We start from the raw sequence: 49,690 nt of genomic DNA on the forward strand, positions 1-49,690 counted from the left end.
CCGTCCTTTTTGGACGGGCGGGACGCCCATCCCACAATAACAATTAAAATTGTAAGTTATTTAATTCGCGATCCTAAATGACAGACCCTTCGCAGGAAATACGGGAGAAAATGTCAGGTTATCACGCACCCTAAAATAGGTTCTGATACACAATTAATATGATATCCGTTGCAATTGCCCCCCATCTGACCACGAATTTCAAAGGTGGTACCCGCCACGTGATTTATCCGTGGAATCAATCCAAAATCGAAAATCGAAAATCACTTATTGCCCCCGCATTGATCCCTGGGGTCAATCTAAAATCGAAAATCTAAAATCTAAAATCGATTGACGGTCGAGGGGGTTTACGCTCATCTGTGAGTAATATTATAGATGGTTGGTGAACCGGCCCCTACCAAGAATTATGGTTAATTTACCGCCCATGATTTAACAGCTTATCCTAACTTTTAACTTTTAACTTTTGCGAAATCGGCAGTTCGATCGCAAATTCTGTTCCTCGGCCAACTTCTGAATGACACTCCAACTTACCGCCGTGGGTGTCTTTAACTATTTGGTAACTAATCGATAACCCCAAACCAGTGCCGGTGCCCACAGGTTTGGTAGTAAAAAATGGGTCAAACATCCTTGACTGAACTTCGGGATGGATACCGGGCCCGCTGTCAGAAATCCGCACACACACTTGATTTTCGCTGCTGACTTCAGTAACAATGCGAATCTGGTTAACTTTGCAAGTACAGTTTGCTGATGACTCTTCCACAGCGTCGATCGCATTTACCAGCAAATTCATAAATACCTGGTTTAATTGAGCCGGATAACACTCGACTTTGGGCAGGTTTCCGTAATTTTTAATAACTTGAATCTCCCGATGTTTTGGCTGTGACTGGAATCGGTGCTGCAAAATCACCAAAGTGCTCTCTATCCCTTCATGAATGTCTATTACTTTGCGATCTGTTTCGTCGAGTCTCGAAAAGTTTCTCAAAGACAGCACTATCTGCTTAATTCGGTTAGCACCTTCTTGCATTGAAGCCATGATTTTTGGGAAATCCCCAGCAATAAAATCTACCTCGACTTCTGCCAATTCTTGGGCTATTTCAGGAACTGGTTCGGGATAGTATTGCTGGTAGAGATCGATCAATTTTACCAAATCGCGAGCGTACTGTGCGGCGGGAATAATGTTGCCGTAGATAAAACTGATGGGGTTATTAATTTCGTGGGCTACTCCCGCTACCATTTGCCCGATACTTGACATTTTTTCTGCTTGAATGAGCTGAGATTGAGCCTTTTTTAAGTCTGCCAGAGTTTTTTCTAACTGTTGCGCTTTTTCTCGTTCTCGCTGTTCGCTAAATTGCAACTCTACTTCGGCTTGTTTGCGATCGCTAATATCAATATGCGTACCCGTCATCCGCAAAGGATTTCCCGAAGCGTCGTGTTCCATCACCTTCGCTTGAGCTAAAATCCACTTCCACTCGCCGGATTTTGTCAGCATCCTAAATTCCACTTCGTAAGTAGGATTTTTGCCTTCCAGGTGAGCATTTAGCGCTGCTTTAGCCGGAGACAAATCCTCTGGATGTACCAGTTGCTCCCAGGATGCAAAACTATTTTCTACCTCCTCTACTTCATATCCCAGCATCATTTTCCACCGTGGATTAAAATAGACTTCTCCCGTGGCAAGATTCCAATCCCACAAGCCCATCGCACTGCCTTCAAATGCCAGATAAAAACGTTCTTCGCTAATTTGCAAAGCTGCTTCGGCTTGTTTGCGATCGCTAATATCCATCACTGTTCCCAACAGTTTTATTACTTCCCCGGTTTCGCTAAAAACAGCTTCTCCCCTTCCTTCCACGTATATAATTTGACGGCTAGGATGCAAAAATCGGAACTCTCTTTTGTAGGCAATGCCTTGTGAGATAGTTAGGCTGACTGTTTCTTGAAATAATTCTCTGTCGTCGGGATGACACATCTTTAAAAGTTTGGCAGATGTCGGTTCAGTTGCACTTGAGTCAAGACCAAAAATGCGGAATACTTCTTCTGACCAAGTAATTTTATTGGTGACTAAATCAAATTCCCAACTGCCGATGTGGGCAATTTTCTGGGCGGCTGCTAGACTAGCTTCGCTTTGTTGAAGTTTAAGTCGCTGTTGTTTATCTTGTTCCAGAAGTGTTGCTTGAGCGATCGCAATTCCCATCTGTGCCGCCACAGCGCTCAATAATGTGATCTCCTCCTGCGTCCAGTGGCGGGGGCGATCGTACTGATGCAAGCATATCATTCCGTTGGCTTTTCCCTGGTAGGAAGTGCGGATGGATATCATCGATTTTAAGCCTATTTGACAGCACAAATCTCGGGCGTTTTCTAGCAGCGGGTCGGAAAAAACATCGTCAGAAACTACAGCTTGATCTTGGGATAATAAAAACTGAACGTGAGGATTGCCCTGTACGGGAATTTCTAAATCTAAAAGCGATTTGGATGCGGATTTTCTGTACTCAGCGACATTATTAATTCTGGGAATAGGGTGTTCTGTGTAGGTGTGAACCAAGCAGCAATCAGCATTAAAAATTCTACCTATTTGGGCAGTAGCTGTTTGAAAAACTTGATCTTGATTTAAACTGTATCGAATTTCAAGAGTAATTGTTTCTATTAAAAACCTTTGTTTGATTTGCCGTTCTAAAGCAGATAAAGCTGTTTTTAGTTCTAGTTCAGCTTGTTTGCGATCGCTAATTTCAGTAGCCGTCCCCAAAATTTTCCAAGGTTTGTCGTCTGCGGTTCTGGCAAACACGGTATCCACGCTAACAAACCACCGATATTCACCATTTTTGTGCTGAATTCGGTACTCACACTCAAAGCTTTCACCGTCTTTTGCTGCCTCAATCCTGCTGAGGTGTTGTGAGAATCCTGGCAAATCGTCAGGGTGTATTAAGTTAGGAAGAAATCCTCCTGCCATTTGCTGTATTTCTTCAAAAGAATAGCCAATATCGCTATATATTTCGCGGTTGATATACAAAGTTCGCTGTTCAATCAAATCGGAAACGTACAAAAGATTAGGATGTGTTTTAATTACTGCCGACAGCCAGCGTTGGCTGTCTCGGAGTTCTGCTTCGATCCGCTTGCGTTCTTCTATTTCTGCTTGCAGCCGTGCATTTTGTGCTAAAATTTGTTTATAAAGACGGCTCAGAAGCAGTTGATTTTCGATCCGGCTCACCACTTCTTCTGTTTGAAATGGTTTACTAATGTAGTCGGCTCCTCCCACCGAAAAAGCTTTGACTTTATCAAAAACTTCATTTAAAGAGCTAATAAAAATCACAGGAATATGTTTGGTTTGCGGACAAGCTTTTAACTTTTCGCAGACTTGATACCCATCCATACCGGGCATCATGATGTCCAGCAAAATCAAGTCTGGTGGACTCGACATAGCAAAGTTAAGAGCCAATTTGCCATCTCGTGTCGGTCGCACTTTATATCCCCGCTTAGACAAAAGCTGGGATAAAAGCCGCAAGCTTTCTGGATGGTCGTCCACCATTAAAATATTTTCTTGTAAGACAGTGTTTTCAAGTCTAACTGTTTCTAGTCTTGGATTTTTATCGTCAGTTGTATTCACAGCAAACCCTCAAACTATTCAAGTTGTATATGTGGGAATATTTTTAAAGTCATTAACCGCTTGTAGCTAACACTCTCAGATAAACCAGCACAACTATTGGCTCTCTAGCACACTCTTAAATTATCTGTCATTATATCAAAAGTAACGATCTTTTGAAAATCTTGGTAGCTCAAATTATCGGAGTCTGGTGATAAAACAGCCTAGATTCCTCTAATCACAGGCTAACCAAGCAATATTGATTAAATAAAGGTAAAATTTTTATTCTTAGACTTTATACGACCATGCTTGCAGCCATTGATCGGGTGCTTTGTGTTGAGATTTCTCATTAGATATCCTCAGTAAAAACGTTAATTTAAACAAGCCGGAACATTGGTGTCAACTTAAGACTAAAAATTATTTTTTTCTGGTTGGTATCCAAGTTGTGAGTTCCCTAAATTTCCCTTATTAAGCAGCCCTAGGGCAGTGTAGGCATAATTGTCAAACAGTTGTTACCGTTACTAATTATGAGCTTAAGTTGACACCAATGGGCCCTAAAAAACTCCTACAATATCTTATATCTTATTTGCGGGATGGGGCTGATTTATGGTATCTTTGTCTCGGCTTGCAATTCTCCGCAAGCGGCGTAAACGGCTTTCACGTTATACCAATTCAGAAAAATCCGAGCAATTTCTAAAGCTAGCTGGGGCTTGCCTTGGTCAATCAACCACTGTAAAAAAGGAGTCATCGTTCGCTCGTTCAGCATCCCACCTAATGATAAAATTCCCCACAAAATTTGGTGCAAAAAAGTCATTTGAATCATCATCCGTACTTCCCAACTTGGGTGTTTTTGATAAAACAAAACTCCCATTCTCCCGCGCTCAATTTCTCGGTTAATCATGCCTGGAATTTGCTCCAAACTAAAAGCTGGATGCCAGTGATAACCGACCGCAGCGGGACATTTAATGAGTTTTAAACCTAATTTTTTTAACCTAACTCCCAACTCTAAATCTTCCCATCCGTACAGTTGAAAGCGAGTGTCAAAAAGTCCAGCGGCCAGCAGCCAGTGGCGGGCGATCGCCACATTTCCCGTAGCAAAATAAGCCGCCGAAAAATCGGTGATTTTGTAAGGTTCTGAGGTAGGATTGTCGAAATTGCAAGTATTAATCACGCTGCCGTAAGTAAAAACAGCATCAGTATCTTTGTAACCCTGTAGTAAAGCATCGGCGTGTGCTTGCAAAAAATGCTCTGTTACCACCAAATCGCTGTCAATAAAAATAATCGTATCGCCCTTAGCATCTTCAACGCCCAAATTCCGGGCAGCGGCCGGGCCCTGGTGAGATTGACAGATCGATCGCACATGAGGCAACAAGTCAGCATTTGCGGCCAACCACTCCAGCGTCCCGTCCGTCGATCCGTCGTCCACGACAATTACTTCATAGTCTCTGACAATCTCACCGAACTGCTGATTTTCCAAAGCCAGTAGACATTTTGCCAAAATCGGTTTACGATTATACGTCGGAATTACAACACTAAAAAACACGGTTTTTCCCCATCGCCACAGTTACCGTATCCCACGGTAGCAGATTTTCCGCAGCAACTCCTCCGGTAAATAGCCAAGTTTATCAAAAAAAGAATATATAAATCTGTACTATTTCTGACAAGAATCGATCTCAATTAGGTGCATAATGAAAAGTCGGTTAAATATCACATCTTGCACCATTCTCCAGAACAGGCAAGATGCCTGTTCCACAAAAATGATATTTTTTTGTGGGGTGGGCATCTTGCCCGCCCTTAAAAGCTTAGTGACAAGGGTGCAAGATGTCAGTTAAATTCAGGATGTAAAGAGCAATGAGTCGCGCTAAAAAAGTTGTCCTAGCATATTCCGGCGGAGTCGATACCTCCGTCTGTATTCCTTACCTCAAAAACGAGTGGGGTGTTGAAGAAGTAATTACTCTGGCCGCGGATTTGGGACAGGGAGACGAATTAGAACCGATCCGCAAAAAAGCTTTAGCATCCGGTGCTTCGGAATCTTTAGTTATTGATGCTACGGAAGAATTTGTCAAAGACTATGCGTTTCCAGCGATTCAAGCTAACGCACTTTACGAAAACCGTTATCCCCTTTCGACTGCCCTCGCTCGCCCGCTGATTGCTAAATTGTTAGTAGAAGCTGCGGAAAAATACGGTGCAGATGCGATCGCCCACGGTTGCACAGGTAAAGGAAACGATCAGGTGCGGTTCGATGTGTCGATCGGCGCGCTCAACCCCAAGATTAAAATCTTAGCACCAGCGCGGGAGTGGAAAATGAGCCGCGAAGAAACGATCGCATACGGCGAGAAATGCGGTATTCCGTCGCCCGTGAAAAAGTCTTCGCCTTACAGTATCGATCGCAACTTATTGGGAATGGCAATTGAAGCCGGAATCCTCGAAGATCCTTGGGCGGAACCGCCGGAAGAGGTGTATTTGATGACAAAGGCGATCGAACAAACTCCCGACACACCCGAATACCTAGAAATCGGTTTCGATTGCGGAAATCCTGTCAGTTTAAACGGCACAAATTTATCACCAGTCGCCTTAATTACCCAACTCAACGAAATAGTTGGAAACCACGGAGTCGGCCGGATTGACATGATTGAAAACCGCCTCGTCGGGATTAAATCGCGGGAAATTTACGAAACACCAGCGATTTTAGTTTTGATGCACGCGCACCGAGACTTAGAAAGTTTGACGCTGACAGCAGATGTAACGCGGTACAAGCGAGGCATCGAAGAAACCTACAGCCAAATGATTTACAACGGTCTTTGGTACAATCCTTTGAAAACAGCTTTAGACGCATTTATTCAGGACACGCAAAAGCGAGTAACTGGAACCGTGCGGCTCAAACTGTTCAAAGGAAATGCGACTATTGTCGGCCGCAAATCTGACAATTCTCTGTACAGTTTCGACTTAGCAACCTACGGCGCAGAGGACGAATTCGATCACAAAGCTGCCGAAGGATTTGTCTATGTTTGGGGACTACCAACCCGCATTTGGTCGGAAAAAAATAGAGGTTACAAATAGGAGGCAATTAGGGTTAAAAACCTGATGTTCAGCCGCCAAATCGAATTCGGATTAACAATTCGATGTTAACCCACCGAATCGAATTGGCGGCTACACAAACAAAGTCCGCCTTCGCGGAATTAGAGTAGGGTGTGCACGTCGCACCTTATCTGTCGCAATCGCCCAACCTGTGCCAGTTGCGTAAGTCTTGTTATTATTAAAATCTGTATATGATTATTAAACTCGGTAAATAACCTGAAAAGTTTTAGTCTCATCACTCACATCGGGGTATTATACTGAAAAAGTCAGTCTAATTAATAGTTAGACCTCAGCATATTTGAAGCATAATATTTGAAGCATAAGATCAGGAGAAAATTGGCTATGTCTGAAGTATGTTTTAATGTGAGCGGTCATAAAATACAATTAATTCTAAGCCTGTCGGGTCAACAAAGTATTGTTCATGATAACAAAACGATTTCCGAAAAAGGCAGCTCTCTCGCTCCGACCTCTAACCACTATTTTAAAGTCAGTGAAGATGGAAAGATGTCAAGCTATGAAGTGGTTTTCAAAGCCAACTTTTCGGGTGTAATAGAATATAGTGTTAAACGAAATAATGTGCTGGTTAAAAAGGGTATATTAAGTGCATTCACACCCGGACTAATGAGGATATCCTTTTTTTCCATTGGTCTGGCTCTGTTCTTAAATACAATATCTTTAATTTTTATTCCACAATTTAGAGAAGTTTTCCTTCAGTCGCTTTTCAATTATATTGATGTCGGAATAAAATTGCTGTTTTCTATTGCTTTTTTGGGATTTGGAATCTCCTTAAAGAGAGTTCTTTTAAGAAACTTGCGCTTTGTGACCACAGTGCTCTGGATTCATATAGGTCTAATGATTTTCGGCTCCTTATCACTTATTTTCCGCTACCTACAAGAAGGAATTATTTTGAGTAACATTTGGGTTATTGCTATGAGGCTTGGATTTATCTGGCTGTTTTGGTTTCTTTTGAACAATTGTGAGGCGCTAGCTCAAGAATTTAAGTCCCAATCTTCCTAATGTGAGAGTTATCCGGCGATCGTCAAAGCAGGGGGTAAAGTACGCAGGGCCACCCTTGTCAAAGTCCGAGCGAGCGATTTGCGTCATCAAAGGCGATAGTAATAATTGGTAATTGGTAATTGGTTGTTATCTTAATAATTTGTTAAATTGTCTTCAGACAAATTTAGCTTTGAGGCAGGGGTTGAAACCCCTGCCGGATTGCGGCAGGGCTGCGCCAGGATTGCTGGGTCAACGTAAAACAGCCGATCGCTAAGATTTCTGTTTTTCCACACTGCCCAAATCCAACTTAGCCCGCAACTCCTCCTTAATCCGATTTAAAATAGAATCCTCATCCAAAGAAGACAAAATCTTGCTCACCACAGCCTTTGGCCCATCATCTCCCCAAGAAGCACCATTAGCCAAATAAGCCTTAGTAACTTGACCGATACCATAGGAAGAAACCCCCGCGATCGCAGCTTGCGTCACCGCCACAGACAAATAAGGCCCTAAAGCCAAACCCCCCGTCGCCGGCGTCGCCAAACCCAACAATCCTTTCAAAGAACTTAAACCAAAATTAGCCAACAATTCACCCGCCGTAATTCCCCCCATACTAATCGCAATCTTTTGCAGCAATTCCACCGCGCCCGCTTCCGTCATCGCAATGCCGTAAACTTTAGATAAAGTTAATATCATCACCACATCAATTACCGCACCGCTAAGAATATCAACTACAGTAATTGGATTAAGTGCGATCGCTACCGATTTCGTCATTACCCCGTTCCAGATAATTCGATTAGCCGCGTCATCTCGAATCTCCATTTTTCGCTGCACCAACTGCTCGTTAATATCCCCCGCACATAGCATCGTATTCAGCGCGACCAAAGATTTGCCTTCCCGGTCTAAAACCTCCAAAATCTTTAATTTTAAATCTTGCACTTGTGGCAAACTGCGAGTCATTTGCACCCCCATACTTCCGTCGGGACGGCGCACCGCCCTCGCCGTCAAAGGCGAAGCCGCCGCCATCACAATTTCATCGGGAGACAACAATTCTCTCACGCGATCGTCTCGAATTTTATGATAAATTGCCAGCCTGTCTGCATCAGGATACTGGTCAATTTTATTAAATACTAATAACATCGGTTTTCCGGCTTCCCGCAACTGCGAAAGTGCTGCGTATTCCACCTTTGTAATATCGCCAGCCACCACAAACAAAATCAAATCTGCTTGTTGAGCAACGCGGCGCGCCAACATTTCGCGAGTTTCGCCGTCAACTTCATCTATTCCCGGAGTATCGATTAATTCCACTTGCGACAAACGGTAAATAACTGGCGAAAGTCTATCGGGCAACTTCTCATCAATTCCCTCTCCGACATCCCACTGCCCGATAGTCGTCGTGCGAGTCACCCCGTGAGTCGGGCCAGTTTCAAACACATTTTGACCTAGCAGCGCGTTCAAAACCGAAGATTTTCCCCTTCCCACCATCCCAAACACAGCTATTTGCACGCAAGCGCGCTCTAGCTTGTCGAGCATTTTCTCCAACCCGCCAATTTCCGGTTCCAGTCCAGTTCGCTCTTGAACTGTCAAGTCGAGATTTTCTACTATATCTCGCAGAGCATCTTTAGCGTGGCGCAGGTTGAGTTCTGCCTGAATGTCTGCGAAGCTTAAAATTGTGTCATCTAATTCTCGATCGACATTTGAAAAATCCGAGGCTTCAGTCATTGTTCCCTTATTTTATAGTTCTGTTTTGTTTAAAGTTTCAGCGAATACAATGCTATTCTAGCTTTCTCTGTCTGCTTTGTACATTCTCTCGGATTTATCCAACTCTAACTCTCGGATTTACCAAATTCTAACTCTCGGATTTACTCAAGCCTGACTCAGCCAAAAGTTCTCGCATTCACCCGCAAGCCCGCCGGGGATTTAAATCCCCGTCTTATAGCAAAAGTCGGTTAAAACCGACTGCCAACCTAAATTAGATTGTGATAAATTTCAGTCCTCTTTGAGAGGACTTTCGCTATGAGACAGGGGTTTTTAACCCCTGTCGGACAGTGCGACAGACCACTAAGCCGATTTACCCAATTTCAACTCATTTACAACAATGATTAACCGCCTCCAAATAATAGCCAGTTATCCCTTTCCTTTACGTGTGATAATTTTCCTATTAATCTTGCTAGCAATTTGGCTGCCCCTAGCAGCACCAATTTACTTGTTAGTTAAAGATAGCAACCTTGCAACTATTCTCACTATGGCGCTGTTGTTTACAGAGTTTCTATTTTTGGTGCGGATCTGGGGAAAAAAGGTTTACGGACAAACCCAATTACTCAAAAGTTACGGTTTAATCAATACGCGAAAAAACGGTTTTGAGCTTTTAATCGGATTGGCGATCGGGCTTTTGCTCACTTTTAGCTTATTTGCGGTGCAAGGACTGTTCGGCTTAGTCGCGTGGCAAAATTCTGATAATTTGCCGAGAATCATCGCAGAAGGGCTGTTAAGCGCCCTTGGAGTCGGTTTTGCGGAGGAGTTGGTATTCCGAGGTTGGTTGCTGGACGAGTTGCAGCGGGATTACAATTATAGAATATCTCTGTGGGTGAATAGCCTGGTGTTTGCCCTATCTCATTTTATCAAACCTGTGGCGGCCATGCTGCAGAGTTGGCCGCAGTTTCCGGGGTTGTTGTTGCTGGGTTTGATTCTGGTTTGGGGAAAACGATCGCGCCAAAATCGCCTCGGTTTGTCGATCGGGCTTCATGCAGGTTTAGTCTGGGGATATTACATGATTAACATCGGGCAGTTAGTGCGATATTCGGCCTCTGTTCCCGATTGGGTAACAGGAGTTAACGGCAATCCGCTAGCTGGGGCGATCGGGCTGTTGTTTTTGAGTGTCTTGGCTGTGGGAATGCGAAAAATGTCCCAACAATCCAAGGGTTTCGAGTAAGGACGAATAGTCCTTATTTCAGACTGCTTTGAGGACTAAACTCCTCACTACCAAACAACTTATTACGAAATTGATAAACTTATGAAACTCAGCATCTTTGCCATTGCCACACTGTTAACTTATCCAGGTTTATTTGCTCCCGCACAGGCGCAAAATCCAGCACAAATAAAGCAAAATAATTCTTTAGTTCAAGTGCAGCAAACGCCAGAACAAATTATCAATGCTTGCGTGCAGAATCAGGCTGAAACTCTGCCCAATCCTTTTACCGATGTACCTTCCAATCACTGGGCTTACAAAGCTGTTTTGACAATGTATTATTGCGGGGCTTACCGAGAAGGGATGAACCCTGCTTTAATTAAAGAATCACTGGAATCTGGAGATACTACTAGAGAAAGTTTGCCTTCCCGATCGCCCTTTCCCAATTTCCCATTACAGCCTTTTCCCGTAATTAATTAAAGAATTACTGGAAGCGGGATATCCTACTACAGGAAGCTTTTATTCCCGATTACCTTTTCCGCATTTCCCATTACCAAGATTTTAAAACTCAGCCCGAACCGTAAACGAATAATCCCCGCCCGGTTCAAGCTGATAATCCCATTTTTCTAGAAAACGGTGCAGCGGTTCCTGAATCAATGCCCTACCCTGAGAAGGCTCAAGAATCAGTGTTTTTTCTGACGTGAAACGCCACTGAAACTGCCACTCAAAATTGCCGGCAGTGACTTCACCCTCAATCGTGCCTTTTTGCCAAGATTGGCCAGTAACCCGGACATATGCAGTTGTTTCAGGCAAACGTCTCGAACTCACCTTTTTGTTTCCGCGTTTGTTTCTGCAATTGTGCGACTATTGTAAAGGCTCATGGCTTTTTCTACTCCTTGGTGCAGACTTAGTTCCACAGCTTCTACAACCAGTTTAAGCACTTTCTCTACTAACTGACTTTCCTCTGAGGAAAATTTTCCTAACACGAAGGAAATCGTATCTTTCTCATTTTTAGCAGCATCGTTTTGAGGTTTGCCGATGCCAATCCGCAAGCGAGGAAATTTGTCTGTGCCCAAATGAGAAATTGTCGATTTCATGCCGTTGTGTCCGCCGGCCGAACCGGCAAGACGCATTCTCAATTTCCCGATCGGCAAATCCATATCATCGTATACTATTAATACCGACTCCGCAGGTATCTTGTACCAATCCGTCGCCGCCCGAATCGCTTGACCCGACAGATTCATGTAAGTTAGAGGTTTCAGCAAGCGGATTTTCTGTCCCCGCGGCCGGTTTCCCTCGCCAAATATGCCTTGAAATTTGCGATTTTCCGACAGAGAAATCTGCCAAGATTTAGCCAAGGCATCAACAGCATTAAAGCCGATGTTGTGTCGGGTGCGATCGTATTTAGGTTCGGGATTGCCCAACCCAACAATTAGCTGGGGAATCACTAACTCCGCTGGTGTTTCCGACTTCTGAGTGTTGTTCATTTAACTCTCTGTGCTATCTTCCTTGGGAGTAGCCGCCGTGAGTTTTTCAGTTGCCGGTTTGCTGCTAGTTGCTACTGCTTCTTCTAACTGCTTAGCTTCCCGCGTGAATTCCGACTCAAAATCCCGCGAAGCGTCTTGAAAGCCCCGAATTGCTTTCCCCATACTCCGACCGATTTCAGGTAATTTTTTCGGGCCAAATACCAATAGGGCGATCGTAAAAATAACTGCCATTTCGGGCAAACCAATGCCAAAAATATTCATGGTTTTTCTCCAGCAATTTGTTTAGTTACTTTTTGTTTATTTATGGCAAAAGTAATCGGAAAGGGTAAGGAAAAACGGGAAAACTTAGCTTTTGCCCTTTCTCCTCAACCCTCAGCTTTTACTTTTAGCCTTACTGTTTTGCGATCTAGTTTTAGCGGCCGAGACTCGACCAATCCATATCCACACTCTCCAGAATCAGAGAAGAGTTGTAGATTTGCAAAATAATCAACAAGAACACGAAAAACAGTCCAATGAACACGCTCATCAATAGCGTGGTTCCCCAGCCGGGGGCTACCTTGCCGTATTCCGAGTTAAGGGGTTTGAGTATATCTCCTAACCAAGTCCGTTGTGCCATAAGTCACCTGAAATGAATCTCTACAGAAAAGTTTGACATATTTCTACCGCTAATTGCGATCGCAATTTCTCAGAAATGCCACCGGGGGACTCGCAAAACGGGGAGTGGGGGCTGGCTGCCATACCGTACAGCGCCTAAAATCACGAGACTTTCAGACGGATTGTTATTTTTTGTAATATTATAGAGTGGAGCACTCATAATCGATCAAAAATATGGAACCTGCAGCAGTTCTTGGCATTTCACTGGGCGTGTGTCTGGTGGCTATCACCGGTTTCTCGATCTACACGGCTTTCGGCCCTCCCGCTAAGGAATTGAGAGATCCTTTTGAAGAACACGAAGACTAAAGAAGAAGGAAGGCACAACACGGATTCGGACACGGATACACGGATGAATTTAAGTGTGTTTCCAGATATCTCCTATTCTCGGTCTCTCCCTCTCTCCCTGGTAGATATTCTTCTAGGGGCGGGAAGGGAGTGATGCTGTGAGGCGATCGCCTGTCGTCGTCTACTCGTCAATGGTATATTTTTCATAAATACAGTAAATCTCTATTCCATTTAAGCTAAAAATTATTAGGTTTCAGGGCAAAGCATAATGGGCAATACCTTTGGGCATTTATTTCGGATATCGACATTTGGGGAATCTCACGGCGGCGGTGTGGGAGTAGTAATTGACGGGTGCCCGCCCCTGGTGTCGATCGACGCATCGTTCATTCAAGCCGAACTCGATCGCCGCCGCCCTGGTCAAAGCAAAATTACTACGCCCCGCAAAGAAGCAGATACCTGCGAAATTCTGTCGGGGGTGTTTGAAGGCAAAACTTTGGGAACGCCGATCGCAATTTTAGTCCGCAATCAAGACACTCGCCCCCAAGATTACGGCGAAATGGCGACAACTTACCGCCCTTCTCACGCTGATGCTACCTACGATGCTAAGTACGGAATTCGTAACTGGCAAGGCGGAGGTCGCAGTTCGGCGAGAGAGACAATAGGTAGAGTAGCAGCAGGGGCGATCGCCAAAAAAATTCTCCAACAAGCAGCAGGAGTAGAAATAGTCGGCTACGTCAAACGCATCAAAGACTTAGAATGTGTCGCCGACCCGGACACTGTTACCTTAGAACAAGTAGAAAGCAACATCGTTCGCTGTCCCGATGCCGAATGTGCCGAAAGAATGATTGAACTGATCGAAAAAGTTCGCGACAGCGGAGATTCGATCGGCGGTGTAGTCGAATGCGTCGCCCGCAATGTACCAAAAGGGCTGGGAATGCCCGTATTCGATAAACTCGAAGCCGACTTGGCCAAAGCCATCATGTCCTTGCCCGCCAGCAAAGGCTTTGAAATAGGTTCCGGGTTTGCCGGGACTCTGCTCAAGGGCAGCGAACATAATGATGAATACTATACTGATGATAAGGGTGTAATTCGTACAGTGACGAATCGCTCTGGCGGAATTCAGGGTGGCATTGCTAACGGCGAAAATATAATTTTGCGGGCGGCATTCAAGCCGACTGCGACAATTCGCCAGCAGCAGCGCACCGTTACCCGAGAAGGCGAAGAAACGCTGCTGGCTGCCAAGGGACGGCATGACCCTTGTGTTTTGCCAAGAGCTGTGCCAATGGTGGAAGCAATGGTAGCTTTAGTGTTGTGCGACCATCTGCTGCGCCATCACGGACAATGTGGAACCTTAAAGCCTGAATTTTAAAATGGAAATCAGCTTGTCCTCAGTAGCGGCAAATCCCCTTGATTGCCCTCAACCCTCCGAATCAATAAAAGGTATAGATGATTTTGTAGTACAGTTTTGGGGCGTGCGGGGCAGTGTTCCGACACCCGGACAGGAAACTGTTCGCTACGGCGGCAATACTTCTTGTTTGGAAATGCGAGTCGCTGGCAAACGCTTGATTTTTGACGGCGGAACAGGCTTGCGGATGCTGGGAGACCAGTTGGTGCAAGAAATGCCTGTGCAAGCTTATATGTTTTTTACTCACTATCACTGGGATCACATTCAAGGTTTCCCGCTGTTCGCCCCAGCTTTCATCCGCGGCAATAGCTTTGATATTTACGGCGCGACTCCGCCGGATGGAGATTGCATGAAAAGGCACTTCGTTGAACGGGTGCTCCACTCGAATTCGCCGGTGCCGCTGATGGGTTTGCAGGCAGATTTGAATTTCTACGAACTCAATCACAACCAGACGATGATGCTGGACGATATTGAGATTAGGACGGGTTCTCTGAATCACCCGAATACTGCTATGGGATATCGGGTGACTTGGCAGGGACGATCTGTGGTTTATTGTTCGGATACTGAGCATTTTCCCGATCGACTAGATGAGAATGTCTACAATTTAGCCCTCGACGCTGATGTGCTGATTTACGATGCGATGTACACAGACGAGGAATATCACAACCCCAAGTCTCCGAAGGTGGGTTGGGGACACTCGACTTGGCAGGAAGCGGTGAGAATGGCTAAGGAGGCGCGGGTGAAACGAGTGGTGATTTTTCACCACGATCCGGCTCACACAGACGATTTTCTCGATCGCATCGCCGAAGATGTGCAAATTGCTTTTCCGAAGGCTGTCATGGCCCGCGAGGGTCTGATTTTGCCGATCGGCTTCTGAAAAGTCGCCCTTGCCAGAGCGATCGAACCATCAACCGATCGAACCATAATTGTTATGTGAATATGTGGATCTGGGGCGAAACCAGCTCCACAATTTTTTTGAATACGCAGCAAACTCTTAAGTGCATGGTATAATTCTTGCTTGTTAAGTTTTTAGGCAGATTATTTAAGGTTTTTTTTATTCTTCAACCGCGTCCGCAAGACGCCAAGACGTAAGATAATTGGAGGATTGCCAAGGGTGAAAAGGAGACAGTTTTGAATGTCAACAAACACGGGGAGGCGAGGCTCTCGCACGCCTGAGTGCTAGTCTGAGGCCAGTAGACTTCCAGAAGCCTTGTTACAGATTAATTATTAAGGACAAAAACTGAAGTTATAGCTCGGATCAAATAAAAGCGCGATCGGTTTTTTGGGCTCATGAATATTGACAACTCTCAAAAGCTAATAGCTTTTAGGTACAAACTGAGAAAATTTTCAGCAGTCAATTTGACTAACCAGAAAGAAACGATCGCTCTGGCGTTTGGCAGTAGCTGCGGCAAGCGAATGTTATGACTTGACTATCAAAATGGGAAATTTACGTTTTAGATCTTCAGCACATCAATACAGATGGATTGCCCTAGGCAGTTTTGCTGTAATTATGGGTATTTCAGGCGCCCTGGCCTACCGCCTCGCCCCGCCCCCCGGATTCATGGCTCAAGGCACTCTCAGTTCTAATAATCCGCCAGTCAAATTTTCGACCACGGGCACGACAATTCTCAAGCAGGGAGAGCAACTCACCCCGGAGGTTCTCCTAGCAGATAATGTTGTCAAAGCAGTGGCAGATGCAGTTAAGCTGTCGCCCCAGCAAGTTCGACAAAATGCTATTGTCAAAATTTCTAAGCCGGAACAACCCCTAGAAATTGTGGTTGGGTATCGCTCGCTAGATCAGGAGCAAGCAATCAAAACGGCGGATATGTTGATGAAGGGCATGGTTGAAAAAAGCCGCCTGATTAACAGATATCGGTGGCAATCAGTCAATCAGTCACTCAACCAACGCTTGGCACAAGTCACTCAAGACCTGAAACAAGCTCAGCAAAAACTCGACCAATACGAAAGAGAGCGCGCTCGTCTGTTGCAGCAAATGAAGCTTCAGCAAGACTTTTACAACAAAACTCAGCTTGCAATGGCGGATACGCAAGCGTCGGAAAAAGAAATGGTTAGCAGTTTGGCCGCCGCTACAGTGCCGCAAATTGTGGCGACGCCTACGAGCGATCCGACAGTGCCTCTGATTTTGGGAATTGGCTTGCTGCTAGCAATTTTGGTCAGCCGCGGTTTGATTCCTTCTGTGGCGGATTGGAGGTACAAAGCAGCTTTTCAGCGAGAAGAGAGCGAAAGGCTCCAAAGTGCTTTGTACCGATTGATCAAAGAAGGCCGGGGCGAAATCACTCTGGTGCGGTTTGCGATGGAAACGCGGCTGTCGCCGGATGTCGCTCAGCGTTTTTTGAACCAACAAGCTGAAGTTTTTAATGCCAATTGCGAAATTAAAGACGACGGCAGCATCTTGTATCACTTCCACATTTAAAGGGCTGGGGGCGATCGCGCTTCCCAGAAAAATTTAGCCGATCGAGTCATCACTGCTCGATCGGCTTGTTTTTTTCTTAATCTGATATCTTGCACCATTGTCAGCAACAGGCTTTTCGGCCTGTTCCACAAAATATAAATTTTCTTGTGGAACAGGCCGAAAAGCCTGTTCATAAAAGACTAATGGAGAATGGTGCAACATCTCAGTTAATAGGACTTATATCAGGTTCGGTCGATCGACTATCCCCCTCTAGGTAGGCGCGGGTTTACCGGATCTATAACTTATACTACTACTACAGATTTTGGTGAACCCGCCGACGCGAGCTGGCGTTGCGGTGATTTTACGTGACATAATATTAGGCTCAACCCGGTTTCTTAGGTTGTAGGATGCCCCGGAGCTAAAAATTGCTCGATCGACAGAGGTGTTGAATAACGTAGAACACCCGAAGATTGTGCCAGTGCGTCCCAGACTGGCTAAAAAATATTTTTTTTGTGTTCCGCTTGCTTTTTTCTTAAATATATGTACACTTATAAAAAATAAGTAAATCTACGGTTGCTTTTTACCGGACTTACCGGATTAAGGGTACTTTATCCTTAAATATTTCTTAAGGTAGAGCTCAACTCAGTAGAAATGCTGTAGTATAGAACAATAAGCGATTCAGGGATGTTATGTAGTTTCACATCAGAAACTCGATCGGGCAAAAGCCTAGAATCAAACTCCCCGACTGAAAGGGTACATTTTCATATTGAACTTTTGTAATCACCTAGAGGCTAAATCATGATTTTTGGAATAATTGGTTCAACTTTCCTAGCTTACTTTTTGCTAATGTCGGTAGCTAATTACGGCGACACTGGAATGTAGATTAGTTAAGGCACTTATGCACGGAGACATAAGGCAGCAAGCAAAAAAAGCTGTTTGACAACTTCTTGACAAGTTCGATTAAGTCTCAGCTTCAGCCAACTCTGTCGTGTCACAGTAGTGTCCGATCAAACAAAAAAATGGATGAAGGAGTCGTTAAGTACCGTTGTGATTGGGAAGAGGCAGGCCCTGTAGCTGCCACCAACATAACAGATTTGATGGACTGGCGCGATCGGCTCCACTCTTGGGGATTAATTGGCGTCTACGAAAATGGCATAGGGTTTGGCAACGTCAGTGTCAGACTCGGTAATTCTTGCCAATTCGTGATTTCGGGAACCCAGACTGCACACTTGAGGAATCTGGGGCCAGAATCATACTGTACTGTTACCGAATTTAACTTAGAACAAAATTACCTTGGCTGCCGGGGGCCCGTACAAGCTTCGTCGGAGTCCCTAACTCACGCGGCCCTGTACCTTCAGAGAGAGGAGGTGGGCGGGATAATTCATGTCCACAATCCTAAGCTATGGCAGCAACTGCTGTTTAAGATTCCTACTACTAGAAAAGAAATACCTTACGGCACTCCCCAGATGGCCTTAGAAATGTTTAGACTTTTTGAGGAGGAGAATTTGGCCGATCGCAAAATTCTGGCGATGGCCGGTCACGAGGACGGCATTATCTGTTTTGGCGGCACCGTGGACGAAGCTGGCAAAGTGCTTTCGGCTGCGATTAATGAGATTGGAGTTGAGCGTTGATCTCTCGAACGGTTGATCCATCGCCTCGGTTGTGGTAAAGATCGAGCATCAAACTCTCGCAACCAGCTCAAAAATTGCCAAGTGCCTCTTGCCTCTGTGGTAATGGAAAGATATTCTAAATAGCAGATATATACTAGATTTAATCGTAAAAGCTGAGAGTCATTGTCAGTAACCCAGCCCTAAAGGGACTGAGCTTGGTCGCGACTGATTGAGCAAGCTGTACTGACCAGCCTAAGACTTTAGAGGTCTACGTTATTTGGGTCACGACACCGGAGAATGCGACGCTAGTTTTCCGCTCTGTCGCTTGTAGTTAAACAGCCTTAAGGTCACTGAGGCAGTGCTGCAAGCTTAACAAGCTCTTATAACATTGGCGAAGCGAACATTACCCCGAAAGGGAGCCGGAGATAACCATATCTCCACAGAGGGGTAATTATACCCCTCTACCCCTCGCCGGAGGGGAAAGCGGATTCAAGGCTGTGGTCACGCTCGCCCTTCGGCTTCGCTCAGGATAAACTCCGTCGAATGTATTGAAACCGCCCGTGTCGTTTACCTCTCAGGGCTAAAGCCTCTGAGTTTCCCACTTACCGAGCATTCTTATGAATCAAACTAAACTTGTAAGCTCAAAAGAACTGCAATCAGAGGTATCTCGTCTCACCGAAGAGCTGCAAATGCGCGACCAATTGGTGCAGCAGTTGTCTCAAGAACTTTTCCGGCTGGTGAAGGGCAATTCTAATTTTGTGCCGGCGCCGGAAGTTTCCGATCGCCACCAAGCTCAAATGCAGGCAATGCGGGAACAACTCCAAGCTGTTGAAGAACAGGTGGGTTTTTATCAGGAACAAATCGCCGAACGGGATGCTGAGGTTTACCAACTGCGGCAGTCGGTGCAAGAATTGACGGATCGCTCTCGGATGCTAGAACAGGTAGTGCAGGAATTGCCGGGGGTTTACCGCCAGAAGTTTGCCGAGCGGCTCGATCCGATTAAGGAAAAGTTGGATCAATTGCAAAAGGAAAACCGTCAGTTGCACACTGAGTTGCAAAGCGTAACTTACCGTCTCGCGGTGCGGAGCCGCAAGGCTAAGGGCCTGGATCTGCCGAGCGTCGATGAAACGGACGATCGGGGAATTCAAATGCCGAGCTTTGGCAATGTCTAAGGTTTTGATTGTGGCGGGTGGTGAGAAAGATTCGGCCGCAAGTCTCTCCGCGGCGATCGCTCAATCTGATCCTTTAACTGAAGTCAATATCTGTGGGGTTTCTGAACTCGATTCTGGCGCGATCGCTCCGGGTGGGGCGATCGTTTGTCCTTTGACGCTGGATGTGCCAGAAAATCTGGTTTTTCCTGCTCAAGATGTGTTTCGATTTTGTAGCAATGTTTCCGCAGCGCGCGATCGAGTGTCCCAGGAGTTGCTTTTTCCCGTCGGCGGTGGCAATTTTTGGCTGCCTGTGGTGTTGACGGCAAAGGGCCCACTGTATGCTGAGGCGATCGGTGGGGAACCTTCTAAGCAGTCTGGCGAGTTGAGTTACTCTCAACCGGTGCATTTGTCGGATGTTTGGCGACAGCAGTTGTATGAGTTGGCTTACCGCTTGCTGAATCTTTTAAATGCGCCGCCAGCGACTTATTTGATGCAGTTCGGGTTTGTAGGGGAAAGGATTTGTTTCGATCGACTTTTGCCTTTTCCTGCTGCACCTGCGATCGCTTCTGTCGGCGTTCAAGTGCCGGATTTATTTCTTTGTCATTGGTATTGCTTGACAAATAAACCTATTTATGATATTGAGATTCACTCTGCGGTTGCTTGAAGTCTCTGGGAAACTTGAGATTTAAACTCGGTATCTCATTTTAATCAAGCAACTAAAGCCGGAGTTTCAGTGGAGATAACTTGCTCGAAACTGTCGAAGATTTCAAAGAGTTGGTCGAGTTGAGTAATTTCAAAAATTAGCTTGACTGTGGCTGAGAGGTTGCAGATGACGAGGCGGCATCCCCGGTGGCGGGCGGCGTTGAGTCCGCCGACTAAGGCGCAGATCCCGGAACTGTCGATGAAATCTACGGCAGCCATGTCTATTACCCAGAGTTTGTGGCGATCGGGCACAATCTCGGCTAGCTGTTGCTGGAGGAGGCTGCCGGCTTGGGAGTCGAGGCAGTTGTGAGGTTGAAGGACGATGGGTGGGTTGAAGTTGGGAGATTCCATAGCAGTTATCCTAGGATCGTAAAGTATGAATAAGTTAGTTTAGTTGCTGACTCTCTTGATAGACTCAGGGGATTTCAGCGTATGTTTTAGGATTGGCGATCGCCCTTGTGGGAATCGGTGGGGAGAGCCGTTGTGATAAATTTAGGAGGAAAACTGGCTGGCGATCGCGCGGAACGCAACTGCAACAATTCTCTATTCATCTAGTATGCCTGAAAGCCTAATTTTTAGTTGGGCCAGCGATCGCGACAACAGTGTGTTTTTCATCACAGCGAAAGATTGCACTATTGGCTGAATCGAGCCAATATATAAATGTATTGAGCTTTGCAAAAGTTTACGAAGGCAGTATCGAATGTCTTTTGAGTTTTTATCGTTAGAGACTATTCAGCAGTTTGCGCGTGATTACGGCTACTGGGCAGTATTTCTGGGAATTTTGCTGGAAAATCTGGGAGTTCCTCTTCCAGGCGAGACTATTACGATTGCTGGCGGGTTTTTAGCTGGCAGTGGGGAACTGAATTACTGGTATGTACTCGGCAGTGCGATCGCTGGTGCTACATTGGGCGGGAATTTTGGTTATGCGATCGGCAGGTACGGCGGCTGGCCGCTGCTGCTGAAGCTGGGACAATTTTTCCGCTTTCGAGAAGAACAACTGTTTGACTTAAAAGAACAGTTTAGCAAAAATGCAGCTAAAGCCGTATTTTTGGGCCGTTTCATCGCATTGCTGCGAATTTTTGCTAGCCCCCTAGCAGGTATTGCAGAAATGCCTTTTTGGAAATTTTCGCTGTTCAATGTTCTGGGTGCTGCAAGCTGGGCATCTGTAATGGTAAGTTTATCCTACTTCTTGGGACAAGTTGTGTCTTTAGAGAAATTGGTAGCTTGGGCTGCTCAATTTGCGGTATTTGCTTTGCTGTTAGCAGTTGCTTGGATTGCAATTCCTATTTGGTTGGAGGCGCGGACTTTGGACAAGACTAAGTAAGATTGGTGGTTAGACTTTTTGCAAGAGTTCGGGATTTTCTGTTTTTAACCGCAGATAAAAGCAGATGCAATGTATTTTTGCAATAAGTCTATCTAATCATTCGTAGGTTGGGTTAAGCGAAGCGAAACCCAACTATCTAGCGAAACCCAACTTTCTGGGAACCTCAAGTTGGGTTTCGTTCCTCAACCCAACCTACAACTTTTTTCCTTTTAGTCAGTTCGCTAACATAGATTTATAATAGTAAAAATCAATTATATAATAGATAAGAACTATGGGATACACTACAATTTTTGACGGAACATTTCATTTAAATAAACGGTTATTAGACAGCGAAGCTATTTACTTATTAGAGTTTTCTCGCACTCGACGGATGAAGAGAAATTCGGCGATTTTGCAAAGTATTCCAGATCCGGCGAGAACAGCGGTGGGTTTGCCTGTGGGCGAAGAAGGCTGCTATTTTGTCAATGAAAAATGGGATGAAGACTCCGAAATTTCTGTTGTTAATTACAACCGCCCGCCGAAGACTCAGCCCGGATTGTGGTGTAACTGGATTCCTACTGCTGACGGCGGGGGGATTCAGTGGAGCGGCGCGGAAAAGTTTTATGATTATGTCGAATGGTTGCAGTATATTATCAACAATTTTATTGAACCTTGGGGTTATGTTTTGAGAGGCGAAGTGAATTGGCAAGGGGAAAGAGAAGAAGATGTGGGTATGATTTGGGTTGAGAATAATGTGATTATTTCGCCCGAGGGTGCAGAGGAATTGTTGAGGTATGCGGTGTCACCGGTATCGGTGCCAAAGTTTGTTTGGGATTGTTTCAAGACGATGGAAGCGACGGGATTTTCTTTGAGGGATTGGAAGGAGGTAATTGATAAAGCTGTGGAGTTGGGACACGGGGAAGCTGCACTGTGGATCAAGCCTAATTTTGACAAGTATTTTGATGGTATGGAGCGGGGTTTTGAGTTTGAAGGAGAGGTAATGGAAACACAAGATGAGGATTTGTGAGCTGTAGTTTCGATTCATGGAGGCTCAGAAACCGGGTTTTTTACGAAAAACTTCGTTAGAGCATCGCAGATTCGGGAAAAAACCCGGTTTCTTTGGTCCGAGTAATTAATTCGTAGGGTGCATCGCTGCGAGATTTTCGATATAACTTGCAGATTATAGATCCCGTGGCACCTTACTCGCCATCAGATTATAGGTACTACATACACAGGTCATATGCTATATAATTGTAAGTACGATCGTCCGAGGATGTACTATGACAACATCAATAGAAATTCGCGCCGAAGTAGTTGAAGACAAAGTTGAGGACAAAGTACAGATTTATTACTCTCCAGAAGAGTATTTAATGCTAGAAGAGGGGGCAGAATTTAGAAGTGAATATCAGGATGGCAGGATAATCCCTATGACAGGCGGAACACCAAATCACAATCAAATAGCTGGCAATTTTTATGGCACACTGAATTTTGCTACAAAAGGACAACCGTACCGAGTATTTATAAACGATTTGCGTTTGTGGATACCGTCGAAGCGGGTTTATACTTATCCTGATGTGATGTTGGTGGCGGGGAAGTTGGAGTTTGCTGAGGGTAGGAAAGATACGATTACTAATGCGGTGATGGTGGCTGAGGTTTTATCGGAATCGACGGCGGATTATGACAGAGGTGGCAAGTTTAAACTTTTTCGCACGATTCCTACTTTTCGAGAGTATGTTTTGATAGATCAATACGAGATGCACGTCGAACAGTTTGTTAAGACGGATGATAATAAGTGGGTTTTGTCTGAGTATGATGGTGCTGATGCGGTGTTGAGATTGAGTTGTGTGGAGTTTGAGATGCGGTTGGGTGATATTTACGATCGCGTGGATTTTGAATCTGAGTCTGAAGAGCGATCGCCCTCGAACAATTTGATTAAGTAATATTATGTTCGACCAATTTACCCTAGTTCTTGTAGGGGCGGGTTCACCAACAATACCTGCCAATAATTAACAATCTCAAAAACCCGCCCCGGCCGAGATATCGCCAGAGATCGACAGGATATAAGGATCGAATTAAGCGAGTAGATTCAAGTAGAATCCCGGAAGCATTATGAAATCTGATAAGTCGGCTATTACCTATAATATCGGTCAAAAATGGGCTGTGACCCTTTGCTGCGAAGCAGAAGAAAAACTGGAATAGAGAGTTGCAAAAATTATTGAGTATTTAGACAAAACTTATCTATTAAAGCAATGGGCAATATCTGATATTGAAGCTACGGGCAGTTACGGCAATTGCTGGACTGCGCGGTGTAATAATCTGGAAATATTTCAGGTATCTACTTCTGATTTGTTGGAGGTAATGAGGGAAGAAGGTCAAGTTATTGAGTTAGATGCTAGTTTGATAAAAGACGACGAGGAATTGTTTAAAATATTGATTAGAGATGGGGTTTCAATTGATTTACTTGGCAGCGGGGAGATGATGCCGCTGACAGTTTTGGGGAAATATGTTTATATTGACAAAGAACTGTTTATGTGGTAGATGACGTGGGTGCGATCGCACTTCAAAAAGCTCGATCGCCCTTTGTCAGAGAATGTTGAGAAAAAGAAGGGGGGAAGGAAAGCAGCTATGACTTTATTTGTGATTAGTCTTGGACGCGCCGGAGCCCCGAAACCGGGTTTTTTACGAAAATACTTCGTGACAGCCCGCAGATTTGGTAAAAACCCGGTTTCTTCGATCGGAGTGCGTAATGCCTGTTGATACTAAGTCAATTGCGGATATGCTATTGATTTTGAAGCAAGTTTCACCGCAGCACGTCTGAATAACCAGAAGGACATTGTATGTCGGGAGAATTAGTAGCTGTTGGTGTTCCAGGAAGCTCTTTTGATGGTTGATTGCTTTCGCAAAGTCTAGCTTGCGTAGATGTAGATTCGTCATTAGGGCTTTTAATTAAAGAAACTATACCTGTATAGTTTTTCAATCCATCTCTCTTGGCTAAACCGATTGCTTGCACCCAACGATTATCATTACTCAAGACAATGCTATACGAATAATTTTCTGTTTCTGACTTAATACCTATTCCCAATTTTTCTATACTAGATGAGAAAGTGGCATACTCAGCGTAAAAAGCTTGTTGTGCTCTATTCATTGCACTAACATACTGTTTGGCTTCTGACTGTCTCGCCTTGTTTTGTTGATTTTGGAGATTAACTACTTGAACATTAGCGGGAAGTGTCGTTTGCTCAGATATTTTCTGAAAAGTTTTTACATTGGAACTAAAAGAGGTCGGTCGAGATTCTCCTATATTATCTAATTCTAAACGCAACTTACCATCCGCTGTGAAATCAAAAATTGTCCTCGTGGTAATTTTACCTCCTACTAATATATCCAGGTCTTTTTGTTGAGGATTTACGTTAGTCTGATACTCCATTTCGGTAGCTGAAGTAGGCGTCTCCAAAATAAATAACTTCCCTTCCTGCGTAAAGATTAATGTTACAGACTGACCAGAAATTTGCCCTTGCCATTGACCTATCAATTGTTTAGCAACAGAAATCTCAGGAGTTGCAGTAGCTAAAGATGTTGACGTTGACGTTGACGTTGAAATTGAAGAAGTTTTAGGATTTAGTAAATTATATAATCCAAAGCCAGCTAAGCCTAACACTAAAGTTGAGCCAGCACCAATTAAAGCCCATTTCCAAGGCGCAAGATTAGAGTTGTTTTGAGGATTAGTCATAGTAATTACTTTGTGGTAGCTAGAGCATAAACTGCTGATTCAAGAGAAATTCAAGAATTAACTAAGGAGCAGACATAGTAAGAGTGTAATTGGTGTCTCTAGCTTTTGACCGCACAAGAACAATGTAATTACCTACTCTTAAGTTGCTTTTAATTATTCCTGGCTTTGAGTTAAAAGCAGAGATATTTTCCAGTTGATATTGAATTACTCCTGTTCCATTCTTGTCTGAATATAAAACCATTTCCACTTCGCTATTAACGCCACCCAAAGACAGACTAATGCTGCTAGGATTTGCTAGTTGGAAACTGTAAAATTGCTCTCGATTATTTAAACTAATACTGCCATTTTTGGAGATGGTTTTTTCTTCTAAATAACCAACATTTTGGATTTGACTTGTATTATTAATGATTTGAAGTGAATATGGGGTGTCTCTAGCTTTCATTTTCACAACAATAATGTAGCTACCCACATTCAATTCTTGTTTGATTATTCCTGTTCTTGACTTAATAGCAGATGTGTTTTCAAGTTGATATTGAATTACTCCAGTGCCATCTTTGTCTGAATATAAAAACATTTCTACTTCGCTATTGACACCATCTAAAAACAAGCTTATATTACTGGGATTATCTATCTTAAAACGGTAACGGTTCTCTAGATTATTAGAAGTAACATTACCAGCGAATGGGCAAGAACGTTCCAAAGAACCAAGGTTTACGGTACTGCCATTTTGCTCTACTGTGCAGGGCTTCTCGTCAGCAGATAATTTTACTGGCGATGGCGATGGCGAAACTGGGACTGGAGTCTCCGGCGCAGGAGAAGAAGTGGATATCGGTGATGAAGAAGGAATAATATCTTGTTTAATAGGCTCAGATGAAGGAGGAAATTTGGGGGGGAACGGTGGTGCTGGAGTCACAACTTTAGCATCTTCCTCACATTTCAGAAAGCCAATATTCACGCCTTTCAAATTACATAGTAATTTATCTCCAAAAAGGAAGACTCCAAAACCAGTAATTGTGCCTAGAACCGCAACAACCGCTCCTATTGCTACCCAATGTACGCCACCACTACCGTTACTACCAGATGACATTAATAATTTCCTCTTCTACTAATAATTGTTGTTCAGTCACATTGCTTTCTAATAACTAGCCTGATGTTGTTGAGAGCGATATCAAGCTAGTACCCTTGCTTTTTGCCAAGTTTCACCTAATCATCTTTTATATTGAGATCCTTAAACCAAAAGCTATCCAATATATCATTTCCAAAAACCAATCCTGTGAGCGCCCAACTTCCATCGGTATAGCGCGAGAATTTAGCTTCGCCCGGTCCCGAAAAGTTTTTCTCCGTTATTGTGCCAAGAAAGTCTGTTTTAACTATTAAATTGGAAGCCTGTAATGTAGCTACAGCAGTATTGTCTGGATTTTCGCGTACTCCTAATATCTGAATTGTTCCACTTCGAGAAGATTTCCATTTATTCACTATTTTTTCTGCTTTACTTGCAGACAGGGATTTATCTTGTTTTATCAAGTCACAGCCAGTAGTTAAAGTAGACAATACTCCTACACTACCAATGTAAGATAAGGTAATTAAACTGAATGTTAGCAGTTTTTTACTTAACATGAAGCTTCCTATTAATTAATGATCAGCAATATTTGATCGAGGCTGGGATATTCTATGAGACTCCAACACAAACACTGTTTCTGTTGATTACATTCCATATTATCAAATCCACATCTGTCTTAAGAGTCAAAAAAGTAATATAAAAGTATTGGAAAAGTAGTATAAAAGTAATAACCAAGTCGATCGACCAAGTGGCTGGACTGTGGCGCTAGAATCTGGTATAGTGTGAGAGTTTTAGGTGTGAGGGGAGTTTAACATATGACCGTTGACGAAGCCATCGCGATCGCAGAAACAGCCCTCAACTACGATCGCCTAAACAAAATTCAAGAGATAGTGTTTCGTCAATCCTGGGAAGGACAGTCTTATAAAGAAATTGCAGCCAGCACAGAATATGAATATGATTATATCAAAGATGCTGGTGCTAAACTATGGAAACTACTTTCAAAAGCACTAGAAGAAAAAGTTAAAAAAGATAATCTCAAATCAGTCTTAAAGCGATACTTACGGCGAACTCAAGTGAATCTACAGCGAAATCTGACGATCGAAGTTAACCTCAGCGGTGCAAATCTGAGCGGAGCCAACTTAAGTGGAGCTAGATTATTCGCAAACTTAAATGAAGCTGATTATGTTCAAACTGATTTAGATAAAACAATAAATGCTGATAGTGAAACTGAATTATCTGGCTCAGAAAACGAAATTAACTGGAACGGTTTTCGCCTTCACTCCGACGCACAAGTAAAAATTGCCGAAATACTCGATCGCACTTCCACTCTCTTCATCCCCAACTCCCAACTGCGACTGACAACACCCGCCGGGAGACAAAACCAAGAAGCTGACTTTCTGATATTCCACCAAAACAAGTTAGGGATACTGAAAATTGACAGTGGATCATCCCATCCAAACGCAACAGAAGATGAAATGTGCCAGCTTTTCATAGATTCTGGCATCAGTCTTGTCAAACATTACGATGCTACCCGATGCAGCGAACAACCCGATCTAGTTGTGCAGGAGTTTTTGGAAAATTTGAGTCAGGTACAAGCCTAATCAGGTGTTTTTTATTTAAACTGTGATACAAACATTACCTTGGCTTTTGATATTTTCTCACTTCAACAATTAACAATCCTTCATTTTATAGTCGATGTAATAAATAGTATAGCTGTTCAATTAATTTAAACCTTCTGGGTAAAATTTTACACTAATTCACGGAATTAGTTTTGAATTATACCGTATTTAAAGGCACAACAGCTTATTTCACTTTCATTTAAATTTGTAGCAACGAGTCATCTGTTGTGAATTCCTTTTTCTCTTTCTTCCTCTGTGTCCTCTGCGTCCTCTGCGGTTACTTTCATAATTATAAATTTAACCGCAGATATACACAGATGAAGGCAGATTGAGATTGTCTGTTAACGCATAAAACAAAGCGAAGCAATCTTCAGTCCCTGCGATTGCTTCTTACTAATTACCCATTATCCACGAGCAATTCTCCTTTCCCCTCAATCACTTCCCCGATCGCGAACGCACCAATTCCCTGAGACTCAAACCATTTAACAGCCTGTTCTACTTCCCTCGAATCGAGCAACAGCACAAAGCCAATCCCCATATTAAAAGTATTGAACATATCGGCTGTAGCAACTTGGCCCGCTTCAGCAATCCACTGGAAAATTGGCAAATTTGGCCAGCTATTGCTGTCAATTTTCACAGATTGATTAACTCCCAAACAGCGGGGCAAATTTTCCGGCAAACCGCCGCCCGTAATGTGAGCCATGCCGTGAATTTCTAGACCGCTCTTAATTGCTTCGAGGACTGGTTTAACATAAATTTTAGTCGGAGTTAGCAGCACTTCTCCTAAACTTTTGCCACCTAACTTTTCGGGTTGGGAATGCCAATCAAAACCCAGATCGCCCGCAATTTTTCTCACCAAACTAAAACCGTTGCTGTGCACGCCCGAACTTGCCAGCCCCACAGCCACATCTCCCACCTGCACCCGCGAACCGTCCAACAATTTGCTCTTTTCGACAATTCCCACACAAAAACCGGCCAAATCGTACTCACCCGCTTGGTAAAAACCGGGCATTTCTGCCGTTTCTCCTCCGAGTAAAGCACAGCCCGCTTGCTTGCAACCGTCAGCAATGCCGGCCACCACCGCAGCTAATTGTTCGGGATTTAACTTTCCCGTGGCTAAATAATCGAGAAAAAAGAGGGGTTCGGCCCCGGATGTCAGCACGTCGTTGACGCACATCGCCACCAAGTCGATACCTACCGTGTCGTGCCGATCGAGATTGTGGGCCAATTTTAACTTAGTCCCAACGCCGTCAGTACCCGAAACCATAATCGGCTCTTTTAAGCCCTCCGGGACGCTGAAAAACCCGCTAAACCCGCCGAATCCGCCCAAAACTCCCGATCGGTGCGTGCTCTTAACCATACTCCCGATGCGCGAGACAAAAGCTCTGCCCGCCTCAACATCCACACCTGCTTCTCGATAATCCATAAGTCCGCCAAATCGATTTCTTCTAATTTTTAGTTTATTCCCATAACAGTTGACAAACAGCTTTTTTAAGACTAGCCATTCGGCAGCCCACAAAATACACTAAAGTTTTGTAAAGTTTTGTAAAGTTTTCCGTAATGGCTGAAACGGCTGTAAGCCTTGGAACTAAAGGATTTTATGATAGAGGGTTTTGAGAAGATTTGATGAAGATTTGGTGAAAATCGCGATCCCAGCGATCCCCAAGCACAAAAGTTTGTGGTAGTCTGTTGCAGTTCGTGAACAAAACACAAATTGCGAATCGAGTATGAGTTGTCAAGTGTCAGGGAAGTTTGCGCCAATTTTTTTGGGGCGGAAGCATTAAAGCAAAAACGCACCCGGATACTTTGCTTTGACTCACGGGGGAATGGCGAAGGGCAAGAGAGAAATCCTTGACGCCCGCCGCCAAATGGCCAATCCTCCAATCTCGGTTGGCAATGGCTATTCACAAAAATGGACGTATGAAGGAAAAATTTGTTGGTGGTCTACTCGCTGTCCTGTTAGTTCCTATGGTAGGAACGGCATCCTCTTGTCACGCACAAGCCACAGGTGCCGACAACCAAAACTCTCAGGTTTCCGAGCAAGTAATTGCCACCCAACCGTCCCGGCAGTTAAACGCTACTCGGGTCGAAGCGCAAAAAGTCGGACAGTATCAGTATCAAGCAAGAGCTGAAATTGCCCGAGACTCGATCGCCAAAATTCAGCCCCACGACTTAGGCGGGCGACAAGCAGCGACAGTCTACGTGCGAAACATTCCAGTCATCACCTTTCTGAACGCCAATCCGGAAACAAACACCCCTTTGGGAGAAACTGGCAACAGCCAAGTCGGTGCTAGCAGTCCGTCAAAAGTAGCGGGCGCAAGAGAAAATTCCAAAGTCGGAAACATTGCCAGCAACTCTAGCAACCAAGAACCCGATCCAGTTTGGCGGGCATCAAGCTTAGCAGCAAGACTCAATCAGCTAGCCCGCAACAACATCGATCCCAACAGCATTACCGTTAAGTGGGAAAAAGGCGATCGCTACATTATCCAGGCAAACGGCGAGGACTTGGTAAAGATCAACGCCGAAACCATCCTCCCCGACACCACCAGCAACTTTAGCCGAGACGCCCTGCAAGCAACCAATCGCCTCCGGCGACTTCTGGGCAACGCCCCACCCCTGGAAGAAGTCGCAGGCAAACCCCAACCAGAACGCTCCGTGCTGTCTCTGGGCCCAGTTCAAGTGCGGCTTAGCGGCTGGGCTTCCTGGTACGGCCCGGGATTTGACGGCAACCTCAGCGCCAGCGGCGAACGTTTCAACCAAAATGATATGACCGCAGCCCACCCAAATTTGCCTTTTGGAACGAGAGTCATGGTGAGAAATCTCGACAACGGCCGCACCGTAGTCGTCCGCATTAATGACCGCGGCCCCTATGTGGGCGATCGGCTCATTGACTTGTCCGCAGGCGCCGCCAACGTGCTAGGAATGATCAGCAGTGGCGTAGCCAGAGTGGAAATCGAAGTGATCGAACCGCCGCAGCAAACAACTGGTGGACGCTGAACGGTAGTCTAAGGCAGAATACAAAACTTATCCGCAGTGTAGAAGGCAGAAAGTAGAATAAAACTGACATCTTGTACCATTGTCAACAACGGGCAAGATGCCCGTTCCACAAAGAATGAGTTTTCTTGTGGAACAGGCATCTTGCCTGTTCCTAAACAAGTAATTGAGAAGGGTGCAAGATGTGAGATAAAACTGACATCTTGCACTATTCTTTGTGGAACAGGCCGAAAAGCCTGTTCTTGACGGTGGTGCCAGATGTCAACTCGAACAAATTCTGACAAATAAACTCTGCATTCTGCCGAATGCCTTCAGGAGATTCTACCGGTGCGCCTGTTTACTACCATTGCAGCACTTCGCTGCTACTTAAATTTACAAAAGTCTGCTGCACCTCATTTGACAGTCGGTTTAGTGCCGACGATGGGAGCTTTGCACGCAGGACATCTGAGCTTGATCCAGCGGGCAAGGCAAGAAAATGCGATCGCCCTGGTCAGCATTTTTGTCAACCCGCTGCAATTTGGGCCGACAGAAGATTTTCAAGATTATCCTCGGAATTTCGAGCAAGACCGGCTGTTGTGCGAACAAGCAGGGATTGATGCCATATTTGCTCCCTCAGCAACGGAAATGTTCGGCCATCAAGCAGTCGATTCCCTACGGGATAGCTTCGCTTCACACACAGAAACAGAGAAAACCGCCCAAAAACAGATAGAGATTCACCTTTCATCCTTAACTCAAGTAGTGCCGCCACCGGCGATGACATCTGTTTTGTGCGGCAAAGCAAGGCCCGGTCATTTTCAAGGCGTCGCGGCAATTGTTACTAAACTTTTGAGTTTGGTGCAGCCGACAAAAGCTTATTTCGGTCAAAAAGACGCCCAGCAGCTAGCAATTATTCGGAAGCTGGTCTTTGATTTTAACTTGCCTGTAGAGATTGTCGCTTGTCCGATCGTCCGCGAAGAGTCGGGACTGGCAATGAGTTCTCGCAATCAGTATTTAACAGCAGAGCAAAAACAGCAAGCCTCCGTACTCTACCGCGCCCTGCAACAAGCCTCGAAAACTTTTTCTTCAGGCGACCGCACCGCAGCAGCAGCACTCGCCGCAGCCCACGCAGCAGTCGCAGGAGAGCCCGCAGTCAAGCTCGAATACGCCGAACTCGTCGATCCCGACACTTTGACGCCGTTGCAGGTTGTGGAAACAGCGGGACTTTTAGCCGTGGCCGCCAGAGTTGGCTCTACTCGTTTGATTGACAATATAATTCTCAGGAATCGCCGGCCCATTGTGGCGATCGACGGCCCAGCGGGAGCAGGCAAATCTACCGTAACTCGCCTTGCAGCAACAGCTTTGAACTTGTTTTATCTGGATACCGGTGCGATGTATCGGGCGCTGACTTGGCTGGCCTTGAAAACAGACACGCCGATTTCCGACGAATGCGCGATCGCCGAATTAATCAGTTCCAGTTATTTAGAATACAACCTCGATCCCGCATCAAAGATGTTGAAGATTAACGGCGAAGACGTAACCGAGGCAATTCGCAGTTTGGAAGTGACATCCCGCGTCTCGGAAATGGCGGCAATTCCCGCCGTGCGGCAGTTTCTGCTGGAGGAACAGCGGCGCTGCGGCACAAAAGGCGGAATTATAGCAGAAGGCCGCGATATCGGCACTAACGTGTTTCCCGATGCGGAAGTGAAGATTTTTTTGACGGCTTCGGTACAAGAGCGATCGCGCCGGCGGCTGTTAGAACTTAAAGATAGCGATCGGGCTAATATTAGCTTGGCCCAATTGGAACAAGACATCGCCTTGCGGGACGAAAAAGACAGCACCCGCGAGGTTGCACCTTTGCGTAAAGCGGCAGATGCTGTGGAAATTCAAACAGACAATCTGACTGTTGCTGAAGTTATTGATCGGATTGTCGGCTTGTACAAAGAGAGAACTGGCCCTAAAAATTAATTTTAGGAGTGGCGGGCGGGCGATCGCCCTCATATCAAATTTGGTTAAACTCACATCTTGCACTATTCTCGCTTAACAGGCTTTTCGGCCTGTTCCACAAAGACTAGATTTTCTTGTGGAACAGGCCGAAAAGCCTGTTCCTAAAAAGCTTATTGACAATAGTGCAACATCTGACGTTAAACCAACTTGCAGTGTCAGGTAGGGACGCGGGTCGAAGCCAGCCCAGTCCCTAAGAATATCGTGCCATTAATCCGATTTGAGCGCCGTCCCCCTAGCTGGGGAAAAAGTTCACCCATCCCGCGTTTTCATGGGTTAGGGGATTTCGGGCGCACAAATCTTAAATTTTTTTATCCTGACGGACTTCCCCACGATCGGTTATTTCCAGTAGCATTTTTACTGACTGTCCAATTTAAGATTATCCTCTTAAGTGGATTAACTTGATATCAACATAAAATCTCAAATTAACTGTACAAGGTGTGAAGGAGAGAACGACGTGACAAAATTGAAACTGCTGTGGAGGCGGCGAAAAACTTTAATAGTTGCTTTTATGGCAGCAACAGGAAGTTTTTTGCTGGGTGTGACATGGCCGATTAACTTGCGGGCCAATCAGCCATTGCAACCGATTCAGGCGCAAGTCTTGGCCGTATCCCAGTCGCCAGAACAACCGCCGATGTCCAATATTAATAAGTTCTCCGAGGCGATCGCCCGTCGAGTTGAATTTTCCCAAAATACTCTAACCCAATTGCAAGCAATCCGATTTCAATCAGCCGTACCGGATCAGTTTCAAGGTACAACCCTTCGTCACGCGAAACTCGACTCCCAGCGCAAGGCGATCGCCCTGACATTTGACGACGGCCCCTGGCCGAAAACAACTACACAAATCCTAGATATTCTCAAGGAAAATAATATTAAGGCTACATTCTTCTGGGTAGGAAAATACCTAAAAAATTCTCCCGAAATAGGCCAACAGGTCGCAGCCGCCGGTCACGCGATCGGCAATCACACTTGGAACCATCAATACCTTCAGTATAACGAAGACGGTGCCGCTCGCGAGATCGATCGCACTTCATCCTTAATTGAGGACTTGACCGGCATCCAAACATCGATGTTCCGCCCGCCAGGAGGCATTTTAAACAATGGATTGACAGCTTATGCTCAAAAGAAAAATTATGCAGTTGTGATGTGGTCTGCTGATTCTTTTGATTGGCGCACCCTTACGGAATCTTTGATAGACAACGTGATGAGGCAGGCAAATTCGGGCGGCATTGTGCTGATGCACGACGGCGGCGGCAATCGAGCAAGAACTGTAAAAGCTTTGCCTGATATTATTGCTCGATTGAGAAATGAAGGGTACAGTTTCGTAACAGTTCCCGAGTTATTGCAGATGCAAGAACAAGACTTACAACAACAGGAAACAGCACAAAAGTAACAATTTGGAAAAGTGGGATTTTACACCATTTCCCCATTTTTTTGTATGTCGATAGATTAATTTTTCAGAACTCTAGCGGAACGAAGAAGGAAGAAGTAGTAACTGCGGCCGATTACCAGCGACGTTCTTGACTGCTGAAATCATTGCATTTCCCTTCTTCCTTCTTCCCTCTTCCTTTTTCCTTCTTCCTGACATCCGTTACATCCGTCGAGCGAATCCGTTGCCGAACTTCCTTATTCCTTCTTCCTGACCGAAAGCATCCAGGATACAATCCCCCGGATTCATCCGTGGAGAAATAAAAAACCTGTATCCGATGAAACTTGCCGAACGTATTTATCTCGCGCAAGTCAATGCTTCAATCGAAAATCGAAAATCGAAAATCGAAAATCGATTGACCTCCGTTATTCATGCCGGACGGTATTATCATGTTCGAGGGCAAGGTAATCTTCGGGGCTAAACCCAGACGGGATGGCCATAGCGTTAGAGGCAAAATTGATACCTTAATTGTAGCCATATTACCAATTTAGGCTTGAATCTAACGGCAAATCCTGCAACTGAGAATTCACCCAATTAGCTGCCGCCCAACCCGATCGCAAAGCACCCTCTATTTGACCTTCCCCGCACAAATCCCCCGCACAAACCAGTGGCAAATTCCCATCAGCCACCAAACAAGAAACAGGCAAAGGATTTCGACAAAAAGCATAGCGCCAGCGGTGAACCTGCAACCATTCCGGCTGTTTCAGCCAAGGGATTAAATATTCAGAAGTGCGATCGAGCAATTCTTGACCGACTGTTGGCAAATCGGCCGATTCTAGATGGCGATCGGCAAAATTTGCGCTGCTGTGAACCACAAACACAGGCTGCCGCGGATCGAGCCGTTTGCTGCTATCTAAACCAACCCAAGCTAAATCAGAATTATCGGCAAAAGAAACAGATTTCCACTGCGGATTTAGATTGCTTAAATCTTGCTGTTTTGCCGCAGGATAGCCAGCCATAACCGTAATGCAAGGCTCGTACTCCACAGAACGCAATTTGTCAAGAAAATCAGATTTAAAACCGATTTCCGAACTCAAAAACATTAAAGCTTGAGGTGCAGGAATTGCCACAACCACAGCCTTAGCAATCAATTCTTGAGGTATCTCTAAATTGCTGTCAGTGACTTCTAGGGAAAGACGCCACCTTTGGTTATCTGTAGTAGAAATAGCTTGTACGCGGCGGCCAAACCAAATCTCTAAATCCTGGGCCAGATACTTACCGATAGCATTCATACCCGCAGGTGCGACATAACAACAGCGAGGAATAGCAGAAAGTTTTCCCTGTCTGAATTCCCAGACAGTATCAGTCCAGAGTTTGAGGATGTGGCGATCGACCAAAACCTCAATTAACCCCTGCACCGCATCCCCCTGCGGTTCCAGATACCGCGCCCCGTGATCTGCCCTAGCACCCTGTACGCGGCGGGTAGCAACACGTCCCCCCGCCCCGCGAGATTTCTCAACAACAGCCACAGAATAACCAGCTTGACGCAACCGTTGAGCGCAACTCAGCCCCGCCATACCCGCACCAATCACCGCAACATCGAACATAATGGGACTTTCAGATACATTACTTACCGGACTTTTTCTAGGAAATAAGCCTTAAGATGATTTCTTAACTTGCAGTTAATTTGCGATAGCAACGAGCGGTGATTAAATGAGGATGAAAAACCTCCATAAAATTAGACTGAAGTTTAGTAAAAAATGTGTTCATCTCTTGCTTATCTTCTAAATGAAAAGGAAATTCTTGATTAAAACCTTTAAAGAAATACCAGTTAAGGATAATCTTCCCTGACGGAGCCAGCATTTTGTGAAAATCCATCAATTGCTGACTTGGCTTTAGTAAATGTTCCATTACATCAAAACAAATAATCGAATCGAAAACTTCCGTCGGCGATACTTCCAGACAACAGGAAATTTTCTCACTCAATCCTAACTTAGCAGCTCGGCTTTGAACAAAATTGCAATTTATGGGGTTAAGATCGCAATAGACTACTTGTTCTACTTGAGGACAAAGAGCTGCTGCAATAGCATGAGTGCCAATACCGCCGCCAAAATCTAAAACTCGACCGGCAGCCATATCTGATATTAATGTTAAAGTACCTCCTATGTAATCCTGATTGGACATATGCCAAGCTCCGAGGTCAAATAGGTAAGCTTGGCCGACTCGATCGCGATAAAACTCGCTAGCTTTTTCCCAATCAAAATCCCGATGGCCTATTTCTTTTAGGGATTGTTGACCGACAGCGAGCTCTTGTTCAATTGTTTCTAAATCTAAATTTAAAAAATCCTGTAAATGCTGCTTGAGATTGAAAGTATCTTGCCAATATCCCTGCAAAAAAGACGGTGCGACAGAAGAAGACATCATTTACTTTGTTCTAAAAAAACCAAACTCATTATAGGATTAACTGACATTTTTGAACAGAACTACACTAAATTATTTTTCTTTTCTTTATAGCGAATAAAATAGTGGGCGTTCATGGCGACGGTTTGACTCCTCAAGCTGCGGGGTTGCAGACGTACCGAGGGGTTCCGGGTTTGCTGTTGGGCATCCAAATTGTATTTTTAGGATCGGTGGGACACCAAACTTGACTGTAAAATTGAGATGCGCGTCCGCCGATCGATGTAGCTGCTGAGGTTATAGCTTCTAGCAGTCGGATCTTCTGTGCAAATCCTGCCGATCGTCCTGCGCCCGGTAGTAGAATAAGGGACAGCACGAATCCATGATTAAGACCCGATAAAAAATGCCACTGTAGGTAAATCCTAAATCCCACGGGTTGTCAACCAGCAGCAATCTAAAATCTAAAATCTAAAATCTAAAATCTAAAATCGTATACGGGAGGGCAAAATTTTGGACGAACTCAGAGCAGCACTAGAATTAACAACAGAAGAAGAATTGCAGCAACTAACAGAACTTCTGTTCAGCCGCAAGTTTAACCCTTTAGATTACGTGCAAACCCCCGCACCGATAGATGTACAAAGTCGCGATCGCGAAGCATGGCTCGACGCCGTAGAACAGCGGTTTCGCTATCTTGCAGCAGACGGGTTGACGGTACTCAGAGGGCGAACCCAACAAGTAACTTACAGACAAGCACTAATTCAAGTTTGTCGCTATCTCAAAATCCCTTATCCCAGACAGTTGTCAACCACCGACTTAGAGGCAGAAGTATTTCTGCACTTAATGGGCCGCGCGTGGAAGCGTTTACCAGCAGACGAACAGCAAGCGCTGACACTGCGCGTACAGCGAGCGATCGTTGATTCTAAACTCTCAGAACCCCTGCCAATTTCTGCTGAAAAAGACCCGCTGGGTTTACTGTTCAAAGGTGGCAGCGCTTTAGCTGTTAGTTCCATCTTAAAACCAATGCTGCTCAAACTAATGGCTAATCAATTTGCGCTGCATTTTGCCACCTATCAAATGGCAAAACAAGGAGTGCTTACAGGCACTGCAACTGCAGCAACCCAGTTTCAAAATTATGTCGCAATTCAGACGGCGCGGCGCGGTATGGCTGTGAGTGCCGCTCGTTACGGTGCGACGCGCAGCGTGTTCTCGTTTCTCGGCCCGGTGATGTGGACTTGGTTTTTCGCGGATTTGGGTTGGCGATCGATTTCCACGAACTACGGCCGCATTATCCCGACCATTTTTGCCCTAGCTCAAATTCGATTAACGCGATCGGAATGCGTTTGGGAACTAGCTTAACGATGGTAGATTGTAGATTTTAGATTTGAGATTGGGAGTGTGGGTGAATATCAAAAATCGGTTGAAATTAGCGGCCAAACAGACAGCAGAAAATCTCAAGTCTCGCCTCCAAAAACATCCAGATCCCCGCCTGCAAATTCCTTGGAATTTCGCCCAATTGGGGATGCTGATTTTTCCCTTAATTCCGATTTTGGGAGCTTTAGGTTTATTCCTGGGATTGGCCGGCACTTGCAAGCAAAAGTTCCGTCAAATTAGTCGCCGCCCGTTGAATCGAGGATTCGCAATTCTGAGCGCGCTGCTAGTCATCACAGCGGTTTTTGCTAACAACCGTATCGAGGCTTTTGTAGGGTTATACAATTTCTTGCCGTTCTTTATATTGTTTGCCGTTTTCAGCAGTTTAATTCAAACTTTGCCTCAATTGCGGCAATTGTCTTGGGTGATTGTAATTAGTTCAATTCCAGTGATAATTTTAGGCCTGGGACAGCAATTTTTCGGTTGGAGCGGCATCGCTCAATTGCAGCCTGTTTTTGGCTGGGTACTCGAACCCCAAGGCAATCCCCCCGGCCGTATGGCTTCTGTATTTATGTACGCTAATATTTTAGCTTGCTATCTGACAATTGCTTTTATTTTAGCACTGGGACTGTGGATGGAAGAAGGCAGAAGGCAGAAGGCAGAAGGCAGAAGGCAGAAGGCAGAGGGAAGAAGGCAGAAGGAAATAATTAATGAATTGCAAATTACCAATTCCCAGTTACCGATTCCCAATTCCCAATTCCCAATTCCCAATTCCCAATTACCGATTCCCAGTTACCGATTCCTATTTTTAAGTTTGGCCGTGGTGGGAAATGCTGTTGCTTTGATTTTTACTAATTCTCGCAATGCCTGGGGGCTGGCAGTTTTTGCAGTTTTGGCTTTTGCATTTTATGCGGGTTATAAAAAAATATTAGCTGCGGTTTTTAGTGTGGCTAGCACAGTTTTTTTGTCTGCCTTTGGCCCCGAACCATTACGGCAGTATTTGCGAAGAATTGTCCCTGCTTTCTTTTGGGCTAGACTCACCGACGAGATGTTCCCAAATCGGCCGACAGCTACTTTGAGAACTACTCAATGGCAATTTGCTTGGTCGATGACGCAGCAGCGTCCTTGGACTGGTTGGGGATTGCGAAATTTTACGCCTCTCTATCAAGCTCAGATGCAAGAATGGCTTGGTCATCCTCACAGTTTGATACTAATGTTGACTGCGGAAACGGGAATACCGGCAACGCTTTTGTTGTTTGGTTTAGTTGGCTGGGTTTTGGCTAGGGGTGTTTTGCTGCTGGCAAATTGGCCGCATTTTCCTGGGGATATTAAGCAGGAAAAAATAGACGCAGAGGAAACTGAGAAAAATTCTATTTTACACAGCACGAATCTGGTGAATTGTCAACAGGAAAATTCAGGCGATCGCCTAATTTTTTTCAGTTATTTATTAGCCTTCGCCGCCTGTACGCTTTTTAACACTGTAGACGTGACGCTGTTTGATTTCCGACTCAATACTACAAGCTGGTTGCTGTTAGCCGCAATTTGCGGAGTCAGCCAGAGGGAATAGGGAATAGGGCATTGGGCATTGGGCATTGGGCATCGGGCATCGGGCATCGGGCATAGGTTATTGGTTATTAGAACGAACAACCAACAACCAATAACCAACTACTGACTAATGACTACTGACTAATGACTTCCTTTATTCCACTGTCACCGACTTCGCCAAATTTCGTGGCTGATCCACATCCAAACCTCGACGCGCTGCAATGTGGTAAGCCAACAATTGCAGCGGAATCACTGTTACAATCGGTGACAACAATTCATCCACCAAAGGCACGGGCAAAACGTGGTCAAAAATGTCGGCTTCCGCCACACCTTGCTTCGGCGTAACGCCAATTAAACGGGCGTCGCGGGCCTTGGCTTCCTGAGCGTTGGAAAGCACCTTTTCGTAGACGCTTCCTGGCATGGCGATCGCCACTACAGGCACTTTCGCATCCAAAAGGGCGATCGGGCCGTGTTTCATCTCTCCCGCCGGATATCCTTCGGCGTGAATGTAGCTAATTTCCTTCAGTTTCAGCGCCCCTTCCAAAGCAATCGGAAAGTTAATTCCCCGCCCCAAAAAGATAAAATCTTGGGTGTCTGTAAACTGGTGGGACAATTCCTCCACATACTGTTCTTGAATCTCCAAAAACTTCTCAATTTCTGCCGGCAACTGGCGCAAACCAGTAATAATTTCTGCCAATCTCTCAGTGCTGATTGTTTGCCGCTGGTGCGCCAAATCCAAAGCTAAGAAATAGAATGCCATCAACTGAGTGACAAAAGTTTTAGTCGCAGCAACGCCGACTTCTATACCGGCGTGGGTGTTGATTACCTGCGGCATCATGTGGGCGATCGAACTTTCGGTTCTGTTAGTAATGCCTAACATTCTCGCCCGGAATTTATCAGTAAAACCCGCGCGGCGCTGCTGTTCCATCCCCAAAGCAGCCAGCGTGTCCGCCGTTTCTCCCGACTGAGTTACCCCAATAGTTAAAGTATTTGCTGTCAGCGGTGCCGGTGCGTAGCGGTACTCAGAAGCGTACTGCACCGCAGTCGGAATATTAGCTAATTGTTCCAACAAATATTTGCCAATTAGCGAGGCGTGCCAGCTCGTTCCGCAGGCGAGAATTGAAATTTGTTCGACATCGGCGCAAAGTTCATTGGGCAAGTTGAGATTGATGGGAGAGTTCGGATTTCCTGGCTGCCAATCGCTGTCTAAATAAGCCTCCAAACAAGCTCGGACTACGGCGGGCTGTTCATAAATCTCCTTGTGCATGAAGTGTTTGAAGCCTTGTTTTTCGACTAAAACCGGACTCCAACCAAGGATGCGCGGGCTTTTTTTCAGCCTTTCCCCTGCAAAGCTGTAAACTTCCACTCCCATCGAAGTTAGCCTTGCCAATTCGCCATTTTCTAAGGACAAAACAGTGCGGGTGTGAGATACTAAGGCCGGCGTGTCGGAAGCGCAGAAAAATTCACCAGCACCAAACCCAATCACCAAAGGAGCTTGCTGTCTGGCGACAATTATTTCCTCTGGAAAATCTGCACAGATAACGGCGATCGCAAAAGCTCCTTCTAATTTATTTACCGCATTTAAAACCGTTTCCAAAAACGATAAATCAGCAATCTTTTCTGTTTTTTTATCTTTTTCTTCTTCCTTCTCCCTTCTTGCTTCTTTCAAAAATTCAGCTATTAAATGAGGGATAACTTCTGTATCGGTATCGGAGACAAATTTATGTCCCTTCGCTTTCAATTCTTCCCGCAACTCGCGATAATTTTCGACAATTCCATTTTGAACTACCGCAATTCGCCCGCTATTATCTAGGTGAGGGTGAGCGTTATATTCTTCTGGTTTGCCGTGAGTTGCCCAGCGGGTGTGTCCGATGCCGATGGGAGCCAGAGAGTCTATCTCTGCTAACTTTTCCCGGAGGTTGTGCAATTTGCCCTTTGCTCGGATGCAGGTAATTTCTCCTTCGGAGATGGTAGCGAGGCCCGCTGAATCGTAGCCCCGGTATTCTAGTTTCTCCAATCCTGCTAGCAAAATCTCGCTTGCTGCTTGCGTGCCGATATAGCCAACGATTCCGCACATTTAACGTACTACTCCTGCTTAGCGATCGCAATAAAACTCAAGTTTTATCATTTTTACCTTCTTCCGGCCCCGAATGCAGATTCCGCGACAAAAAAGAGGGGGCAATTTAATCGCCCCCTCTTTTGTGCCCGTAATTCGATCGGCGTGTCGATCGATATTTAGTAGGCTAGACCCATACTGCGAGTGGTTTCTGCTCCCAGGTAAACCCGGATGCTCAGAAAATCGGTGGGACAAGCAGTTTCGCACCGCTTGCAGCCTACACAGTCTTCGGTGCGGGGAGATGAGGCAATCTGAGCTGCTTTGCAGCCATCCCAGGGCACCATCTCCAAAACGTCAGTCGGACAAGCGCGGACGCATTGAGTGCAGCCGATGCAAGTATCGTAAATTTTGACTGAATGAGACATTGAATAAAGGCTCCCAACGAGTCACTAAAAATTTGCTGCCTCTGCGAGTGAACAGATTTGACGGCGAGGTGACACCGCTATAGCCTGCACAGAGAATTAAAGGTTAGTCTACCGCAGTGCCTGGAAGCACTTCGCGAAAAAGCGACAAAACTTCACAGTTATTCACGCGGAGAGTCTTATCAAAGTAGGTTCCTACTGAGCAAGTCTGTGGTTAGAGGGGAGTTATCAAGGACGGACTTCTTTACTACAAATCTGTGCAAATCGATCGACTAAAAGCCTAATTTTTCTAACACGGGCTTTGTGGAAACAATATGTCGATCGAGTCCTAGTTTTTTCGGTTCCACACCCAAAGCCAAAGCCACCAATTGCGGTAAATGCAGCACCGGCAAACCCAATTTGCGCCCGATTACTTTTTCTACCTCCGGCTGTCGCGAATCCAAATTTAAATGACAAAGCGGGCAAGGCGTTACCATACAATCAGCGCCATTGTCAAGAGCATCTTGAATATGTTTGCCTGCCATCTGAAAAGATTGGTTAGTGGCATAACTCGCCAACGGCCAGCCGCAGCACTGCGTCCGCCCTCGATAGTAAACCGGAGTTGCCCCGATCGCCCGAAACACATTTTCCATCGATTCCGGTTGGTGCGGGTCATCGTAAAGCAGCTTATCCTGAGCTCGCAGCAGGTAGCACCCGTAAAAAGACGCGCACTTCAAACCCGACAGCTTGCGGGTGACACGCTTCTGCACCTCGTCGAGCCCGTAATCTGCCACGATCGCCCACAACAGATGTTTCACCTCGGTACTGCCTTGATAAGGCGAACAGCCTTGTTTTTCCAGTAAACCGTTGACTTTTTCTACGTAGTTGGGATCGGTTTTCTGAGATTCCTTGAGGCGATCGTCCACATGACCGATTACCCCTTGACAAGTGCTGCAATGCGTGAGTAAAGGCAGATTAAGTTCCTCAGCCAAAGCAATATTGCGGGCGTTGACAGTATCTTCGAGTAACTGCGAATCTTCCTTGAAAGTGCCAGAACCGCAGCAGGAAGCTTTCTTTAGTTCCACCAGTTCAATCCCCAACGCTTGAGTCAGTGCTTGGGTAGACAGGTAAAGTTCGCGGGCGGCTCCTTGGGCGACACAACCGGGAAAATAAGCATATTTGAGATTTGGGGATGGCATAATCGTTTCTGCAGGGGAGAAAAGGCAAGGGAAAAGAAACGAGAGCGCTGGAGGTCGGGATGCTTCCTGCTTCGTTTCTCCTCTCCATATCCTTACAGAAAACTAGCGTGAAAGCCCCCCTCTTTTAAGGCACAGATGAAACGCAGTTTTCAGGTTGGTGGCGGGGCGATCGCGCTAATTTGCTGAAGGCGCTTTTGGAAAAATCCCATCGCTGATGGTTCGTCTAGACACTGGAATCAATCGCACCGTCAAAGTTATGTATCTGCGATCGCTGCTGGGCAAGCAAAAATGAGTTACTAAGTTTGCCAGTTCGCAAAGGCGAAGGGCGAGCACATTAGCATAAGTAATTGTTAGGCGATCGAGCATAACACATCGTTACACCCGACCCATTAGAGTGTTATGATTCAAGAGTAAATAAGCCAAGGTGGCTGAACTACACCGTTAGCTTGCTGGGTTATCAGTGCGATTGTACTTCAATGCTGTCGGTAGTTGCAAAATCATCTGGTTCCAGACATAGCGGTAGTTTATGATACTGCTTTCATCTCACCCAAAATGTCAAATCATGCAGTCGGGTCAAGCACAATTCCCCCAAGCCGTCACAATTTACAAAGCTCCTCACAAATATCGAGGGCAACAGAGGTATTGCCGAGGAGTTCAATCAAAACTTCAAGAAGGCGTTCTTGAAGTTTTGATGATCGGGCAAGCTACGATCGATATTTCAAAACGTTTGAGTATGGCTAGGATAAAAATGACAATTTTGAGCGGAATGAGGTAGTCCTTAGCCGCCCATACTGCCTAAACATGAATGATTTGGAGGGAATTCAATAATGTTAAACTCAATAAGGTTCGACTGGCAACAGTTAGCCATGATCGAAGAGCTCAAAGAGTATTGTGAAACTGATTTCCACGGATTTAGTAAACGGATTGAGCATCATATTCATGAATTGCAGAAAATCGATTCAAAAGAGCTTTATAACCTCGCAATTTTACGAGTTCTTGAAGTTACAAATGGTTGCACTCAATGGGGATTTAGAAGAAAAGATGAGGGATGCTTATCAGTTGAACAAACCCGTGAATGCATGAAGAAGGTGATTGGATTTATTCAAGATAAAAAAATCGACTTCCCAAGTGGAGAGTCGATTCATTTTACTTCATCCATTCAACAATTGATTGAGGAGGGACGTGGGCTTTACCAAGATGCCTTCAAGAAAAATATTGTCGGTAAAGAGAAAGAATACTATGCCTATTCGACGGCTCAGTTTTTAGTATACGGTCGCCCACGTTTGAATGCTGCACTTCAATTAGTAAAACAGGAGTTTGAATCTCTGTTTACAAAGTACTATATCGAAAAAGGTCGCAATTATATTGCCCCATATATGGAGGCGCTTCTTCCTGAAAATCCATGAAATGACGGGAATCATCCACAATTGATGGACAAAGTGCAATCTCTGATCTTGTAAGTAGAGTTGATGTTAAGCTTTCTAACAATTCGCTTGGAGCCGACTGGGGAAAGTCAGTGGTGTAGATGCAATGGTTTTGACAGCCCCTCAAGCACACCGTTAGGCGGAACAGATCGCGCCTGTTAAATTTGTCGTTTTTCAGCCGAGATTAAGCAAAAGCAAAGATGGTTGGCTCCGTTGTTGAGTCCAGAGAAGCTATGGGCGATCGCGAAACATAAGTAATTGTGAAGTGATGGGTGTATAACATATCCTTGGCTCTGACAAAAGTGATATTTTGGTGTTGAGATCGAGGCGCTCGTTTGCCGCTCAATTCAGCCGTTATGTGTAGGTTTTTATCGTAGGCGCATCCGGGAAACTCGGGGAGTACATGGTGCAGCAGGCGCTAAATAGGGGCTAAGAGGTGGTTTGTGTTTGTCGGGAACGCAGCGTAGGCAAACTCCATCGTTGTACAGATGCGATGTACAGATGCGATACTTCCATTGAGTCCGTTGAGGTTATCTGAGTGCGAGCGCAAGTAGGAAAGCAAGACGGATCGTATGCGTTTGGGCGTTGCTTTTGAGAATTTCTAGGGGACAAGCAGTCACTAGGGCATGATCTCTTGCAGATAGTCATTCAATCAGTCCGGGACGCAAAAATTGCTTTGCAACACTATTGGTAGCGGTAAGGTACGGTGTGCACCGCCAGATAGAGTTTATGCCTCCAGAACTATTCAAATAGCGATCGCCACCCCATAACAGTCCTAGAGTTGCTGCGATCGTCCGTGTCCCAATTGTCCCTGGCCCGTGTCACTTAGAAAAGCGGCCAGCCTTTGTCCTGCAGATCCCCCTTTCGGATAAGATTAGATACGCAGCAACCAATGAGGACACGATGTTATGAGCCAAGACGACATTTTTACTAGAGTCCAGAAAATTGTGAAAGAGCAACTGGAAGTCGAGCTGAGCGAAGTCAAGCCCGAAGCCAACTTTGCTAACGATTTAGGAGCAGATTCCTTAGATACAGTAGAGCTGGTAATGGCCTTGGAAGAAGAGTTTGATATTGAAATTCCCGACGAAGCAGCCGAAGGAATTACTACGGTTCAAGCTTGTGTAGATTACATCAGCAGCCAACTTGCAGCTCCAAAAGCATAAAATACCTGTTTTTTCCCCTAAGAGGAGAGAAGTTATAAAACTGGAAACTCCTCTTTAGTTCTGCGTTCTGGGTGTTTAATTTTTTGAAACTGAAATCATGACAAATTTAGAGCGTAAGCGCGTTGTTATCACGGGTCTCGGCGCGATTACACCGATCGGCAATACCTTGTCCGAATATTGGGACGGGTTGCTTGCCGGCAAGAATGGTATAGGCCCGATCACCTTATTCGACCCGTCGCGGCACGACTGCCGCTTTGCCGCAGAGGTGAAGGGTTACGACCCACACGACTATTTAGAGCGCAAGGAAGCAAAGCGGATGGATCGCTTTGCTCAATTTGGGGTGTCAGCGAGCAAACAAGCTCTTGCTGATGCGAAGTTGGAGATTAATGACCTGAACGCAGAACAGGTGGGTGTCATTCTTGGCACTGGCATTGGTGGCCTGAAGGTTTTGGAAGACCAGCAAGAGATTTATCTGAATCGCGGCCCCGATCGATGCAGCCCGTTTATGATTCCCATGATGATTGCGAATATGGCCGCGGGCCTGACGGCGATTCAAACGGGTGCTAAGGGGCCAAACTCTTGCACGGTGACGGCCTGCGCTGCCGGGTCGAATGCCGTGGGCGATGCGTTTCGCTTAGTTCAGGCGGGTTACGCCCAAGCCATGATTTGCGGCGGTACAGAAGCTGCGGTGACACCTTTGTGCGTGGCGGGTTTTGCTGCGGCGAGGGCGCTTTCGACTCGCAACGATGACCCGACTCATGCTTGCCGTCCGTTCGATCGCGATCGTGATGGTTTTGTCGTCGGCGAAGGTGCTGGCATTCTGATTCTAGAAGAAATGGAACACGCTCTGGCGCGTGGCGCGAAGATTTACGCAGAAATCGTCGGCTACGGTTTAACTTGCGATGCGTATCACATGACTTCTCCGGTACCGGGGGGAGAGGGTGCGTCGCGGGCCATGGCTTTAGCGCTCAAGGATGGGGGTTTGACGCCGGATATGGTGAGCTATATCAACGCTCACGGCACAAGCACGCTTCCCAACGATTCTACGGAAACCAAGGCGATTAAAAAGACTTTGGGAGACCATGCTTACAAAGTAGCAATTAGTTCTACCAAGTCAATGACCGGTCATCTTTTGGGCGGTTCTGGGGGAATTGAGGCGGTGGCGACGGTAATGTCGATCGCCAATGACAAAATCGCGCCGACAATTAATCTGGAAAATCCCGATCCTGAGTGCGATTTGGACTATGTTCCTCATACAAGCCGCGATCTAAAAGTTGATGTGGCGCTGTCGAATTCTTTTGGATTTGGCGGCCACAACGTGACTCTGGCATTCAAGAAGTTTGTTCAGTAACGGCTAATCCAAAATCGAGAGTTAAAAGGTAAAAAATTAATTTTTTACCTTTGTAGGGTAGGCATCTTGCCTGCCCTAACTTTCTGAAGTATAACCGGAGCGATCGTATGAATCAACCAATTATTCGATTTTTGACAACAAAGAATTATAAAAATCTGCACTTAGATCCATCTGTAAATTTAAACAACCTTAATATATTTATCGGCTCAAACGGTTCAGGCAAAAGCAATTTCATCAGTTGTTTAAAATTTTTAAAAGATTGCCTAATAGCTATTCCTGACGCAAATCGGGACGTGAGTAGTTTTGAGGATGCTGTTTCTAAAATTGGTGGTGGTAGAATTTTAGATGTCAATGTTGAAAGTCCAGCAAAGGTCAGTATAGCTTGCTGTTTTTCGCAAATTAACCACACGGGTAATCTTCAAAAAGACAGCGCAATTCTTGATTTCAAACTTTATACCGATCGAGAAAAAGTAAGGGCGAGCATCTCTGAAGAATATCTATATGGCGGAGAAGATTTGCAGGAAACTTCCAGCAGGCAACCTTTCTATTACTATAAATTGCATAACAGAGAATTAGGGCAAGGAGTTTTATCTGTTTACAAGTCTCTCGGTCAAGAGCCAACTCAGTTTGAACCTTTAGATAACATTCCTACCAATTCTTTTGGTTTGTTGACAATTCCGACACTGCTTGAAAATAGTCTATTACCACCAGAAACTACACCTATTTACAAAATTAGAAGAGAATTAATTGAATTTATTTCAAAATGGCAATTTTATAATGCCAATAACATGAATTTGAATTCAATTATAACCGCCGAACCTAAAATAGGTGGCAGTGATATTTACTTATCTGCATCGGGAGATAATCTGCCTTTAGTATTGTACAATTTAAACCAAAAATCTATCAATTTTGAAGATAGCATTAACGAGGCAATGAAGTCCATCCTGCCAAAAACTCGTCGCCTTAGAGCTTTACCTTCGGGTCGCCTATCTCTCACTGTAGAATGGTATTTTGAAGGTATTGATGATGAAGCATTCTACCTAAATGAAATGTCGGATGGAACTGTCAGGATGCTTTGTTGGGCAACTATATTACATTCTCCACTTCTTCCTTCTTTGATAGTCATTGATGAACCTGAATTAGGATTGCACGTCTCGTGGATGCCAATTTTAGCTGAGTGGATTAAAAAAGCTGCCACCAGAACTCAGATAATTATTACCACACATAGTCCCGACCTTTTAGATCACTTTACCGATCGTTTAGAGAATGTTCTTTGTTTTTATCCCGAAAACAGAACGTATTTCTCAGTCAAATCTCTTTCAAAAGAACTGCTGAAGCCAAAACTTGAAGAGGGATGGCAATTGGGCGACTTATACCGTGTTGGCGATCCAAGTATTGGAGGATGGCCGTGGTAGTGTGGGTTTTCTCTGGTGGCGGTGAGGCTGAGGTTAGAGGATTCTTTCCTTTTTTAGAAAAAACTTTTCCGGGCTGTAGATTTGAACGAAAAACACCAGTTCGCCAAAAACCCGGCCCTAAAGCTAATAAAGCAGGTAGTTATGGAAGAACAGGTCAAAGCTTAATCGAGCAAATAAAGCAAGAATTACCGATCGCCTTAAAAGCGGAAGCAAATAAATGCGACTTGATTTTAGTTTTTGACGATTTGGATTGTCGCGATTCTCAGACACAAAAATCAAAAATATTGGTAGAGTTATCAAAAATACCCGAATGTGCTGACATCGAAAAATTTGTTGGGTTTGCCGCGCCGGAAATCGAAGCTTGGATTATTGCTGATTGGAATAATTCAATAGCTAAACATTCAGATTTTCGTCGAGGCAAAAGACATGAACGGATGCGTTGGTGGCTAAGTACACAAAGAAAAGTTTCTTTTGAGAATCCAGAAGCATTTAGTGAATACGATGCTGAAAAAGATTGCTGTCGAGAAAAACTATCAGAATATTTAATTGAGTCAAGTGTTCAAGATGAACTCGATCGCGATAAAGCACGCTTTTCTAAAGGAGATCATACTCCTTTGCTATTGAGGGAAATCGATCCAAATGAAGTCCAGAAAAAATGTCCCTTATTTCGCGAACTCTATAACTATCTCAATAATTTTTGTCGTTGTCCATAAAGGGTCAGATAAAAATTTATTTAAGTAAACTGTAAGCCAACTTTTGCAAAGCATTAGTAGTGTTAAATTAGATTTTCCCCAAAACAAAAAGCGCCCCTATTTCTAGGAGCGCTTTTTGTCAATCTCAGACTAAAACTTAGCCATTGATAGAAGGAGCAACCAAAGCTACAGGAGTGACTTCACTAGCAGCCAAGTCGAGTGGGAAGTTGTGAGCATTGCGCTCGTGCATTACTTCCATACCCAAGTTAGCGCGGTTGATAACATCAGCCCAGGTATTGATGACACGACCTTGAGAGTCGATAATCGATTGGTTGAAGTTGAAACCGTTCAAGTTGAAAGCCATCGTGGA

Annotated in this window: 50 protein-coding genes and 1 pseudogene; 30 read left to right on the forward strand and 21 right to left on the reverse strand. The window is 45.0% G+C overall.

Annotated elements, in window-relative coordinates:
- Positions 1–439: 439 nt before the first annotated feature.
- Positions 440–3,592 (reverse strand): PAS domain-containing protein, encoded by a 3,153-nt coding sequence (locus QUA88_RS22850; RefSeq protein WP_333273998.1) that lies wholly within the window; start codon positions 3,590–3,592, stop codon positions 440–442.
- Positions 3,593–4,172: 580 nt separating this feature from the next.
- Entirely contained in the window at positions 4,173–5,111 is a 939-nt protein-coding gene (locus tag QUA88_RS22855; RefSeq protein WP_333211332.1) for a glycosyltransferase, read from the reverse strand.
- A 308-nt stretch (positions 5,112–5,419) separates the two neighbouring features.
- Between QUA88_RS22855 and QUA88_RS22860 the strand changes: the two genes are divergently transcribed.
- The gene (locus QUA88_RS22860) at positions 5,420–6,628 is read left to right on the forward strand and encodes an argininosuccinate synthase (protein ID WP_333054600.1); all 1,209 of its coding nucleotides are present in this window, start codon (positions 5,420–5,422) and stop codon (positions 6,626–6,628) included.
- A gap of 360 nt (positions 6,629–6,988) precedes the next feature.
- Complete coding sequence (locus QUA88_RS22865; RefSeq protein ID WP_333054599.1) at positions 6,989–7,663, forward strand: hypothetical protein; 675 nt, start codon at positions 6,989–6,991, stop codon at positions 7,661–7,663.
- A 249-nt stretch (positions 7,664–7,912) separates the two neighbouring features.
- On the opposite strand, the gene QUA88_RS22870 is transcribed toward QUA88_RS22865, so the two are convergent.
- A complete protein-coding gene (locus QUA88_RS22870) occupies positions 7,913–9,361 on the reverse strand; it encodes a GTP-binding protein (RefSeq protein ID WP_333274001.1) in 1,449 nt (482 codons plus the stop codon).
- 376 nt (positions 9,362–9,737) lie between these two features.
- On the opposite strand from QUA88_RS22870, the gene QUA88_RS22875 reads away from it, so the two are divergent.
- Together QUA88_RS22875 and QUA88_RS22880 are read left to right on the forward strand one after the other, a co-directional pair.
- A complete protein-coding gene (locus QUA88_RS22875; protein ID WP_333274004.1) occupies positions 9,738–10,571 on the forward strand; it encodes a type II CAAX endopeptidase family protein in 834 nt (277 codons plus the stop codon).
- An 81-nt stretch (positions 10,572–10,652) separates the two neighbouring features.
- Entirely contained in the window at positions 10,653–11,027 is a 375-nt protein-coding gene (locus tag QUA88_RS22880; RefSeq protein ID WP_333054596.1) for an S-layer protein, read from the forward strand.
- A gap of 81 nt (positions 11,028–11,108) precedes the next feature.
- Here the strand turns inward: QUA88_RS22880 and QUA88_RS22885 are convergent, their stop codons facing one another.
- The 4 genes from QUA88_RS22885 to psbH form a co-directional block, all read right to left on the reverse strand.
- Complete coding sequence (locus tag QUA88_RS22885) at positions 11,109–11,375, reverse strand: DUF3146 family protein (RefSeq protein WP_332958583.1); 267 nt, start codon at positions 11,373–11,375, stop codon at positions 11,109–11,111.
- Entirely contained in the window at positions 11,372–12,034 is a 663-nt protein-coding gene (pth, locus tag QUA88_RS22890; RefSeq protein ID WP_015176009.1) for an aminoacyl-tRNA hydrolase, read from the reverse strand. The genes QUA88_RS22885 and pth overlap by 4 nt, the downstream gene beginning before the upstream one ends.
- Positions 12,035–12,295, reverse strand: a complete 261-nt coding sequence (locus QUA88_RS22895; RefSeq protein WP_333054595.1) for a TatA/E family twin arginine-targeting protein translocase — start codon at positions 12,293–12,295, stop codon at positions 12,035–12,037.
- Between the two features lie 151 nt (positions 12,296–12,446).
- Complete coding sequence (gene psbH / locus QUA88_RS22900) at positions 12,447–12,650, reverse strand: photosystem II reaction center phosphoprotein PsbH (protein WP_015176007.1); 204 nt, start codon at positions 12,648–12,650, stop codon at positions 12,447–12,449.
- A gap of 212 nt (positions 12,651–12,862) precedes the next feature.
- Between psbH and psbN the strand changes: the two genes are divergently transcribed.
- The 5 genes from psbN (at position 12,863) to QUA88_RS22925 (ending at position 16,812) form a co-directional block, all read left to right on the forward strand.
- The gene (gene psbN / locus QUA88_RS22905; RefSeq protein WP_190742515.1) at positions 12,863–12,994 is read left to right on the forward strand and encodes a photosystem II reaction center protein PsbN; all 132 of its coding nucleotides are present in this window, start codon (positions 12,863–12,865) and stop codon (positions 12,992–12,994) included.
- Positions 12,995–13,241: 247 nt separating this feature from the next.
- Positions 13,242–14,342, forward strand: a complete 1,101-nt coding sequence (aroC, locus tag QUA88_RS22910; protein ID WP_333054594.1) for a chorismate synthase — start codon at positions 13,242–13,244, stop codon at positions 14,340–14,342.
- Position 14,343: 1 nt separating this feature from the next.
- Complete coding sequence (locus QUA88_RS22915; RefSeq protein WP_333054593.1) at positions 14,344–15,255, forward strand: MBL fold metallo-hydrolase; 912 nt, start codon at positions 14,344–14,346, stop codon at positions 15,253–15,255.
- Between the two features lie 413 nt (positions 15,256–15,668).
- Positions 15,669–15,803: a hypothetical protein gene (locus QUA88_RS22920; protein ID WP_333211349.1), complete on the forward strand. Its 135-nt coding sequence runs from the start codon at positions 15,669–15,671 to the stop codon at positions 15,801–15,803.
- A gap of 85 nt (positions 15,804–15,888) precedes the next feature.
- Positions 15,889–16,812: a hypothetical protein gene (locus QUA88_RS22925; protein WP_333054592.1), complete on the forward strand. Its 924-nt coding sequence runs from the start codon at positions 15,889–15,891 to the stop codon at positions 16,810–16,812.
- On the opposite strand, the gene QUA88_RS22930 is transcribed toward QUA88_RS22925, so the two are convergent.
- Positions 16,809–16,985 (reverse strand): hypothetical protein, encoded by a 177-nt coding sequence (locus QUA88_RS22930; protein ID WP_333054591.1) that lies wholly within the window; start codon positions 16,983–16,985, stop codon positions 16,809–16,811. The two genes, QUA88_RS22925 and QUA88_RS22930, sit on opposite strands and share 4 nt — an antisense overlap.
- Positions 16,986–17,810: 825 nt before the next feature.
- Between QUA88_RS22930 and QUA88_RS22935 the strand changes: the two genes are divergently transcribed.
- The 3 genes from QUA88_RS22935 to QUA88_RS22945 all read left to right on the forward strand — a co-directional run bounded on the left by QUA88_RS22935 (position 17,811) and on the right by QUA88_RS22945 (position 20,216).
- Positions 17,811–18,422 (forward strand): class II aldolase/adducin family protein, encoded by a 612-nt coding sequence (locus tag QUA88_RS22935; RefSeq protein WP_333054590.1) that lies wholly within the window; start codon positions 17,811–17,813, stop codon positions 18,420–18,422.
- Positions 18,423–19,018: 596 nt separating this feature from the next.
- A complete protein-coding gene (locus tag QUA88_RS22940) occupies positions 19,019–19,573 on the forward strand; it encodes an Npun_F5560 family protein (protein ID WP_333054589.1) in 555 nt (184 codons plus the stop codon).
- Positions 19,566–20,216 (forward strand): hypothetical protein, encoded by a 651-nt coding sequence (locus QUA88_RS22945; RefSeq protein WP_333262402.1) that lies wholly within the window; start codon positions 19,566–19,568, stop codon positions 20,214–20,216. Before QUA88_RS22940 ends, QUA88_RS22945 begins: the two co-directional genes overlap by 8 nt.
- A gap of 44 nt (positions 20,217–20,260) precedes the next feature.
- On the opposite strand, the gene QUA88_RS22950 is transcribed toward QUA88_RS22945, so the two are convergent.
- Positions 20,261–20,605 carry an STAS domain-containing protein gene (locus tag QUA88_RS22950; RefSeq protein ID WP_333054586.1) on the reverse strand — a complete coding sequence of 115 codons (345 nt, stop codon included), beginning with the start codon at positions 20,603–20,605 and terminating at the stop codon, positions 20,261–20,263.
- A 349-nt stretch (positions 20,606–20,954) separates the two neighbouring features.
- Between QUA88_RS22950 and QUA88_RS22955 the strand changes: the two genes are divergently transcribed.
- The 5 genes from QUA88_RS22955 (at position 20,955) to QUA88_RS22975 (ending at position 24,314) form a co-directional block, all read left to right on the forward strand.
- The gene (locus tag QUA88_RS22955) at positions 20,955–21,578 is read left to right on the forward strand and encodes a DedA family protein (RefSeq protein WP_333054585.1); all 624 of its coding nucleotides are present in this window, start codon (positions 20,955–20,957) and stop codon (positions 21,576–21,578) included.
- A gap of 271 nt (positions 21,579–21,849) precedes the next feature.
- The gene (locus tag QUA88_RS22960; protein ID WP_333054584.1) at positions 21,850–22,584 is read left to right on the forward strand and encodes a hypothetical protein; all 735 of its coding nucleotides are present in this window, start codon (positions 21,850–21,852) and stop codon (positions 22,582–22,584) included.
- Between the two features lie 253 nt (positions 22,585–22,837).
- On the forward strand, positions 22,838–23,497 hold the full coding sequence (locus QUA88_RS22965; protein WP_333054583.1) for a Uma2 family endonuclease: 660 nt from the start codon (positions 22,838–22,840) through the stop codon (positions 23,495–23,497).
- Positions 23,498–23,915: 418 nt separating this feature from the next.
- Positions 23,916–24,095, forward strand: coding sequence for a hypothetical protein (locus tag QUA88_RS22970; protein WP_333274013.1), 180 nt, complete (start codon positions 23,916–23,918; stop codon positions 24,093–24,095).
- Entirely contained in the window at positions 24,096–24,314 is a 219-nt protein-coding gene (locus QUA88_RS22975; RefSeq protein WP_333274016.1) for a hypothetical protein, read from the forward strand.
- A 43-nt stretch (positions 24,315–24,357) separates the two neighbouring features.
- Here QUA88_RS22975 and QUA88_RS22980 read toward each other — a convergent pair whose 3' ends face one another.
- From QUA88_RS22980 to QUA88_RS22990, 3 genes are all read right to left on the reverse strand, one after another.
- Entirely contained in the window at positions 24,358–25,287 is a 930-nt protein-coding gene (locus QUA88_RS22980) for a type IV pilin-like G/H family protein (protein ID WP_333054581.1), read from the reverse strand.
- Between the two features lie 61 nt (positions 25,288–25,348).
- A complete protein-coding gene (locus QUA88_RS22985) occupies positions 25,349–26,374 on the reverse strand; it encodes a hypothetical protein (RefSeq protein ID WP_333274019.1) in 1,026 nt (341 codons plus the stop codon).
- Positions 26,375–26,490: 116 nt separating this feature from the next.
- Positions 26,491–26,904: a hypothetical protein gene (locus QUA88_RS22990; RefSeq protein WP_333274022.1), complete on the reverse strand. Its 414-nt coding sequence runs from the start codon at positions 26,902–26,904 to the stop codon at positions 26,491–26,493.
- A 258-nt stretch (positions 26,905–27,162) separates the two neighbouring features.
- Here QUA88_RS22990 and QUA88_RS22995 point away from each other — a divergent pair, with 258 nt between their 5' ends.
- Positions 27,163–27,948, forward strand: coding sequence for a pentapeptide repeat-containing protein (locus QUA88_RS22995; protein WP_333274024.1), 786 nt, complete (start codon positions 27,163–27,165; stop codon positions 27,946–27,948).
- 415 nt (positions 27,949–28,363) lie between these two features.
- On the opposite strand, the gene purM is transcribed toward QUA88_RS22995, so the two are convergent.
- On the reverse strand, positions 28,364–29,392 hold the full coding sequence (gene purM, locus QUA88_RS23000; RefSeq protein WP_333274027.1) for a phosphoribosylformylglycinamidine cyclo-ligase: 1,029 nt from the start codon (positions 29,390–29,392) through the stop codon (positions 28,364–28,366).
- Between the two features lie 494 nt (positions 29,393–29,886).
- On the opposite strand from purM, the gene QUA88_RS23005 reads away from it, so the two are divergent.
- On the forward strand, positions 29,887–30,963 hold the full coding sequence (locus tag QUA88_RS23005) for a septal ring lytic transglycosylase RlpA family protein (protein WP_333267582.1): 1,077 nt from the start codon (positions 29,887–29,889) through the stop codon (positions 30,961–30,963).
- Between the two features lie 8 nt (positions 30,964–30,971).
- Here the strand turns inward: QUA88_RS23005 and QUA88_RS23010 are convergent, their stop codons facing one another.
- The gene (locus tag QUA88_RS23010; protein WP_333246377.1) at positions 30,972–31,103 is read right to left on the reverse strand and encodes a hypothetical protein; all 132 of its coding nucleotides are present in this window, start codon (positions 31,101–31,103) and stop codon (positions 30,972–30,974) included.
- A 184-nt stretch (positions 31,104–31,287) separates the two neighbouring features.
- Here QUA88_RS23010 and QUA88_RS23015 point away from each other — a divergent pair, with 184 nt between their 5' ends.
- Entirely contained in the window at positions 31,288–32,904 is a 1,617-nt protein-coding gene (locus QUA88_RS23015; protein ID WP_333274030.1) for a bifunctional pantoate--beta-alanine ligase/(d)CMP kinase, read from the forward strand.
- Positions 32,905–33,397: 493 nt separating this feature from the next.
- Positions 33,398–34,333, forward strand: a complete 936-nt coding sequence (locus QUA88_RS23020) for a polysaccharide deacetylase family protein (protein ID WP_333054574.1) — start codon at positions 33,398–33,400, stop codon at positions 34,331–34,333.
- A 515-nt stretch (positions 34,334–34,848) separates the two neighbouring features.
- Here QUA88_RS23020 and QUA88_RS23025 read toward each other — a convergent pair.
- Together QUA88_RS23025 and QUA88_RS23030 are read right to left on the reverse strand one after the other, a co-directional pair.
- Positions 34,849–35,916 (reverse strand): FAD-dependent oxidoreductase, encoded by a 1,068-nt coding sequence (locus QUA88_RS23025; protein ID WP_333274033.1) that lies wholly within the window; start codon positions 35,914–35,916, stop codon positions 34,849–34,851.
- Between the two features lie 64 nt (positions 35,917–35,980).
- On the reverse strand, positions 35,981–36,733 hold the full coding sequence (locus tag QUA88_RS23030; protein WP_333054572.1) for a class I SAM-dependent methyltransferase: 753 nt from the start codon (positions 36,731–36,733) through the stop codon (positions 35,981–35,983).
- 101 nt (positions 36,734–36,834) lie between these two features.
- Between QUA88_RS23030 and QUA88_RS23035 the strand changes: the two genes are divergently transcribed.
- The 3 genes from QUA88_RS23035 (at position 36,835) to QUA88_RS23045 (ending at position 39,641) form a co-directional block, all read left to right on the forward strand.
- The gene (locus QUA88_RS23035; protein WP_333054571.1) at positions 36,835–36,957 is read left to right on the forward strand and encodes a hypothetical protein; all 123 of its coding nucleotides are present in this window, start codon (positions 36,835–36,837) and stop codon (positions 36,955–36,957) included.
- A gap of 259 nt (positions 36,958–37,216) precedes the next feature.
- Entirely contained in the window at positions 37,217–38,062 is an 846-nt protein-coding gene (locus QUA88_RS23040) for a YaaW family protein (protein WP_333233557.1), read from the forward strand.
- Positions 38,063–38,105: 43 nt separating this feature from the next.
- Positions 38,106–39,641: an O-antigen ligase family protein gene (locus QUA88_RS23045; protein WP_333211384.1), complete on the forward strand. Its 1,536-nt coding sequence runs from the start codon at positions 38,106–38,108 to the stop codon at positions 39,639–39,641.
- A 132-nt stretch (positions 39,642–39,773) separates the two neighbouring features.
- On the opposite strand, the gene glmS is transcribed toward QUA88_RS23045, so the two are convergent.
- The 4 genes from glmS to QUA88_RS23065 form a co-directional block, all read right to left on the reverse strand.
- The gene (gene glmS / locus QUA88_RS23050; RefSeq protein WP_333054568.1) at positions 39,774–41,696 is read right to left on the reverse strand and encodes a glutamine--fructose-6-phosphate transaminase (isomerizing); all 1,923 of its coding nucleotides are present in this window, start codon (positions 41,694–41,696) and stop codon (positions 39,774–39,776) included.
- Between the two features lie 158 nt (positions 41,697–41,854).
- Complete coding sequence (gene psaC, locus QUA88_RS23055; RefSeq protein ID WP_015175986.1) at positions 41,855–42,100, reverse strand: photosystem I iron-sulfur center protein PsaC; 246 nt, start codon at positions 42,098–42,100, stop codon at positions 41,855–41,857.
- Positions 42,101–42,369: 269 nt separating this feature from the next.
- On the reverse strand, positions 42,370–43,275 hold the full coding sequence (locus QUA88_RS23060) for a CoB--CoM heterodisulfide reductase iron-sulfur subunit B family protein (RefSeq protein WP_333054567.1): 906 nt from the start codon (positions 43,273–43,275) through the stop codon (positions 42,370–42,372).
- Positions 43,276–43,449: 174 nt separating this feature from the next.
- Complete coding sequence (locus QUA88_RS23065) at positions 43,450–43,641, reverse strand: hypothetical protein (RefSeq protein WP_333054566.1); 192 nt, start codon at positions 43,639–43,641, stop codon at positions 43,450–43,452.
- Between the two features lie 196 nt (positions 43,642–43,837).
- On the opposite strand from QUA88_RS23065, the gene QUA88_RS23070 reads away from it, so the two are divergent.
- The 6 genes from QUA88_RS23070 (at position 43,838) to QUA88_RS23095 (ending at position 49,341) form a co-directional block, all read left to right on the forward strand.
- On the forward strand, positions 43,838–44,050 hold the full coding sequence (locus QUA88_RS23070; protein WP_333274038.1) for a hypothetical protein: 213 nt from the start codon (positions 43,838–43,840) through the stop codon (positions 44,048–44,050).
- Positions 44,051–44,141: 91 nt separating this feature from the next.
- On the forward strand, positions 44,142–44,681 hold the full coding sequence (locus QUA88_RS23075; RefSeq protein ID WP_333274041.1) for a hypothetical protein: 540 nt from the start codon (positions 44,142–44,144) through the stop codon (positions 44,679–44,681).
- Between the two features lie 926 nt (positions 44,682–45,607).
- On the forward strand, positions 45,608–45,862 hold the full coding sequence (gene acpP, locus QUA88_RS23080) for an acyl carrier protein (protein ID WP_333054563.1): 255 nt from the start codon (positions 45,608–45,610) through the stop codon (positions 45,860–45,862).
- A 97-nt stretch (positions 45,863–45,959) separates the two neighbouring features.
- The gene (gene fabF / locus QUA88_RS23085; protein WP_333054562.1) at positions 45,960–47,213 is read left to right on the forward strand and encodes a beta-ketoacyl-ACP synthase II; all 1,254 of its coding nucleotides are present in this window, start codon (positions 45,960–45,962) and stop codon (positions 47,211–47,213) included.
- 107 nt (positions 47,214–47,320) lie between these two features.
- Positions 47,321–48,628 (forward strand): AAA family ATPase, encoded by a 1,308-nt coding sequence (locus tag QUA88_RS23090; protein ID WP_333233559.1) that lies wholly within the window; start codon positions 47,321–47,323, stop codon positions 48,626–48,628.
- On the forward strand, positions 48,616–49,341 hold the full coding sequence (locus QUA88_RS23095; RefSeq protein ID WP_333054560.1) for a DUF4276 family protein: 726 nt from the start codon (positions 48,616–48,618) through the stop codon (positions 49,339–49,341). The genes QUA88_RS23090 and QUA88_RS23095 overlap by 13 nt, the downstream gene beginning before the upstream one ends.
- Positions 49,342–49,477: 136 nt before the next feature.
- Here the strand turns inward: QUA88_RS23095 and QUA88_RS23100 are convergent.
- Positions 49,478–49,690, reverse strand: a pseudogene (locus QUA88_RS23100) (photosystem II q(b) protein); the annotation flags it as partial.

Origin of the sequence: Microcoleus sp. D3_18_C2 (genome assembly GCF_036702395.1) — a bacterium.
Classification (GTDB): Bacteria; Cyanobacteriota; Cyanobacteriia; order Cyanobacteriales; family Microcoleaceae; genus Microcoleus.

Coding starts and splice junctions, on each gene's coding strand:
- QUA88_RS22860 (WP_333054600.1), top strand. CDS start 5,420: ATGAGTCGCGCTAAAAAAGTTGTCCTAGCATATTCCGGCGGAGTCGAT.
- QUA88_RS22865 (WP_333054599.1), top strand. CDS start 6,989: ATGTCTGAAGTATGTTTTAATGTGAGCGGTCATAAAATACAATTAATT.
- QUA88_RS22870 (WP_333274001.1), bottom strand. CDS start 9,361: ATGACTGAAGCCTCGGATTTTTCAAATGTCGATCGAGAATTAGATGAC.
- QUA88_RS22875 (WP_333274004.1), top strand. CDS start 9,738: ATGATTAACCGCCTCCAAATAATAGCCAGTTATCCCTTTCCTTTACGT.
- QUA88_RS22880 (WP_333054596.1), top strand. CDS start 10,653: ATGAAACTCAGCATCTTTGCCATTGCCACACTGTTAACTTATCCAGGT.
- pth (WP_015176009.1), bottom strand. CDS start 12,034: ATGAACAACACTCAGAAGTCGGAAACACCAGCGGAGTTAGTGATTCCC.
- QUA88_RS22895 (WP_333054595.1), bottom strand. CDS start 12,295: ATGAATATTTTTGGCATTGGTTTGCCCGAAATGGCAGTTATTTTTACG.
- psbH (WP_015176007.1), bottom strand. CDS start 12,650: ATGGCACAACGGACTTGGTTAGGAGATATACTCAAACCCCTTAACTCG.
- psbN (WP_190742515.1), top strand. CDS start 12,863: ATGGAACCTGCAGCAGTTCTTGGCATTTCACTGGGCGTGTGTCTGGTG.
- aroC (WP_333054594.1), top strand. CDS start 13,242: ATGGGCAATACCTTTGGGCATTTATTTCGGATATCGACATTTGGGGAA.
- QUA88_RS22915 (WP_333054593.1), top strand. CDS start 14,344: ATGGAAATCAGCTTGTCCTCAGTAGCGGCAAATCCCCTTGATTGCCCT.
- QUA88_RS22920 (WP_333211349.1), top strand. CDS start 15,669: ATGAATATTGACAACTCTCAAAAGCTAATAGCTTTTAGGTACAAACTG.
- QUA88_RS22925 (WP_333054592.1), top strand. CDS start 15,889: ATGGGTATTTCAGGCGCCCTGGCCTACCGCCTCGCCCCGCCCCCCGGA.
- QUA88_RS22930 (WP_333054591.1), bottom strand. CDS start 16,985: ATGAACAGGCTTTTCGGCCTGTTCCACAAGAAAATTTATATTTTGTGG.
- QUA88_RS22935 (WP_333054590.1), top strand. CDS start 17,811: ATGGATGAAGGAGTCGTTAAGTACCGTTGTGATTGGGAAGAGGCAGGC.
- QUA88_RS22940 (WP_333054589.1), top strand. CDS start 19,019: ATGAATCAAACTAAACTTGTAAGCTCAAAAGAACTGCAATCAGAGGTA.
- QUA88_RS22945 (WP_333262402.1), top strand. CDS start 19,566: ATGTCTAAGGTTTTGATTGTGGCGGGTGGTGAGAAAGATTCGGCCGCA.
- QUA88_RS22950 (WP_333054586.1), bottom strand. CDS start 20,605: ATGGAATCTCCCAACTTCAACCCACCCATCGTCCTTCAACCTCACAAC.
- QUA88_RS22955 (WP_333054585.1), top strand. CDS start 20,955: ATGTCTTTTGAGTTTTTATCGTTAGAGACTATTCAGCAGTTTGCGCGT.
- QUA88_RS22960 (WP_333054584.1), top strand. CDS start 21,850: ATGGGATACACTACAATTTTTGACGGAACATTTCATTTAAATAAACGG.
- QUA88_RS22965 (WP_333054583.1), top strand. CDS start 22,838: ATGACAACATCAATAGAAATTCGCGCCGAAGTAGTTGAAGACAAAGTT.
- QUA88_RS22970 (WP_333274013.1), top strand. CDS start 23,916: ATGAGGGAAGAAGGTCAAGTTATTGAGTTAGATGCTAGTTTGATAAAA.
- QUA88_RS22975 (WP_333274016.1), top strand. CDS start 24,096: ATGACGTGGGTGCGATCGCACTTCAAAAAGCTCGATCGCCCTTTGTCA.
- QUA88_RS22980 (WP_333054581.1), bottom strand. CDS start 25,287: ATGACTAATCCTCAAAACAACTCTAATCTTGCGCCTTGGAAATGGGCT.
- QUA88_RS22985 (WP_333274019.1), bottom strand. CDS start 26,374: ATGTCATCTGGTAGTAACGGTAGTGGTGGCGTACATTGGGTAGCAATA.
- QUA88_RS22990 (WP_333274022.1), bottom strand. CDS start 26,904: ATGTTAAGTAAAAAACTGCTAACATTCAGTTTAATTACCTTATCTTAC.
- QUA88_RS22995 (WP_333274024.1), top strand. CDS start 27,163: ATGACCGTTGACGAAGCCATCGCGATCGCAGAAACAGCCCTCAACTAC.
- purM (WP_333274027.1), bottom strand. CDS start 29,392: ATGGATTATCGAGAAGCAGGTGTGGATGTTGAGGCGGGCAGAGCTTTT.
- QUA88_RS23005 (WP_333267582.1), top strand. CDS start 29,887: ATGAAGGAAAAATTTGTTGGTGGTCTACTCGCTGTCCTGTTAGTTCCT.
- QUA88_RS23010 (WP_333246377.1), bottom strand. CDS start 31,103: ATGCCTGTTCCACAAGAAAACTCATTCTTTGTGGAACGGGCATCTTGC.
- QUA88_RS23025 (WP_333274033.1), bottom strand. CDS start 35,916: ATGTTCGATGTTGCGGTGATTGGTGCGGGTATGGCGGGGCTGAGTTGC.
- QUA88_RS23030 (WP_333054572.1), bottom strand. CDS start 36,733: ATGATGTCTTCTTCTGTCGCACCGTCTTTTTTGCAGGGATATTGGCAA.
- glmS (WP_333054568.1), bottom strand. CDS start 41,696: ATGTGCGGAATCGTTGGCTATATCGGCACGCAAGCAGCAAGCGAGATT.
- psaC (WP_015175986.1), bottom strand. CDS start 42,100: ATGTCTCATTCAGTCAAAATTTACGATACTTGCATCGGCTGCACTCAA.
- QUA88_RS23060 (WP_333054567.1), bottom strand. CDS start 43,275: ATGCCATCCCCAAATCTCAAATATGCTTATTTTCCCGGTTGTGTCGCC.
- QUA88_RS23065 (WP_333054566.1), bottom strand. CDS start 43,641: ATGCTCGATCGCCTAACAATTACTTATGCTAATGTGCTCGCCCTTCGC.
- QUA88_RS23070 (WP_333274038.1), top strand. CDS start 43,838: ATGCAGTCGGGTCAAGCACAATTCCCCCAAGCCGTCACAATTTACAAA.
- QUA88_RS23075 (WP_333274041.1), top strand. CDS start 44,142: ATGATCGAAGAGCTCAAAGAGTATTGTGAAACTGATTTCCACGGATTT.
- acpP (WP_333054563.1), top strand. CDS start 45,608: ATGAGCCAAGACGACATTTTTACTAGAGTCCAGAAAATTGTGAAAGAG.
- fabF (WP_333054562.1), top strand. CDS start 45,960: ATGACAAATTTAGAGCGTAAGCGCGTTGTTATCACGGGTCTCGGCGCG.
- QUA88_RS23090 (WP_333233559.1), top strand. CDS start 47,321: ATGAATCAACCAATTATTCGATTTTTGACAACAAAGAATTATAAAAAT.
- QUA88_RS23095 (WP_333054560.1), top strand. CDS start 48,616: ATGGCCGTGGTAGTGTGGGTTTTCTCTGGTGGCGGTGAGGCTGAGGTT.